The 57,000-nt window shown below is 67.3% G+C and carries 52 protein-coding genes and 2 tRNA genes (2 of these 54 only partly in view); 22 read left to right on the top strand and 32 right to left on the bottom strand.

The window, feature by feature from the left end; genetic code table 11:
- Nucleotides 1-1,279, bottom strand: partial view of an alpha/beta fold hydrolase gene (locus ABGB19_RS18830; protein WP_347687483.1) — the 5' portion only. Its footprint begins 563 nt before the window's first position; the window shows 1,279 of its 1,842 coding nt (coding positions 1-1,279); its start codon is at nt 1,277-1,279; its stop codon lies beyond the left edge, outside the window.
- Between the two features lie 180 nt (nt 1,280-1,459).
- Here ABGB19_RS18830 and ABGB19_RS18825 point away from each other — a divergent pair, with 180 nt between their 5' ends.
- A complete protein-coding gene (locus ABGB19_RS18825; protein ID WP_347687482.1) occupies nt 1,460-2,227 on the top strand; it encodes an MmpS family transport accessory protein in 768 nt (255 codons plus the stop codon).
- Here the strand turns inward: ABGB19_RS18825 and ABGB19_RS18820 are convergent.
- Nucleotides 2,224-3,540 carry an MFS transporter gene (locus ABGB19_RS18820; protein ID WP_347687481.1) on the bottom strand — a complete coding sequence of 439 codons (1,317 nt, stop codon included), beginning with the start codon at nt 3,538-3,540 and terminating at the stop codon, nt 2,224-2,226. The genes ABGB19_RS18825 and ABGB19_RS18820 overlap by 4 nt on opposite strands.
- A gap of 24 nt (nt 3,541-3,564) precedes the next feature.
- Between ABGB19_RS18820 and cmrA the strand changes: the two genes are divergently transcribed.
- Entirely contained in the window at nt 3,565-4,371 is an 807-nt protein-coding gene (gene cmrA / locus ABGB19_RS18815; RefSeq protein ID WP_347687480.1) for a mycolate reductase, read from the top strand.
- An 80-nt stretch (nt 4,372-4,451) separates the two neighbouring features.
- Here the strand turns inward: cmrA and ABGB19_RS18810 are convergent, their stop codons facing one another.
- A complete protein-coding gene (locus ABGB19_RS18810; RefSeq protein ID WP_347687479.1) occupies nt 4,452-6,047 on the bottom strand; it encodes a helicase HerA-like domain-containing protein in 1,596 nt (531 codons plus the stop codon).
- Nucleotides 6,048-6,129: 82 nt separating this feature from the next.
- Here ABGB19_RS18810 and orn point away from each other — a divergent pair, with 82 nt between their 5' ends.
- The 3 genes from orn (at nt 6,130) to ABGB19_RS18795 (ending at nt 7,483) form a co-directional block, all read left to right on the top strand.
- Nucleotides 6,130-6,777: an oligoribonuclease gene (gene orn, locus ABGB19_RS18805; protein ID WP_347687478.1), complete on the top strand. Its 648-nt coding sequence runs from the start codon at nt 6,130-6,132 to the stop codon at nt 6,775-6,777.
- A 28-nt stretch (nt 6,778-6,805) separates the two neighbouring features.
- A tRNA-His gene (locus ABGB19_RS18800) sits at nt 6,806-6,878 on the top strand.
- A 113-nt stretch (nt 6,879-6,991) separates the two neighbouring features.
- Nucleotides 6,992-7,483 (top strand): hypothetical protein, encoded by a 492-nt coding sequence (locus ABGB19_RS18795; RefSeq protein WP_347687477.1) that lies wholly within the window; start codon nt 6,992-6,994, stop codon nt 7,481-7,483.
- Between the two features lie 24 nt (nt 7,484-7,507).
- On the opposite strand, the gene ABGB19_RS18790 is transcribed toward ABGB19_RS18795, so the two are convergent.
- Nucleotides 7,508-8,725 (bottom strand): Ig-like domain-containing protein, encoded by a 1,218-nt coding sequence (locus tag ABGB19_RS18790; RefSeq protein ID WP_347687476.1) that lies wholly within the window; start codon nt 8,723-8,725, stop codon nt 7,508-7,510.
- 153 nt (nt 8,726-8,878) lie between these two features.
- On the opposite strand from ABGB19_RS18790, the gene ABGB19_RS18785 reads away from it, so the two are divergent.
- A tRNA-Lys gene (locus ABGB19_RS18785) sits at nt 8,879-8,954 on the top strand.
- A 31-nt stretch (nt 8,955-8,985) separates the two neighbouring features.
- On the opposite strand, the gene ABGB19_RS18780 is transcribed toward ABGB19_RS18785, so the two are convergent.
- Nucleotides 8,986-9,246: an SHOCT domain-containing protein gene (locus ABGB19_RS18780; RefSeq protein WP_347687475.1), complete on the bottom strand. Its 261-nt coding sequence runs from the start codon at nt 9,244-9,246 to the stop codon at nt 8,986-8,988.
- 400 nt (nt 9,247-9,646) lie between these two features.
- Here ABGB19_RS18780 and ABGB19_RS18775 point away from each other — a divergent pair, with 400 nt between their 5' ends.
- A complete protein-coding gene (locus tag ABGB19_RS18775) occupies nt 9,647-9,841 on the top strand; it encodes a hypothetical protein (protein ID WP_347687474.1) in 195 nt (64 codons plus the stop codon).
- On the opposite strand, the gene ABGB19_RS18770 is transcribed toward ABGB19_RS18775, so the two are convergent.
- Nucleotides 9,828-10,055, bottom strand: a complete 228-nt coding sequence (locus ABGB19_RS18770; protein ID WP_347687473.1) for a DUF3618 domain-containing protein — start codon at nt 10,053-10,055, stop codon at nt 9,828-9,830. The genes ABGB19_RS18775 and ABGB19_RS18770 overlap by 14 nt on opposite strands.
- A 112-nt stretch (nt 10,056-10,167) precedes the next feature.
- Between ABGB19_RS18770 and bcp the strand changes: the two genes are divergently transcribed.
- Nucleotides 10,168-10,641, top strand: a complete 474-nt coding sequence (gene bcp, locus ABGB19_RS18765; RefSeq protein WP_347687472.1) for a thioredoxin-dependent thiol peroxidase — start codon at nt 10,168-10,170, stop codon at nt 10,639-10,641.
- A gap of 64 nt (nt 10,642-10,705) precedes the next feature.
- On the opposite strand, the gene ABGB19_RS18760 is transcribed toward bcp, so the two are convergent.
- The 5 genes from ABGB19_RS18760 to ABGB19_RS18740 all read right to left on the bottom strand — a co-directional run bounded on the left by ABGB19_RS18760 (nt 10,706) and on the right by ABGB19_RS18740 (nt 24,419).
- Complete coding sequence (locus ABGB19_RS18760; RefSeq protein WP_347687471.1) at nt 10,706-12,100, bottom strand: MBL fold metallo-hydrolase; 1,395 nt, start codon at nt 12,098-12,100, stop codon at nt 10,706-10,708.
- The gene (locus tag ABGB19_RS18755) at nt 12,101-13,456 is read right to left on the bottom strand and encodes a dipeptidase (protein ID WP_347687470.1); all 1,356 of its coding nucleotides are present in this window, start codon (nt 13,454-13,456) and stop codon (nt 12,101-12,103) included.
- An 81-nt stretch (nt 13,457-13,537) separates the two neighbouring features.
- Nucleotides 13,538-13,930, bottom strand: a complete 393-nt coding sequence (locus ABGB19_RS18750; RefSeq protein ID WP_067083573.1) for a holo-ACP synthase — start codon at nt 13,928-13,930, stop codon at nt 13,538-13,540.
- Between the two features lie 15 nt (nt 13,931-13,945).
- Nucleotides 13,946-23,167, bottom strand: a complete 9,222-nt coding sequence (locus tag ABGB19_RS18745; RefSeq protein WP_347687469.1) for a fatty acid synthase subunit beta domain-containing protein — start codon at nt 23,165-23,167, stop codon at nt 13,946-13,948.
- Between the two features lie 526 nt (nt 23,168-23,693).
- The gene (locus ABGB19_RS18740) at nt 23,694-24,419 is read right to left on the bottom strand and encodes a DUF1906 domain-containing protein (protein ID WP_347687468.1); all 726 of its coding nucleotides are present in this window, start codon (nt 24,417-24,419) and stop codon (nt 23,694-23,696) included.
- Nucleotides 24,420-24,607: 188 nt separating this feature from the next.
- On the opposite strand from ABGB19_RS18740, the gene ABGB19_RS18735 reads away from it, so the two are divergent.
- The 4 genes from ABGB19_RS18735 (at nt 24,608) to ABGB19_RS18720 (ending at nt 28,555) form a co-directional block, all read left to right on the top strand.
- Nucleotides 24,608-25,690, top strand: a complete 1,083-nt coding sequence (locus ABGB19_RS18735; RefSeq protein WP_347687467.1) for an ABC transporter ATP-binding protein — start codon at nt 24,608-24,610, stop codon at nt 25,688-25,690.
- 68 nt (nt 25,691-25,758) lie between these two features.
- On the top strand, nt 25,759-26,904 hold the full coding sequence (locus ABGB19_RS18730; protein ID WP_347687550.1) for an ABC transporter substrate-binding protein: 1,146 nt from the start codon (nt 25,759-25,761) through the stop codon (nt 26,902-26,904).
- A gap of 71 nt (nt 26,905-26,975) precedes the next feature.
- Nucleotides 26,976-27,755, top strand: coding sequence for an ABC transporter permease (locus ABGB19_RS18725; RefSeq protein WP_347687549.1), 780 nt, complete (start codon nt 26,976-26,978; stop codon nt 27,753-27,755).
- A complete protein-coding gene (locus ABGB19_RS18720) occupies nt 27,755-28,555 on the top strand; it encodes an ABC transporter permease (protein WP_347687466.1) in 801 nt (266 codons plus the stop codon). Before ABGB19_RS18725 ends, ABGB19_RS18720 begins: the two co-directional genes overlap by 1 nt.
- A gap of 3 nt (nt 28,556-28,558) precedes the next feature.
- Here the strand turns inward: ABGB19_RS18720 and ABGB19_RS18715 are convergent, their stop codons facing one another.
- A complete protein-coding gene (locus ABGB19_RS18715) occupies nt 28,559-29,314 on the bottom strand; it encodes a MerR family transcriptional regulator (protein ID WP_347687465.1) in 756 nt (251 codons plus the stop codon).
- Nucleotides 29,315-29,643: 329 nt separating this feature from the next.
- Between ABGB19_RS18715 and ABGB19_RS18710 the strand changes: the two genes are divergently transcribed.
- Nucleotides 29,644-30,921, top strand: coding sequence for an MFS transporter (locus ABGB19_RS18710; RefSeq protein ID WP_347687464.1), 1,278 nt, complete (start codon nt 29,644-29,646; stop codon nt 30,919-30,921).
- Here ABGB19_RS18710 and ABGB19_RS18705 read toward each other — a convergent pair whose 3' ends face one another.
- Both ABGB19_RS18705 and ABGB19_RS18700 read right to left on the bottom strand, forming a co-directional pair.
- Nucleotides 30,922-31,341 (bottom strand): ChaB family protein, encoded by a 420-nt coding sequence (locus tag ABGB19_RS18705; protein WP_347687463.1) that lies wholly within the window; start codon nt 31,339-31,341, stop codon nt 30,922-30,924. It lies immediately after the preceding gene.
- A gap of 221 nt (nt 31,342-31,562) precedes the next feature.
- Complete coding sequence (locus tag ABGB19_RS18700) at nt 31,563-32,837, bottom strand: low temperature requirement protein A (protein ID WP_347687462.1); 1,275 nt, start codon at nt 32,835-32,837, stop codon at nt 31,563-31,565.
- 147 nt (nt 32,838-32,984) lie between these two features.
- On the opposite strand from ABGB19_RS18700, the gene ABGB19_RS18695 reads away from it, so the two are divergent.
- Together ABGB19_RS18695 and ABGB19_RS18690 are read left to right on the top strand one after the other, a co-directional pair.
- Nucleotides 32,985-33,563, top strand: a complete 579-nt coding sequence (locus ABGB19_RS18695; protein ID WP_347687461.1) for a transcriptional regulator — start codon at nt 32,985-32,987, stop codon at nt 33,561-33,563.
- 143 nt (nt 33,564-33,706) lie between these two features.
- Nucleotides 33,707-34,420, top strand: coding sequence for an IspD/TarI family cytidylyltransferase (locus tag ABGB19_RS18690; RefSeq protein ID WP_347687460.1), 714 nt, complete (start codon nt 33,707-33,709; stop codon nt 34,418-34,420).
- Here ABGB19_RS18690 and ABGB19_RS18685 read toward each other — a convergent pair.
- From ABGB19_RS18685 to ABGB19_RS18660, 6 genes are all read right to left on the bottom strand, one after another.
- Complete coding sequence (locus ABGB19_RS18685) at nt 34,398-35,093, bottom strand: 2-C-methyl-D-erythritol 4-phosphate cytidylyltransferase (RefSeq protein WP_347687459.1); 696 nt, start codon at nt 35,091-35,093, stop codon at nt 34,398-34,400. The genes ABGB19_RS18690 and ABGB19_RS18685 overlap by 23 nt on opposite strands.
- Before the next feature lie 10 nt (nt 35,094-35,103).
- Nucleotides 35,104-35,730 (bottom strand): hypothetical protein, encoded by a 627-nt coding sequence (locus tag ABGB19_RS18680; RefSeq protein ID WP_347687458.1) that lies wholly within the window; start codon nt 35,728-35,730, stop codon nt 35,104-35,106.
- Entirely contained in the window at nt 35,727-36,602 is an 876-nt protein-coding gene (locus ABGB19_RS18675) for a hypothetical protein (RefSeq protein ID WP_347687457.1), read from the bottom strand. The genes ABGB19_RS18680 and ABGB19_RS18675 overlap by 4 nt, the downstream gene beginning before the upstream one ends.
- A 144-nt stretch (nt 36,603-36,746) precedes the next feature.
- Nucleotides 36,747-38,186, bottom strand: a complete 1,440-nt coding sequence (locus ABGB19_RS18670) for a FadD3 family acyl-CoA ligase (RefSeq protein WP_347687548.1) — start codon at nt 38,184-38,186, stop codon at nt 36,747-36,749.
- A gap of 32 nt (nt 38,187-38,218) precedes the next feature.
- The gene (locus ABGB19_RS18665; RefSeq protein WP_347687456.1) at nt 38,219-39,409 is read right to left on the bottom strand and encodes an amidohydrolase family protein; all 1,191 of its coding nucleotides are present in this window, start codon (nt 39,407-39,409) and stop codon (nt 38,219-38,221) included.
- Between the two features lie 67 nt (nt 39,410-39,476).
- Nucleotides 39,477-41,021 (bottom strand): AMP-binding protein, encoded by a 1,545-nt coding sequence (locus ABGB19_RS18660; RefSeq protein WP_347687455.1) that lies wholly within the window; start codon nt 41,019-41,021, stop codon nt 39,477-39,479.
- A gap of 92 nt (nt 41,022-41,113) precedes the next feature.
- Between ABGB19_RS18660 and ABGB19_RS18655 the strand changes: the two genes are divergently transcribed.
- Nucleotides 41,114-41,830 (top strand): enoyl-CoA hydratase/isomerase family protein, encoded by a 717-nt coding sequence (locus ABGB19_RS18655; RefSeq protein WP_347687454.1) that lies wholly within the window; start codon nt 41,114-41,116, stop codon nt 41,828-41,830.
- 72 nt (nt 41,831-41,902) lie between these two features.
- Here the strand turns inward: ABGB19_RS18655 and ABGB19_RS18650 are convergent, their stop codons facing one another.
- The 4 genes from ABGB19_RS18650 to ABGB19_RS18635 are packed head-to-tail and all read right to left on the bottom strand — an operon-like array spanning nt 41,903 to nt 43,811.
- Nucleotides 41,903-42,436, bottom strand: a complete 534-nt coding sequence (locus tag ABGB19_RS18650; RefSeq protein ID WP_347687547.1) for a VOC family protein — start codon at nt 42,434-42,436, stop codon at nt 41,903-41,905.
- Nucleotides 42,420-42,587 carry a hypothetical protein gene (locus tag ABGB19_RS18645; RefSeq protein ID WP_347687453.1) on the bottom strand — a complete coding sequence of 56 codons (168 nt, stop codon included), beginning with the start codon at nt 42,585-42,587 and terminating at the stop codon, nt 42,420-42,422. Before ABGB19_RS18645 ends, ABGB19_RS18650 begins: the two co-directional genes overlap by 17 nt.
- A 1-nt stretch (nt 42,588) precedes the next feature.
- The gene (locus ABGB19_RS18640; RefSeq protein WP_347687452.1) at nt 42,589-43,395 is read right to left on the bottom strand and encodes an SDR family NAD(P)-dependent oxidoreductase; all 807 of its coding nucleotides are present in this window, start codon (nt 43,393-43,395) and stop codon (nt 42,589-42,591) included.
- On the bottom strand, nt 43,392-43,811 hold the full coding sequence (locus tag ABGB19_RS18635) for a nuclear transport factor 2 family protein (RefSeq protein WP_347687451.1): 420 nt from the start codon (nt 43,809-43,811) through the stop codon (nt 43,392-43,394). The genes ABGB19_RS18640 and ABGB19_RS18635 overlap by 4 nt, the downstream gene beginning before the upstream one ends.
- A gap of 64 nt (nt 43,812-43,875) precedes the next feature.
- On the opposite strand from ABGB19_RS18635, the gene ABGB19_RS18630 reads away from it, so the two are divergent.
- Genes ABGB19_RS18630 through ABGB19_RS18615 form a run of 4 tightly spaced genes read left to right on the top strand, consistent with a single transcriptional unit; the run spans nt 43,876 to nt 46,670 of the window.
- Nucleotides 43,876-44,517 carry a TetR/AcrR family transcriptional regulator gene (locus tag ABGB19_RS18630; RefSeq protein ID WP_347687450.1) on the top strand — a complete coding sequence of 214 codons (642 nt, stop codon included), beginning with the start codon at nt 43,876-43,878 and terminating at the stop codon, nt 44,515-44,517.
- 39 nt (nt 44,518-44,556) lie between these two features.
- Nucleotides 44,557-44,991, top strand: coding sequence for an OB-fold domain-containing protein (locus ABGB19_RS18625; RefSeq protein ID WP_347687546.1), 435 nt, complete (start codon nt 44,557-44,559; stop codon nt 44,989-44,991).
- Nucleotides 44,992-45,005: 14 nt separating this feature from the next.
- Entirely contained in the window at nt 45,006-46,160 is a 1,155-nt protein-coding gene (locus ABGB19_RS18620) for a thiolase family protein (RefSeq protein WP_347687449.1), read from the top strand.
- 45 nt (nt 46,161-46,205) lie between these two features.
- Entirely contained in the window at nt 46,206-46,670 is a 465-nt protein-coding gene (locus ABGB19_RS18615; RefSeq protein WP_347687448.1) for a hypothetical protein, read from the top strand.
- On the opposite strand, the gene ABGB19_RS18610 is transcribed toward ABGB19_RS18615, so the two are convergent.
- Nucleotides 46,664-47,284, bottom strand: a complete 621-nt coding sequence (locus ABGB19_RS18610) for a TetR/AcrR family transcriptional regulator (RefSeq protein ID WP_347687447.1) — start codon at nt 47,282-47,284, stop codon at nt 46,664-46,666. The genes ABGB19_RS18615 and ABGB19_RS18610 overlap by 7 nt on opposite strands.
- A 196-nt stretch (nt 47,285-47,480) precedes the next feature.
- On the opposite strand from ABGB19_RS18610, the gene ABGB19_RS18605 reads away from it, so the two are divergent.
- Complete coding sequence (locus ABGB19_RS18605; protein ID WP_347687446.1) at nt 47,481-48,761, top strand: cytochrome P450; 1,281 nt, start codon at nt 47,481-47,483, stop codon at nt 48,759-48,761.
- Between the two features lie 84 nt (nt 48,762-48,845).
- On the opposite strand, the gene ABGB19_RS18600 is transcribed toward ABGB19_RS18605, so the two are convergent.
- A complete protein-coding gene (locus ABGB19_RS18600) occupies nt 48,846-49,253 on the bottom strand; it encodes a hypothetical protein (protein ID WP_347687445.1) in 408 nt (135 codons plus the stop codon).
- A 78-nt stretch (nt 49,254-49,331) separates the two neighbouring features.
- Here ABGB19_RS18600 and ABGB19_RS18595 point away from each other — a divergent pair, with 78 nt between their 5' ends.
- The gene (locus tag ABGB19_RS18595; RefSeq protein WP_347687444.1) at nt 49,332-49,868 is read left to right on the top strand and encodes a hypothetical protein; all 537 of its coding nucleotides are present in this window, start codon (nt 49,332-49,334) and stop codon (nt 49,866-49,868) included.
- A gap of 24 nt (nt 49,869-49,892) precedes the next feature.
- On the opposite strand, the gene ABGB19_RS18590 is transcribed toward ABGB19_RS18595, so the two are convergent.
- The 6 genes in view from ABGB19_RS18590 to ABGB19_RS18565 are tightly spaced (at most 14 nt apart) and all read right to left on the bottom strand, a layout consistent with a single transcriptional unit that may run on beyond the window.
- Nucleotides 49,893-51,554: an MlaD family protein gene (locus ABGB19_RS18590; RefSeq protein ID WP_347687443.1), complete on the bottom strand. Its 1,662-nt coding sequence runs from the start codon at nt 51,552-51,554 to the stop codon at nt 49,893-49,895.
- On the bottom strand, nt 51,554-52,906 hold the full coding sequence (locus ABGB19_RS18585; RefSeq protein WP_347687442.1) for an MCE family protein: 1,353 nt from the start codon (nt 52,904-52,906) through the stop codon (nt 51,554-51,556). The genes ABGB19_RS18590 and ABGB19_RS18585 overlap by 1 nt, the downstream gene beginning before the upstream one ends.
- Before the next feature lie 14 nt (nt 52,907-52,920).
- On the bottom strand, nt 52,921-54,408 hold the full coding sequence (locus ABGB19_RS18580) for an MCE family protein (RefSeq protein ID WP_347687441.1): 1,488 nt from the start codon (nt 54,406-54,408) through the stop codon (nt 52,921-52,923).
- Complete coding sequence (locus ABGB19_RS18575; protein WP_347687440.1) at nt 54,392-55,495, bottom strand: MCE family protein; 1,104 nt, start codon at nt 55,493-55,495, stop codon at nt 54,392-54,394. Before ABGB19_RS18575 ends, ABGB19_RS18580 begins: the two co-directional genes overlap by 17 nt.
- A complete protein-coding gene (locus tag ABGB19_RS18570) occupies nt 55,496-56,521 on the bottom strand; it encodes an MCE family protein (RefSeq protein WP_347687439.1) in 1,026 nt (341 codons plus the stop codon).
- Nucleotides 56,518-57,000: the 3' end of an MCE family protein gene (locus ABGB19_RS18565; RefSeq protein WP_347687438.1), read on the bottom strand. It continues 714 nt past the right edge of the window; 483 of the gene's 1,197 nt are visible here — the last part of the coding sequence; its start codon lies off the right edge, out of view — the gene reads right to left on this strand; its stop codon occupies nt 56,518-56,520. Before ABGB19_RS18565 ends, ABGB19_RS18570 begins: the two co-directional genes overlap by 4 nt.

The raw sequence follows: 57,000 nt of genomic DNA, 5'->3' as shown, positions 1-57,000 counted from the left end.
CGAATCCCCCCGACCCCCGAACGTTCGGCAGGAATACCGCGATGCCCTCCTCGAGCAGGCGCGGGAAGAACTCGTTGTAGCCGGGCCTGCCCTGACCCTCCGGGCCGCCGTGCAGGAACAGCATCGCGCCGATCGTGGGCACGCCGTCGTGCGGGCGGAACAGCCAACCGGTGAACCGCATGCCGTCCCGCGCGGTGACCGTCTCCAGGGTGGGATCAGTGGTGACGGGGCCCGAGCTCGGTTCGCGGCCGACCGGTTCCCACTCGCGCGTGCGGGGATCGACCAGTTCGACCGTCGGCGGGGTGGACGGCCCCTCCACGGTCATCGCCAACATGTTTCCGCCGGCGCTGATGCTGAGCTGGCTGGCGACCATGCCCGGCAGCAGAATCGGTTCGTGCAGGAAGTTGTCGGTAAGCTCGAGTATCTGTAACTGGCTGGCGCCGTTCATATTCCACAACATCGCCACGGTGGAACCGTCGTCACTGACGGTGAACTCGTCGAGTTCGTGGCCGGGCCGCTCGGCAAGGACCTGGTAGGCCACCCCATCGGGCGTGGTGGTGACCTCGAGCAGCCGGGCGTGCTCGGCACCGTTCTCGCTGCGGATCAGCGCGCGCACATAGCCTTCGGTGCTGTTCGGCCCGTAAGTCTTCGCCGGCTGGTACAGCTGGAAGACGTCGCCCTCGAGGCCGGCCCGCAGTCGACGCGGGCTGTGGTCGTCGAGGATTATGCCGGTGTCGGTGGTTGACCCCGGATCGTACGGCAGCAGCGCGATTTCGGTGAGCCCGCGCAGCATGATCAGGTCCCGGTAGCCGCGCGGACCGACGCGCACCAGCGCGGCGCCGGCCCACGCGTCGACCAGCCGGCCGCCCGAGCGGCGGTCCAGCACGACGGTGTCGCCGGTGGCCGGGTCGATCAGGCACGAACTGCCGACCCCGTCCTCGCCGGTCAGGATCGCGGCGACCTGCGTGCCGTCCCAATTGATCAGCTCGGCCGTGCCTTCTGGCATCTCGGCCGGCCAGGAGTCGATGCGGCGGGCGTCGCGGTCGTCGGGATCGGTTGTGACAACCCAGATCTGGGTGCGGCTGCTGCCCTCGGGCGCGACTTCGCAAGCCAGCCAGTGCCCGTCGGCGGAGTGCAGCACCCGGGTGACGGGACCCTCGACGGGCAGTTCGACGTCCCGCGACGAGCTCGCACGCCAGCCGCGCAGGAACCGCTGCACCGCGCGCGGGTAACCGCCGTCGTCGACGAGATGGGCGAACGCGGTGGCGTCCGGCGACATGGAGGCGCCATAGACCCGACGTATCTGCTCTCCCACCGGACCAATTCTCCATAGGCGGCAACCCGGCCGCCGACCGGTGCGCCCGTCGGAAGAGCCGAGCGCAGCGGCGGGCGCAGGCGCCGGGCGATGTCACAGCCGGTTGAGCGGTTGCACAGGTACCCTCGCAGCCATGAGGTGGGTATGACCGATCCGAACCGCGGACGCGGGGAACCCGACCCGGGCCAGTCGCAGGGCTACGAGTATCCGGGCTACAGCGATCCCGCCTACGCCAGCCAGACCCCGTACGGTCCCACCTACCAGGCCCCCGCCCCGACGCAGCGCCTGCCGTCGTACTCCCCCTACGGCTACGACGCCTACGCGACCGGCCAGTACGGCCCCGGCCAATACGGCCCCGGCTACCCGTCCGAGCCGCCGCCACCGGAGGAGCCGAAGTCGCCGCGTTGGCTCTGGGTGGTCGCCGGTATCGCTGTGGTGACCGTGATCGGCCTGGTCATCGCGCTGGTCATCGTCAACAGCTCGCGACAGCAGACGGTCGTCGCGCCGGTGCCCCCGATGCAGGAACCCGACTTCACCACGTCCACCCCGACGACGACGCGGGTGCCGACCGTCCCGCGGGTACCGGCCCCGACGGTGCCCTCGGTCCCGACCGTTCCGCGGACGCCGCCGACCACCACGGCGGGCGTCACCGAGACCGTCGTCTACCAGGTCTCCGGCAACGGACGGGCCATCAACATCACCTACGTCGACACCGGCGGTCTGTTGCAGACCGAGTTCAACGTGTTGCTGCCGTGGAGCAAGCAGGTGGAACTGAGCGCGCCCGCGTCGTCGTCGGCCAGCGTCAGCATCATCAACGTCGGCCGTGAGGTGAACTGCTCGATCACCGTCGACGGCGCCGTCGTCGAACAGCGCACCGGAGCCGGGCTGACCATCTGCACCGGCAGCGGCTAAACCCTCGGCCGTCGGGGCACCCGCACGAATGCCATCGCCAGCAGGCCCGCGGCGAGCACCACGACCAGCCCGCCCATGCCCGCGCGGTCGGTGCCGAAGACAGCGATGAACACCGAGAACAGCATTGGTGCGAGGTACGACACGGCGCGGCCGGTGGTCGTGTAGAGGCCGAACGCGACGCCTTCCTTGCCGTCGGCGGACATCCGCAGCATCAAGGTGCGCGCGGCTGAGAGCGTCGGCCCGATGAACAGGCACAGCAGCAGGCCGCAGATCCAGAACGCCAGGGCTCCATCGAGGGCCATCAGGGTGAGCGCGACGAGGATCATCGCACTAAGCGAGGCGATGATGACAGGCTTGGCGCCGAACCTGTCGTCGAGCAGCCCGCCGACGACGGCGCCGATCGCCGCGATGACGCTGGCGCTGACCCCGAACAGCAACACGTCGGCGTTGGAGATGCCGTAGACGTTGACCCCGAGCACCGCGCCGAACGCGAAGATGCCGGCCAGGCCGTCGCGGAACACCGCGCTGGCGATCAGGTAGTAGACGACGTGGTGGTCGCGCCGCCATTCGCTGACGATCTCGGTCCACAGCACGCGGTAGCCGCCGAAGAATCCGACCGCGCCGCGCTGCGCGTCCGCCCCTCGCGGCGGGCTGGGAACCGAGATGAGCAGGGGGACCGCGAACAGGCCGAACCAGATCGCGGTCAGCAACATGGCCGCGCGCACGTTCTGTCCGTCGTCGGCCGCGATGCCCAGCAAGCCGCGGGTGTCGCCGGCGCCGGCGATGAACCCGAAATAGGCCACCAACAGCAGCACGACGCTGCCGAAATAGCCGAGTCCCAAACCCATTCCGGAGATCTGCCCGGACGTCTGCGGGGTCGACAACTGCCGCAGCATCGCGTTGTACGGCACGGTGGCGAGTTCGTTGCACGCCGACGCGCACGCCAGCAGCACCAGACCGGGCACGAGGTAGTGCCAGTCGTCGCGGATGAGGCTCATGGCCGCGGTCACCACGACCGCCAACGCGGTGAGCACCGCCAGCACGCGGCGGCGGCGCCACGGGGCGTCGACCCACACCCCGGTCACCGGGGCCAACAACGCCACCACCAGACCCGCGAGGCCGAGCGCCCAGCCCAGCAAGCCGGCCGGGCTGCTGGTGCCGGGCAGGTCGTCGCCGACGGTACTGGTGAGGTAGACCGAGAACACGAACGTCACGACCATCGCGTTCAGGCCCGTCGCGCCGAAGTCCCACAGCGCCCAGGAGAGGATCTCCCGCCGACCCGCGGTCCGCGCGGACGGCGGCGCTTCGCTCATGATGGCCCACGATATAGTCCGCGCATGCCAGTTCCCGCTCCCAGTGCCGACGCCCGCGCCGTCGTCACCGGCGCGTCGCAGAACATCGGCGAGGCGCTGGCCGTCGAGCTCGCCGCCCGCGGGCACCATCTGATCGTCACCGCGCGCCGCGAGGACGTGTTGCGCACGTTGGCGGACCGGCTCACGGCGCAGTACGGCGTGACCGTCGAGGTGCGGCCCGTCGACCTGGCCGACCCGGCCGAACGCACCAAGCTCTGCGACGAGTTGGCCACCCGCGACGTCTCGATCCTGTGCGCGAACGCGGGCACCGCGACCTTCGGCCCGGTGTCGTCGCTGGACCCGGCCGACGAGAAGGCGCAGGTCCAGCTCAACGTGCTCGGTGTGCACGACCTGGTCCTGGCAGTGCTGCCCGGCATGGTCGAACGCAAGGCCGGCGGCATCCTGATTTCCGGTTCGGCAGCGGGCAATTCGCCCATCCCGAACAACGCGACCTACGCCGCGACGAAGGCGTTCGTCAACACGTTCAGCGAATCGCTGCGCGGTGAGCTGAAGAAGGCCGGCGTGCACGTGACGCTGCTCGCGCCGGGCCCGGTGCGCGAGACGCTGCCCGACGTCCACGAGCAGTCGCTGGTGGAGAAGCTGATCCCCAATTTCCTGTGGATCTCCACCGAGTACACCGCCAAGCAGTCACTGGATGCGCTGGAGCGCAACAAGATGCGCGTGGTGCCCGGCGCGACGTCGAAGGCGATGTCGGTGGCGGCTGGCTACGCCCCGCGCGCGATCGTCACGCCCATCGTCGGCGCGGTGTACAAGAAACTCGGCGGCGGCTAGGCCCTATTCGCTCGCGAAATAAGGTTCCGGTACGGAAGTGCGCCGTTTCGCGTGCCGCAAGTCGGATCTCGCGCGAAACGCTAGCGGCGGCGCCGACGGCGGCGGCCGGTGCCGAATATGCTGCGGGTGATCTCGCGGCCGATGACGGTACCCGCCGAGCGCATCGCGCTCTTGAACGCCGGGCTGTCCATCATCTTATCCAGCATGCCCGACTCGGCGGCGTCGCGGCTCCGCACCTCGCCGGTGGCGGTCGCCCCGTCGGTGTCGGCGGGCAGCGGTGGCGGCAGGGCGTCCGGCGGCGCGGGTTCGGCAGGCAGGGCGAGCCGCGCGTTCAGCCGCTCGTAGGCGGACTCGCGGTCGATGCTCTGCCCGTACTCCGCCTGCAGCGGACTGGCTTTCGCCGCCGCGGCCATCGCGTCGGGCCCGATGGTGTCCATCAACGACCGTGGTGCACGCATTCTCGTCCACGCCACGGGCGTCGGCGCACCCTTCTCCGAGAGCACCGTGATCACCGCTTCGCCGATGCCCAGCGACGTCAGTGCCGACTTCAGTTCGTAGACATCGGTTTTCGGATAGGTTCGGACGGTCTTCGTCAGCGCCTTCTCGTCGTCGGGGGTGAACGCCCGCAGGGCATGCTGGATGCGCGCGCCGAGCTGCGACAGCACATCGTTGGGCACGTCCGTCGGCAGGTGCGTGCAGAAGAACACGCCGACGCCCTTCGACCGGATCAGCTTCACGGTCTGCTCGACCTGCTCGAGGAAGGCCTTGGATGCGTCGCCGAACAGCAGGTGCGCCTCGTCGAAGAAGAACACCAGCTTCGGCTTGTCGACGTCGCCGACCTCGGGCAGCGTCGTGAAGAGGTCGGCGAGCACCCACATCAGGAAGGTGGAGAACATCACCGGCCGGGCCGCCTGGTCACCGAGTTCGAGCAGCGAGATGACGCCGCGGCCCTGCTCGTCGACCCGCAACAGGTCCTGCGGCTCGAGTTCGGGCTCACCGAAGAAGGTGTCACCGCCGTCGGCTTCGAGGTTGACCAGCGCCCGCAGGATGACGCCCGCGGTCGTCGTCGACACCGCGCCGAGCGCCTTGAGTTCGGGCTTGCCCTCGTCACTGGTGAGGTACTGGATCACCGCCCGCAGATCTTTCGTGTCGAGCAGGGAGAGCCCCTTCTGGTCGGCCCAGTGGAAGATCAGCCCCAGCGTGGACTCCTGGGTGGCGTTCAGCCCGAGCACCTTTGACAGCAGGATCGGCCCGAAGCTGGAGATGGTCGCGCGTACCGGCACGCCCGTGCCCGTGGCGCCCAGCGACAGGAACTCGACCGGATAGGCCGTCGGCGTCCAGGTGTCCCCCGTGTCGGCGGCCCGCTGGGTGATTTTGTCGTCGGCCGCGCCGGGGCGCGACAAGCCGGACAGGTCGCCCTTCACGTCGGCCATCAGACACGGCACACCGGCGGCCGAGAGCTGTTCGGCGAGCACCTGCAGCGACTTCGTCTTACCCGTGCCCGTGGCGCCGGCGACCAACCCGTGCCGGTTGACCATCGACAGCGGGATCCGCACATGTGCCGACGGGTCGCATACCCCGTCGACGACCACCGCGCCCAGTTCCAGAGCCGCCCCCTCAACGGCGTAACCTGCGGCGATCTGCTGTGCGGGCGTGGCGGTCGACTCGGTGGTCATGGCTGGCACCCTACTGGTGCGGCACGCTGACCGGGCGCGTGCAAGCGGCCGGTTGTCGCCGCAAGGGCTTACTGTGAGCGTCGTGCGTGACGAACTGGTATGGATCGACTGTGAGATGACGGGGCTGGATCTCAAGACCGACCGGCTCATCGAGATTGCGGTGCTGGTGACCGACGCCGACCTCAACATCCTCGGTGAGGGCATCGACGTCGTCATCCACGCCGACGACGCGGCCTTGTCCGCGATGATCCCGGTGGTCACCGACATGCACACCAAGTCGGGCCTCATCGACGAGGTACGCGCCTCCACGGTCGACGTCGCCGAGGCCGAAGGCATGGTGCTCGACTACATCCGCACCCACGTCAAACAGGCCAAGACCGCTCCGCTGGCCGGCAACTCGATCGCCACCGACCGCGGTTTCATCGCCCGCGACATGCCCAAGCTCGACGATTTCCTGCACTACCGGATGATCGACGTGAGCTCCATCAAGGAGCTGTGCAGGCGCTGGTATCCCCGCATCTACTTCGGCCAGCCCGAAAAGGGGCTCGCCCATCGGGCGCTCGCCGATATCCACGAGTCGATCCGCGAGCTGCAGTATTACCGGCAGACCGCGTTCGTGCCCGCTCCGGGGCCGTCGACCAGCGATATCGCGGCCATCGCCGAGCAACTGGCCACCCCGAACGGCGGCTCGGGGGACATCGATTCGGCTGCCGAGCGTCCGAGCGGCTAATATCGACGACGCCGCTGATGCGGCGATGGTGGCTGTAGTTCAGTTGGTAGAGCACCAGGTTGTGATCCTGGATGTCGCGGGTTCGAGTCCCGTCAGCCACCCCGTAGGTCAGGGAGGGTTTCCGACTCCCTGACCTTTTCTTTGCCGCTCTCCTGGCGACAGGCCGTGCCGGGCAGCCGATGTGATCTCGTTTACGCTCAGGTCGGGACGGCCCTTGCAGGTCCGTCACCAACCGTTCCGTCCTCGCTGCAGAAAGCGTCGATACCAGATGGCAGCAAGCAACAGGACACGTGCGCTGCTTCTTGCCGGCGCGGCGATTTGCGGTGCGATCCTGGCCGCCATCGCCATCACCACGCGCGGATTCGGCTTCATCGATCCGACGACGGTGGACGCGAGCGACCGGGCGGCACGGGAACGATGTGAACGGGATGTCGTCGCGCGCCTGATGTCACCGTCGACGGCGAAACTGCTCGACGTCACGGTGACGAGCGCGCAACTGGACCCCGAAGTGATGGACTTGTTCTCGTTGCTCGACGGGCCCCTTGAGGGCGTCGACCACTCTCGCATCACCGTGCGGAGCGTAACGGGCGTTGTCGAGGCGCCGAGCGAGGTCGGCGGCATGCTGCGCGACCCCTTCGAATGCCGGGCGTATTTTGTCGACGACGATCTCACCGACACGCTTGTCGTGTTCGACCACGACCACTGATGCGGGCCGTTCCTCGCATGCGCGTCAGATGTTGGCGTTACCGGTTTTCCACTGATCCCAGGGGATGTTCCAGTCACCGAGGCCATCGGTGCCCGGCAGCGTCGAACCGACCGTATTGACGATCTCCACGACGTCGCCGCGTTTGGAGTTGTTGTGGAACCATTGCCCGTTGCTGGTGCTGACGTTGATACAGCCGTGGCTGACATTGCTGTAGCCCTGGCTGCCCACCGACCACGGCGCGGCGTGCACGTAAATGCCGCTGTAGGAGATCTGCGTGGCCCAATCCACTTCGGTGCGATACCCGTTCGGTGAGTTCGTCGGCACACCGTAGGTGGAGGAATCCATCACCATGTGCGACCGCCGGTCACCGACGAGATAGACGCCGTTGTTGGTCGGCGTGCTGTTCTTGCCCATCGACACCGGCATGGTCTTGATCACCTCACCGTTGCGGGTCACTGTCAACGTCTTGGTGCTGTCGTCGACCGTGGTGATCACCTCGTCGCCGATGGTGAAACTCGTCGTGACGTTCTCCTGGCCGAACAGGCCGTCGCCCAGGTCGACGCCGTAGGTGTCGACCGCGACGTCGACCTTCGTGCCCGGCTTCCAGTACGCCGCCGGGCGCCAACGCACTTCCTGGTTGTTCAGCCAGTAGAAGGCCCCCTCGACCGGCGGATCGGTCTTGATCTTGATCGCCTTCTGGGCGGCGAGCCGGTTCGGGATGTTCTCGTCGAAGCGGACGGCGACCGGCTGCCCGACACCGACGACCTCGCCGTCGTTGGGCAGCACGTACGGCATCGTCAGGTTCTCCGGCGAATGCGTCTCGAAGGTCATCTCCCTGCTGGTGGCGCCGCCGAGGCCCCGCGACTCCGCGGTCAGCGTGTAACTCTCGTTGTAGTCGAGCGGGTCGGTCGTCGACCAGGTCAGGCCGTCACGGCTCAGCTGACCGGCCACCGGGGTGCCGTCCTCGTCGACCATGGTGACGGCGCCCAGAACGCCGTCCTCCGCGCTCACCGTCACCGGGGAGTCCACGCTCACACCGACGGCGTCGTCGGTCACCGACGCGGTCAGCTTGGGGACGAGCAGATCGCCGAACGGCGTGCCCTTGTCGGCGATCACCTGGGGCTGAGGCGGCGCGCTGTTGCCGCCGCATGCCGACAGACCCAACACCACGGCGGGGATGAGCGCCACGGCCACCAACCGTGCGCGTCGACGCGGACGGGCCACTGAACGGACTCGCCACATAGCTAACTCCACCTCGCAAACAGGGACGACGACGATTTCTGGCAACAGTCTAAGGGCAATTTCGACTGCGGGAGCGACAGCGGCGTCGCTGCCGGCACTTCGTTGGGCTCGGATTTCACCCTGCGCCAACGGGCCTGTTATTGTCTCACACGCGCGCCGTTAGCTCAGTTGGTAGAGCAGCTGACTCTTAATCAGCGGGTCCGGGGTTCGAAACCCTGACGGCGCACCACAAAGCCGGTTTTCCGACTCAGCACATATGGTCAGTGCCGAGCGTGGTCTCGCAGCACGGTCAGTCGTTCGTGATACTCCGTTTCGCTGATCTCGCCCCGTGCGAACCGGCTGGCGAGGACGTCCTCCGGCGTCATCGGCGGCGCCGGAAACTGGGCACCCTGTCGGTCATTGGCCGTGAAGCGGATCAAGGCGATGATCCCGACGATCAGCACCGCCCAGAACAACACCATCCCGATGCCCATGCCGGCATAACCCCACCAACCCATGTCGTGGTCGTACCAAAACATCATGACGATCGTCCTCCTGTCCCGTCGCCGCCGACCTCAGCCTGGCAGGCCGAAGACACCGGTCACAGGGTCTCTTGAACCTCGTCAGCGGTACTTTCGGCCCCACCTGGCGACGACTCTCCCGCCGCACCGTCAGACGAAACCTCTTCGTTGCGGCTTACAGTGGCGTAAATTTTTGCGGGCGACCTCGCTCGCAGTCGCCAGAAGTGTGCTGGAATCGACACAACGGAGCCGATGTACTACACCACCAGCGCGAAGAGGCCGTTGCGGAGGGAACCGAATCGATGACATCTCCCGTTTCGAGCTGCTGGAAAGCGGGAACCTCTGCTAGAGTCGGGTTAGCTGAATCACGGGCTGTCGGGTCGAGGACAGCGGGGCAACAAGGAAAACGGGGACTTAGCTGATGTCGCAGAGTTGCGAGCCGTTTGCGACTGACGCACTCGAAGAAGTCGCGTACGACGAGGTAACTACGCACAACCTGGTCGCGGTGTACTCGTGCGGCCGGATCGGCCGCGTCGCCAACCCGCCCACCTTCTCCTTGGCCGACTGGTTCCGCACCGCCCGGCGCCGCCGGACGGACCGCGTCAACGCCGCCTGATCCGGCGGACGATCACCACCAACACGACCGCGCCCACGCCGGCCAGCGACACCGCGACCACCGGCTTCTTGACGAACCTCACCGCCGCCGCCTTGGCGTCGTCGGCCAACCGGCTGGGATTGGCACGCTCGGCAAGGGTGTCCACCGTCGATGCCAGCTGCTCCCGAGCCTGATCGATCTCCCGCTTGATGTCGTCGGGATCGCGGTCCGCCACGTGCGCCTCCAAGCCGCTTCCAGTCACTGCTCCCCCAGGGAGCCTGCCGATCTACCCTAGAGCAGCCCGCGCTCGCAGCAGCGCACCGGTCGACAAGAAGGGATGGCCACGCGTGCCACAGACTCCGCGACTCGAGATCGGCGACAAAGCTCCGGCGTTCAGCCTGCCCGACGCCGACGGCAACACCGTGAAGCTCTCCGATTACAGGGGCCGCAAGGTCATCGTGTACTTCTACCCCGCCGCGTCGACTCCCGGCTGCACCAAGCAGGCCTGCGACTTCCGGGACAGCTTGAGTCAGCTCAACGACGCCGGGCTCGAGGTCATTGGCATCTCCCCCGACAAGCCGGAGAAGCTGGCCAAATTCCGCGACAAGGAGAAGCTGACGTTCCCGCTCCTGTCGGACCCCGACCGCGACGTGCTCGCCGCGTGGGGCGCGTTCGGCGACAAGACGATGTACGGCAAGACCGTTCAGGGTGTGATCCGGTCGACGTTCGTCGTCGACGAGAAGGGCAAGATCGCTGAGGCGCAGTACAACGTCCGGGCCACCGGACACGTCGCCAAGCTTCGGCGCGACCTGTCCGTCTGAGCAGCGAGATCAGAAAGTCACGCAGTGATTGCCGACGGTTGCCCCGCGGGGGCCGAGTCCCGAGTCACAGGCTGAACAGCTGATTCGGCCTTGGGACCGTTGCCTGCCAACCGAACTCGCGGTCCAGGCGCCTGCGCAGGGTGTCTGCCGCCTGCGGTTCACCGTGGACGACGAACACCCGCCGCGGTGGAGTGGTGATCCCGGAGGCCCATCGGACGAGCTCGTCGGCATCGGCATGCGCAGACAGCATCTGCAGGTTCGCAACCTGCGCCTTGATCGGGATCCACTCGCCGTGGATCTTGACGTACCGTTCGCCGGCGGCGATGGATCGGCCGCGGGTACCCGGCACCTGATAACCGGTCACCATGATCGTGTTGCGCGGATCCGGGGCGAACGCCTTGAGGTGGTACAGGATCCGACCACCGGTGGCCATGCCGCTGGCTGAGATCACGACCTTCGGCTCCCGGCTGGCCGAGATCTTCATGGACTGCTCGGCCTCGCGCGTGTACGTCGCCATGGCGCACATGCCCTCGTAGACCTCCGGCGACAAGCGGTGGTCACCCTGATAGGTGCGCAGCAGTTCGCTGGCGTTGATCGCCATCGGACTGTCCAGGTAGACAGGGACATCCGGCAGCCTCCCCTCGGAGCGCAACTGCCACAGGTAATAGAGCAGTGTTTGAGCCCGGCCCACCGCGAACGCCGGTATCACCACGGTCCCGCCGCGATCCACCGTCGCGTCGATGACCTCGGCGAGAGCATCCGCGGGATCGGCGCGCTCGTGCAGACGATCGCCGTAGGTCGACTCCATAAGCAGGTAGTCCGCGGTCGGCACCGGGTCGGGCTCAAGCATCACCGGGTCGTCGTAGCGACCCAGATCGCCGGTGACGACGACGCGGCGGCCATGCCACATCAGGTCGACGGTCGCCGCCCCGAGAATGTGCCCGGCGCGGCGGAAGATCACGACCGGCCCTGCCCCCGGTAGGTCGAACTCCGTCCCGAACGGACGTGTGGTGAACAAATCGAGGGCTCGGCGGGCGTCCTCGCGGTCATACAGCGGCAGGGCGGGGTGGTGCTTGGTGACGTGGTGCTTGTTGAGGAATTCCGCGTCGCGCTCCTGCAGAAGGGCGCTGTCACGCAGGATGATGTCGGCGACGGCGGCGGTCGCTTCGGTGGACACGATCGGTCCGCGGAATCCGTCGCGCACCAACCGGGGCAGGTAGCCGGTGTGGTCGAGGTGGGCGTGGGTCACGATGACTGCGTCGATACTCGAGGGGTCGACCTGGAGTCGGGCCCAGTTGAGCTCACGGAGGTTCTTAACGCCCTGGAACAGGCCGCAGTCCAACAGGATTCGCTTGCCGTCGCTTTCCAGGAGGTGTTTGGAGCCCGTTACCGTGCCGGCAGCGCCCAGGCTGCGCAAAGTCAGTTCAGTTTCCTGCGCTCGACTGTCCCCGGAGGCCATCTACGACGAGACCTGTCCGTTTGAGCTGTCCCGTCCCAGTCCGGCCAGCAACAGGGCCTCGGAGATCGCCGCGCGCTCCAACACGCCCAGGTGCAGGCTCTCGTTGACGCTGTGCGCCTGTGTCGCAGGGTCTTCGACGCCGGTGACCAGGATCTTGGCCGACGGGAACGCCGCGGCGAACTCGGCGATGAACGGAATCGAGCCGCCGACCCCGGTGTCGACGGGATCGGCACCCCACCCCTGGCGGAAGGCGGACCGCGCCGCGTCGTACACCGGCCCGCTGGCGTCGATGGCGTACGGCTGCCCCATGTCGCCGGGTGTGACGGTCACCCGCGCCCCCCACGGCGCATGGGTTTCGAGGTGACGGGTCAGCGCCTTCATGTGCGCGGCCGCGTCGCCGCCGGGCGCGACGCGCATGCTGACCTTGGCGCGCGCACGAGGAATCAGGGTGTTCGACGACTTGTCGATCGACGTGGTGTCGATGCCGATGACGGTGATTGCGGGCTTTGCCCAAAGTCGTTGCGGGACAGTACCAGAACCGATCTCAGATACCCCATCGAGCAGCCCGGCCTCCTCGCGCACCCGCTCCGGCGGGTAGTCGATGTCGGCCGCGGCGGCTTCATGCACACCCGCAACCGCGACGTTGCCGTCGTCGTCGTGCAGGCTGGCCAGGAGTCGCACCAGCACACTCAGCGCATCCGGCACGACGCCGCCCCACAGTCCCGAGTGCAGTCCGTGATCGAGCGTCGCGACCTCGACGATGCAGTCGGCCAGTCCGCGCAGTGAGACCGTCAGCGAGGGCACTTCGGTGCTCCAGTTGTCGGAGTCGGCGATGACGATCACGTCGGAGGCCAGCGTGTCGTGGTGGGCGGCCAGCAGTCGCGACAGCGACGGTGAGCCCGACTCCTCCTCGCCCTCGACGAACACCGTCACACCGACCGGCGGGTTGCCCCCGTGCGCCCGGAAAGCCGCCAAATGCGTTGCGATTCCAGCCTTGTCGTCGGCGGTGCCGCGACCGTAGAGACGGCCGTCCCGCTCGGTGGGTTCGAACGGCGGAGTGCGCCACTGCGTCGGATCGCCTTCGGGTTGCACATCGTGGTGTGCGTAGAGCAGCACCGTGGGCGCGCCGGGCGGCGCGGGATGGCGCGCGATGACGGCGGGTGCTCCGCCCTCGCTGACGATCTGCACCTCACCGAAGCCGGCGTCGGTCAACAACTTGGCCGTCGCGTCGGCGCTGCGCTGCACCTCGCCGCGGCGGGCAGGATCGGCCCACACCGATTCGATGCGCACCAGATCCTCGAGATCGCGCCGCACCGACGGCAGCACCTCACGCACCCGCCCCACTAGATCGCTCATAGGCACCGACGCTAGCCGCGAAATGGCATTCCAGCAGGCCTCTACTCGCACTTGCGCTGCTGGAATGCCATTTCGCGAAGGTCAGCGCTCTTCGAGGATGGCGACCGCGGCCGCGGTGTCGGCCTCGTGCGTCAGCGACAGGTGAATGGTCACGTTCTTCAGATGCTCGGCGATCGCCCCGGACAGGCGCACCTTGGGCCTGCCCCACATGTCGGTGATGACCTCGATGTCGCGGTGAATGCCCTCGGGCAGCACCGGACGCCTGGCGAAGCGGGACCCCGACCACGCCTTGATCACGGCCTCCTTCGCCGCCCAGCGGGCGGCGAGATGCCGCGCCGCCGACGAACTCTTGTCGGCGGCGTCGCGCCGCTCACCGGGCGTGAACGTCTCGGCGAACACCGTCCCCGGCTGGTCCACCTGCTCGGCGAACTCGGGTATGGAGACCAGGTCGATCCCCACCCCGACTATCGCCATGGGCGAAACGCTATCTCACGCCTGCGCGGGCACATACACGTCGTCGTCGCCGAGCCGCGATGCCGGATCGAGAAGCATGTCGGCTTCTTGTCGCTTCTCGGGGGCGTCGGGGCCGAACCGGCGGTCCGCCGGTTTCTCGTACAACGGCTTGCCACCGGCGATCGCCGATGCGAGCCGATGCTGGCCTGCCAGCACCCGGGCATCCGCGCGCTGTTGGTACTCGGCCCGTTCCTCCGGGCTGAGCGCGGCAAGGAACGCCTGTGGATGCACCAGCGCGATCAGACCGGACACGTGACCGAAGCCGAGGCTGGTGATCAACCCCGCCTTCAACGGGAACTTCTCCCCGAAGTGCAGCGTGTCGCGCAGCCAGACCATGTGCGCGGCGCCGGCGAGCTCGTCGTCGACACAGTCCAGGCTGCGGTTCGGCGGAATCACGCCGTCGCGCAGGATCTGGCACAGCCCCATCATCTGGAACGCCGCCGCGCCGCCCTTGGAGTGGCCGGTCAGGCTCTTCTGCGACACCACGAACAACGGTGCGCCGTCCGAACGACCCAGCGAGTCGGCGAGCCGCTCGTGCAGTTCGGTCTCGTTGGGGTCGTTGGCCAGCGTCGACGTGTCGTGCTTGGACACCACCGCGATGTCGTCGGCTCCGACGCCGAGCGCGGCCAGCGAACGCGCCAGCTGCGACTCGCGACCGCCGCGGCCGGCGGCCAGGGCGCCGAGGCCGGGAGCCGGGATCGAGGTGTGCATGCCGTCGCCGAACGACGACACGTACCCGACCACCGCGAGCACGGGAAGCCCCATCTTGAGCGCGAGGTCGCCGCGGGCTAGCAGGATGGTCCCGCCGCCCTGGCCTTCGACGAACCCGAGCCGACGACGGTCGTTGGCGCGGGAGAACTTCGAGTCGCTGATGCCCTTGGCCCGCATCATCTCGGTGTCCGCGGTCGCGGCCATGTCACCGAACCCGATGATGGCTTCGAGCGTCAGGTCGTCGTATCCGCCCGCGACGACGAAGTCCGCCTTGCCCAACTTGATCTTGTCGACGCCCTCCTCGACCGAGACCGCCGCGGTGGCACAGGCCCCGACCGGATGGATCATCGCGCCGTAGCTGCCCACGTAGGACTGCACGACGTGGCCTGCGTACACGTTCGGCAGGACTTCCTGCAGGATGTCGTTCGGCTTGTTCCTGCCGAGCAGGTTGCCGTGATACATGGTCTGCATCGACGTCATGCCACCCATACCGGTGCCCTGCGTGTTGGCCACCAGGCTGGGGTGCACCCAGCGCATCAGTTCCGCCGGTGTGAAGCCGGCCGACAGGAAAGCGTCGACGGTCGTCACGAGGTTCCAGATCGCCAGCCGGTCAATGGAGTTCATCATCTCCTGGCTGACGCCGTACACCATCGGGTCGAACCCGGTGGGGATCTGCGCGCCGACCGTGCGGGACAGCTTCGTCTTGCGCGGCACGCGGATCTCGGTGCCCGCCTTGCGGGTGACCTGCCAGTCACCGCTGTCCGGAACGGGTGCGATGACGGTGTGCTCCGGGTCGGCCCGGACGAACGCCCTGGCCTCCTCTTCGTTGGACACCACGAACGTGAAGTCCTTGTCGAGGAAAACCGAAACCAGCAGCGGCGCGGTGTGATCGGCATCGATCGCGCCGTCGCCGACGAACTCGCGGATACCGACCCGCTCGATCACGGCGTCGTGGTAGCGCTCGACCAGCTCGCCCTCGTCGACTAGCTCACCGGTCTCCGTGTCGTACCAGCCCGGCGTGGGGTCGTCCTCCCACTTGACCAGTCCGGTCGTCCACGCCAGCTCGAGCACACCGGCCGCCGACAGCTCGTTCTCGACCTCCATCTCGAAACGGGTGCGCGACGAGCCGTACGGTCCGATCTCGGCGCCGCCGACGATCACGACAAGGTCGGCCGGGTCGACGTCGAGGTCGTCCCACGCCGGCGGCGGTGCGGCCTGATAGCCGCGCGGCGGCGACGGCAGCGCCCGGATGGCGCCCTCGTCGTCGGACTCGTCACCGGCGGTCTCGGCGACCATCTCCTCGCGGGCCTTGGCGGCCAGCTCGCCCAGGTCGAGGTCCACCTCGGCCAGGCCGCCGGTGAAGTCCGCCTGCAGCGGCTCGTGTGCCCCGGCCACCTTGGCCTCGATGTCACACAGCCCGAGCAGCATGCTCGCCATCTCGTCGGTCGTGAACGTGCGGACACCGGCCTCTTCGACCGCGCCGACGATTGCGTCGTTGTGCCCCATCAGGCCCGTGCCCTTGGTCCAACCGATCAGCGCGTGCGCCAACGAAACTCGCTGCGCCCATGACGACTCGGCCTTCCACCGGGACACCAGCGCGTCGAGCGCTGACTTGGCCTCGCCGTAGGCGCCGTCGCCGCCGAACATGCCACGGTTCGGCGAGCCGGGCAGGACGACGTGCAGGCGCGCGGCGATGTCGCGTTCGGCGCCGATGTGAGACAGCCCGCCGATCAGCCGTTGCACGGCCCACAGCAGCACTTTCATCTCCATCTCGGCACGCGACCCGGCATCGGACAGGTCGCCGGTCACCCGCGGCGCCGCGAACGGGAACAGCAGCGTCGGAGTCTGCGCGTCCTTCAGATGAATCGACTGCGGCCCGAGGCTTTCGGTCTGCTCGTTGCCGACCCACTGGACCAGCGCGTCGATATCGGAGTAGGAGGCCATGTTGGCGGGCACCACCCACAGCTTCGCGCCCCAACGGGCGTTGTCGCGGTAGAGAGTGCGGTAGAACGCCAACCGGTCGTCGTCGAGCTTCGACGTCGTTGCGATGACCGTCGCACCGCCGTCGAGCAACTGCGCCACCACGGACGCGGCGATCGAACCCTTCGAGGCACCGGTGACGACGGCGACCTCGTCGCTGTAGCGGCCGGTGCCCGGGTTCTCCGCGCCGGCGGCAGCGCGGCCGTAGAGCGAGGCGTGGATGTTGCGGCCCGCCGCCAACGCCTTGCCCTGCCACCAGGTGACCTGCGTGCCCACCACGTGCCCGGCGCCCTCGAAGCGCTCCGAGAGCCGCTGCCAGTCCCGGTCGATCTCGTCCTCGTCGCACAGCCACAGCCGGGCCAGATCCTCGCGCGCGCTGGCCCAGCGGTCGTCGAAGAGCACCGCCTTGCGGCCGTCGAACACGGGCGCCACCAACCGCGGCCAGTCCGAACCCAATTCGGCGGTGACCAGGTCGATGAGCTCGGCGTCGGTCGCCTCCGGCACCGGTACGGGCGTGTCGAGCCCGAGCTGGCCGAGGATCAAGCGCGCCGTCGAGGCCAGCACACCGTTGGGGCCGGTGACCTGTTCGGCGAACTCGGTCAGCGCGGCCGAATCCACAACGCCGCCAGCACCGCCCGCCGCCGACGGCAGCGACACCGAGATGCCCTTGCGCCCTGCGACTATGGTGACCGCGGCGTCGATGACCTTGTCGACGGTCGCCGCGTCGGCCAGTGCGCCGTCGTGCAGCCCGCCCAACTCGCCGCCGCGCACGCTGGCGCCCTCGCGGGTGCCCAACGCCACCTCGACGGTGACGTGCTTGACCCAGCCGTCGCCGAGTTCCCATGTCTTCTTGACCCGCTCGGCGATGTAGGCCGGGCGCTTGCCGGACGGCCCGAGCACGGTGCGCAACTGGTCGTTGACCGCGTCGGACAGCACCGGGCCGAACGGCTTGTAGGTCCGGGCCAGCTTGGTGACCTGACCCTTCAGCCCAGCCAGATCGGCTTCGGCCGCACCGTCGATCGCGCCCAGGTTGAGCTCCGAGCCGAGGTCGACCAGCAGCTGGTTGCGTCGCGACGACGCACCGTCGGTGATCGACTCGATCGAGTCCAGCGGCTCGATCTGGTCGATGCGCATCTTGGCCGACAGCGCGATCAGAGCCGTCGTGGCATCGGCGGCGTCGTAACCGATGTCATCGGGGCGCGGACCGCCAGCGGGTGCGGCGGGCGCGGGCGTCGGCGCTGCGGGTGCGGCCTCAACCGGGGCGGCTTCGGCTGCGGGCGCGGGCGCCACATCCTCGTCGGCCTCCGGCTCGGGATCCGTGTCGGTCGCGAACAGCACGGCCGCATCCCGCTCGGAGTTCAGCACTTCGGTTGTGCTGTGGGAGTATTCGGGCAGCTTGAGGGTATTGGTCGCCAGCCCCGCGACCGTCGGCGCCGACTTGACACCGATTTCGACGAAGCGCTCGATGCCCAGACCGCCCGCGGCCTCCTCGATGAACAGCAGGTCCTGGGTCTCGATCCAGCGCACCGGGCTGGCGAACTGCCAAGCCAGCAGCTCGATCACGATCTTGCGGCACAGCTCGGCCGGCTTCTCGTGCCGCCACGTGTCGTAGTCGGCGAGGATCTCGTCGAGCGGCTCGGCCGGCACCAGATCGCGGATCTCCTCGATGAAGTCGCGGTCGAGGGTGAACGGCCGCGGCACCAGGTTGGGGATGTACTTGCCGACGATCAACGCCGGGTCCTGGTCGCGCGGCATGACCCGCTCCAGCGACCGCCGGAAGTCGGCGACGCCGACCCGCAGCACCGACGAGTGGAACGGCACGTCGATACCGGGCACCAGAATGAACGAGCGCTTGCCGCCGGTGATCTCGCGGCGCCGCTCGACCTCTTCCTCCAGCGCCTCCAACCCGCGCACGGTGCCCGCGATCGCGTACTGCGAGCCGCGCAGGTTGAAGTTCACGATCTCGAGGAATTCACCGGTATTCCGGGAGACGTCAGCAACAAACTGTTTGACGTCGGCATCGTCTAGGTCGATCTGCGACGGCCGGATCGCGGCCAGCCGGTAGTTCGACCGGCCAAGGTGGTCGCGCGGCACGATGTCGTGCATCTTGCTGCCGCGGTGGAACACCACCTCCAGCAGCGCTTCGAGCTCGTAGACCCCGCTGACACAGGCCAGCGCGGTGTATTCGCCGACGGAGTGACCACAGGCGATCGCGCCCTCGACGAACGCGCCCTGCTCGCGCATCTCGGCGACCTGCGCGGCGGCCACCGTCGCCATGGCGACCTGGGTGAACTGCGTCAGGAACAGCACGCCGTCGGGGTGGTGGTAGTGCACACCGCTGGCGATCAGGCTGGTCGGGTTGTCGCGCACCACGTGCAGCACGGAGAAGCCCAGTGTGTCGCGGGTGAACTTGTCGGCGGTGTCCCACACCTTGCGGGCCGCCTTCGAGCGAGCCCGCACCTCCATGCCCATGCCCTTGTGCTGGATGCCCTGGCCCGGGAAGGCGTAGACCGTCTTGGGCGCGGCCAGCTGCGCGGTCGCCGACATCACGAGGTCGCCCGCGACCTTGGCGGTGACCTCCACGATCTCTGCGCCACGGTCGATCCCGACGCGATCGACCCGGAAGTCGACCTCGTCACCGGGCAGCACCATGCCCAGGAACCGCGACGTCCAGCCGACGACCCGCGCCGGCGGTGCCGGCTTGCCGTCGGTGGCGGTGACCACGTGCTGCGCGGCGGCCGACAGCCACATGCCGTGCACGATGGGCGATTTCAGCCCGGCCAGCAGGGCGGCGGCGCGGTCGGTGTGGATCGGGTTGTGGTCCCCGGACACCACCGCGAACGCGCTCATGTCCGTTGGCGCGGCCACGGTCACGTCGCGGCGACGGCGCCGCGGGGTGTCGGTCGCGTTGTCGGTGATCGCACCACCGGCCCGCGGCGGGTCGGCGAGTTCGGCCGCACCCGTGCGGCCCCGGATTGCGAACCGCTCCTCGAGGGTCGCCAGCACGGTCCCCTCGCCGTCGCGGATTTCCACCGAGACCGGCACGACGCGCCCGTACTCGGTGTCGGTTGCCGCGGAACCCGTTGCGGTGACGGTCAATTCGGTCGGCGTCTTCGGCATCTGCGTCAGCAGGCGTGCGGCGTGGTCGAGGTGAACCAGGCTCAGCAGGCCCTCGACGGCGGGGAAGCCGTCCTCGGTGACGGCAGCGCCGATCGCCGCGAACACCGCGGGCCAGCAGTGGCCGACGAGCGCATCGGGCACGAGCGTGAGGCCAGGCGCCAGCGGGGCGCCGAAGGTCGCGGTGACCCCGGTGTGGTCGGCGACGCGTTCGGGATCCCAGTCGACGGTCACCGTGGCGACGCCGTCGTGCACCTTCGGAAGCGCTTCCGGATCGTCGACGCCCGCCGCGATCGCCAGCACGGAACGCATTGCGGCCGAGGCGTCCTCGACCGTCACGATCGGCATTCCGCCGTCGACCGTGCACGAGGGCAACGTGAACGGGATCTTGATCCAGATGTCGGAAAGGGGAACGCTCAGGGTCACCCGGTCACCGCTGAGCTCCAAGCGAGCACCGGTGGAAGGGTGTGTCGCAGTGCGATTTTCGTTGGCCTGCCATTCATCGGGAGCGCCGATGCGGTGCACCGGATTGATCGCGACGCGGCCGGCCCACAACACGTCGGGCGAGTCGAGCACCACCGCCAGCGGACCGGTGACGTCGGCGCGGGCCTGACGGCGCGACACCACCGGCACGGGGCTGCCGTCGGCGGCCAGCGTCTGGTCGATCGCGGCCTGCTCGAAGCGGTCGAGCAGCTCACCGACCGGCTCGTCGACGCGGGTGATGCCCGCGACCGCCTGCGTACCCGGGATGATGCAGACCTGATCGGCGGTGTAGCGGGCGTCGTGGGCCTGCCACAGCGAGTCGCTGCGCCACCAGCGCCGCACGTCCTTATCGATGACGGGCACGAAGTTGACCGGCTTGCCGGGGGTCTTGCACAGCGTCACGAACCACGGGACGTCGGCCGGGTGCAGCCGCAGCGTCTCCGACTCCGGGTAGCGCGCCGCCAGCGTGGCGATCGCCCGCTCGGGGTCGTTGAACAGCGCGGGGTCGTCGAACAGCGTGGCGATCGGGCCGGAGTCCTGCGGGTGCAGCCGCGCCTCGGCGCGGTGCAGCATCTCGGCGAACCGGTCGCGCCACGTCTCGGCCAGCCACGGGGTGCCGGGCACCTTGGTGTCGGCGGTGCTGTCGTCCTCGCCGATCGCGAGCTCGACGTAGCGCTGCAGCCACTGGCGGTACGTCATGTCGCCGATGTGGCCGAAGTACGGCTTGCAGGTGGTGGCCATCGCGGCGATGATCTCGTCGCGCCGCTCGGCCACGGCGTCGGCGTCACCGGCGACCTCGTCGAGCAGCCGGCCGCAGCGCGACGCGGCGTTGTCGATCTCGTGGATGTCGGCGCCCAGCTGGCTGCGGCTGGAAGCCATGCCGCCCTGGGCTTTTCCGGCGCTGATCCAGTGCTCGGTTCCGGTGGTCTCGACCAGCATCTGCTTGACGGCCGGGGACGTGGTGGCCTCCAGCGTCGCCATCGCCGCGGTGCCGACCAGGATGCCGTCGACCGGCATCGCCGGGAACCCGTACTCGGTGGCCCAGCGCCCGGACAGGTATTCGGCCGCCCGCTCGGGGGTGCCGATCCCGCCGCCGACGCAGACGGTGATGTTGGGCAGCTTGCGCAGCTCGCCGTAGGTGCTCAACAGCAGGTCGTCGAGGTCCTCCCACGAGTGGTGCCCGCCGGCGCGACCACCCTCGATGTGCACGATGACGTCCTTGCCGGGCACCTCGGCGGCGATCTTGATGACGGACTTGATCTGGTCGACGGTGCCGGGCTTGAACACGACGTGCTTGATGCCGACGGTGTTGAGCTCGTCGATCAGCTCGACGGCCTCTTCGAGCTCGGGGATGCCTGCGGACACCACGACGCCGTCGATCGGCGCACCCGACTGACGGGCCCGCTGCACCAAACGCTTGCCGCCCACCTGCAGCTTCCACAGATACGGGTCGAGGAACAGCGAGTTGAACTGCACGGCGCGGCCCGGCTCGAGCAGCGTGGTCAGCTCGGCGATGCGGTCCTCAAAGATCTCCTCGGTGACCTGCCCGCCGCCGGCCAGCTCGGCCCAGTGCCCGGCGTTCGCGGCCGCCGCGACGATCTTGGCGTCGACCGTCGTCGGGGTCATGCCCGCGAGCAGGATCGGCGAGCGCCCGGTGAGCCGGGTGAACTTGGTCGACAGCCTCACCGAACCGTCGGGCAACCGCACCGTCGTCGGCGCGTAGCTGGACCACGCGGGCGGCACCTCGGGTTCGGCGCCGACGGTGAACAGGTTGCGCTGGCCGACCCGGGTGGCGGCGGGCACGATGCCCACGTCCAGCCCGCGGATCACCGGGGCGGTCAGACGGGTGACGGTGTCGCTCGGGCCCAGGTCGACGATCCACTTCGCCCCGGCCTCGTTCAAGCGCTCGACCTCGGCGACCCAGTCGATCGGGCGCACGAAAATGGACTCGGTCATCTCGTGGGCCATGACCGGGTCGATGCCGCACTTGGCGGCCCAGCGGTCGACGACCTCGACGCCGTCGGCAAGCCGTGGCGTGTGGAAGCCGACCTCGACCTGCACGCCGTGGAAGACAGGGCTGAACACCGCGCCGCCGCGAAGCTTGTTCTTGCGCTCGGCCTCTTCCTTCTCGGTGATCTTCGCGCAGTACAGCTCGAAGCGGCCCAGCTGCTCGGGCGTGCCGGTGATGACGACCGAGCGCCTGCCGTTGCGGATGGACAGCACCGGCGGCAGCACCGTGCGCACGTCCTGGGAGAACTCGTCGAGCAGTTCGGCGATGCGGTCGGGGTCGACGTTGGTCACCGAGACCATCGGCGCCTTGTCGCCGCGGCCGACCATGCCACGGCGCCGCGAGACCAGCGAGCCGGCCGCGCCGATCAACTGCAGCAGCGCAAGCAGTTCGGCGTCCATGGTGCCCCGCGCGCGCAGCGACTCGCAGGCCATGACGCCCTGCGAGTGCCCGGCCATGGCGACCGGCGGGGTGTCGTAGAGGTCCAGACCCTGGCGCACGACGGCGCGGATCGCGGCCATCTGCGCCAGCAGGATGCCCGGGCCGGAGATCGCGGCGGTGATGAGTTGCTTGGTCGGCGGCAGGGGCTCGTCGGCGGCCAGCGCCCGCACCCACTGCAGAGGTTCGAAGCCGATCGGCCGGACCACGACGAGCTCGCGCGCGACCGGCTCGAGGAGCAGCGCGGCCTCCCCGACCACTTCGCTGAGCTCGGACTCGATGCCGGCCGAGCTCACGAGCTCCTCGAGGTTCTCCAGCCAGTTCCCGCCCTGGCCGCCGAACGCCACGGCATAGGGCTCTCCGGCATTCAACCGATCGACGAGGGCGTGGGTGCCGGCCAGGGACTCCGTGGGCTCCGTCGTGCGGTCGGTGGACACCCGGTGCTGCTCGTTGATCGTCACGTCTCGTTTTCTCCCTCGTCCCGCGTCATGCTCGTCGTCTGTCGGCTGTCGTCTCGGAATCTCCGATGGCCTGCGCTGCCCTGCGCCCGGCCATGCGATTCGGCGTCGAATCCGGCTGGTTCTGCTGCGTCCTGTCGGATCGGACGGTTTGTCGCGTCAGCTCTCGCGATCCTCGTTCCGCGCACGCCAGCCGTACTAAGAGTGTCATAAGAGGAGACCTCGAATCGGCACCCGAAATGGTTACTGATGAGTTCTACGCTCGGGTAACCCGGTATTGCGTAACGCCCCGCTCAGAACGCGTCGAAGGCTACTGGGACAAACGTCCTGCATGCAGGTGGTTACGGTCGAGTAAGCAGAAGAGCGCAGATCAGAGTGGGATTGTTATGTAATCGTTATGTAAATATTCCTGCCCCGTCTCACCTGCTGGATCGAGCGTCTCCGACAAGACACGTCGGCGAGATTTGTCTTCCCGACCCCATCAGCGACCGGGCCGAGTTTGCTGAGCGTACTTACTGATCGGTAAGGTTTAGTCCCACTGTCCGTAGCTCGGCTTGAGAATGTGGTTGATGTCCACGCCCACACCGCCGACGGACCGCTTGTCGATCTCGACCTGATGCAGATGTGCGGCCGGGTGGGCGACTTTCCCGGGCGATCCCCAGTTGTGCTGCCAGTAGTACGCCCCGATGCCGTCCTGCAGGGCCCATTCGATGGTCTTGGAGTTCGCGTAGACGCCGACCCGCTGCCGGCCCAGCACGGCCTCCCAGCCCCGCAGAAACGGCGCCACCTGCTGTTTGTACTGCTCGAACGACGGGTCGTCGTCGATGGAGGCGTAGATCGGCGCCCCGTAGGAACCGCCCGCGGCGACGTGCAGTTCCCAGCCCCGTTTGGCGTGCGCGACACCCGCACGCTGCCCGCCCAGCCAGTCGGCGGTGTCCTGCTTGCCGTACTGATAGCACGACACGATCTTGAGGCCGTTCTGGTAGAGGTCGCGCGCCTCGGCGAGCACGATCGGCTTGCCCAGCATCCAGACCCCGCCGGGGCGCCGGTCGGAGACGTAGCGGATCGCACCGAGGGCACCCGAGGCGCGGATGTCGCTGGCCTTTATCACCCCGGCGGCATAGTCGAGCAGGATGCCCATCTGCGCCGCCGTGGCGGGCGCTGCGGACGCGAGCGCGTGCAGGCCGGTGCCGACGGCCAACGCGGCGGGCGCGGCGACGGCGCCTTTGAGCACGGCGCGCCGAGAAATTGACACGAGCCACAGATTACGACAGACGTATCACTTTTCACGTCAACGCCACTGGTCACAGGCATCAAGATTTGCGGGTGGACATTGCCGCGAGCAGACCCGGACTCGCGCGGAAACCGCCGCGGTCGTCGCGATTCTCTGTCCGCTCGCGGAAAGGGTCACCGCTGTCGCCGGTCTCGTTCCTACGATTGGCCATGCCTTCCGACGCGGTCCGCACTTCCGCGGCTGTCGACGACGCGGCCGTTGACGGCCCGCGGGTCGAGCTGATCGGCGTCCGGAAGGTGTTCGGCAACGGCGTCGTCGCCGTGGAGGGGGCCCACCTCACCGTCGGCGATGGTGAGCTCTTCGCGCTGCTGGGCCCATCGGGTTCGGGGAAGACCACACTGCTGCGGGTGATCGCCGGGTTCGAACAGCCCACGGCAGGGGTCGTCAGGCTCGGCGGTGTCGACGTCACCGGTCTGCCTGCCCGCCATCGCGACGTCAACACGGTGTTCCAGGAGTACGCCCTGTTCCCCCACATGACCGTCGGGCAGAACGTGGAGTACGGGCTGAAGGTGCGCGGCGTCGCAAAGGCCGAGCGGCGGCGCCGCACCGCCGACGCGCTCGACATGGTCCGGTTGGCCGGGCAAGGGGCGCGGCGCCCCGCCGAGTTGTCGGGCGGCCAGCGCCAACGGGTGGCGTTGGCGCGTGCCCTGGTCGGACGGCCACGTGTGCTGCTGCTCGACGAACCGCTCGGCGCCCTTGACCTCAAGCTGCGCGAGCAGATGCAGCTCGAGCTCAAGGCGATTCAGCGCGAGGTCGGCATCACGTTCCTCATCGTGACCCACGACCAGGACGAGGCGCTGACGCTGTGCGATCGAGTGGCGGTGCTCGACGAGGGCCGCATCGAGCAGGTGGGCACCGCCCGCGAGGTCTACGAGAACCCGGCCAACCGCTTCGTCGCCGACTTCGTCGGCACCTCGAACGTGCTCGAGGGTCTCGACGCACACGAAATCCTGGGCAGGACAGGGACGTTCGTGGTCAGGCCGGAGCGTATCGGGGTGTTCGCGCCGGGTACCGACTCGGTGTCGGGCGTGCGCACCGTCGAGGCGACGGTCTCGGAGATCATCTATGCCGGACCCACCACCCGCATCACCGCGGACACCCGCCGCGGCGTCACGCTGATCGCGACCGTGCTCACCGCCAGCACGTGGCTGCCGCCCGGCCTGACCCACGGCAGCCCGGTCACGCTGGCGTGGCCCGACAAAGCCGTCCACGCCCTATCGATCGAGGAGTAGCCATGCACCCCAGGCCGTCGACCGCCGAGCGGGCCCGCCTCGCCGTCCTCACCTGTGCCGCGGTCGTGATGTGGCTCGCGACGGCTTGCTCGGGCGGACAGGATCCCGGTGGAGCCGGCCAGGAACCACCGAAGCTCGAGCCGCTCAGCGCCGTCGGCGAAGGGGAGGGCGAACTCAATCTGATCGCCTGGGCGGGCTACGCGGAGAACGGGTCCAACGACCCCGACGCCGACTGGGTGACCCCCTTCGAGCAGCAGACCGGTTGCCGGACCAACGTCACGATCGGCAACACCTCCGACGAGATGGTCCAGTTGATGCGCAGCGGTCAGTACGACGGCGTGTCGGCATCCGGGGACGCGACGTTGCGCCTGATCTACGCCGGCGACGTCGCGCCCGTCAACACCTCGCTGGTGCCCAACTACGAGTCGATTTCGGCATTCCTCAAAGACAAGCCGTGGAACTCGGTGGATGGCCAGATGTACGGCATTCCGCACGGGTGGGGTGCCAATCTGCTGATGTACAACATCGAAGTCGTGCGCGACGCCCCGAACTCGTGGGCGGCGGTGTTCGACGATGCGGGCAAATACAAGGGCAAGGTCACCGCCTACGACTCCCCCATCTACATCGCCGACGCCGCGCTGTACCTGTCCAAGACGAAGCCCGAACTCGGCATCGAGGACCCCTATTCGCTGACGCACGAACAACTTGACGCCGCAGTCGAACTGCTCTCCAGGCAACGGGAGAACATCGGCGAGTACTGGTCGGACTACACCAAGGAGGTGCAGGCGTTCGAGTCCGGGACCTCGGTGATCGGCACCACCTGGCAGGTGATCGCCAACACCATCGGCGCGGGCAACAAGGTCCAGGTGAACACCGTGCTGCCGAAGGAGGGCTCGACCGGCTGGTCGGACACCTGGATGGTCTCGGCGAAAGCCGCGCATCCGAATTGCATGTACAAGTGGATGGACTGGATCTCCTCCCCGGAGATCAATGCGCAGGTGGCCGAGTTCTTCGGCGAGGCGCCGGCGAACACCAAGGCGTGCGAGTACACCACCGAGATGGACTTCTGCGACATCTACCACGCCACCGACGAAGGTTTCGCGTCCCAGATCCACTACTGGATCACACCGCAGAAGGAGTGCGTCGACGGCAGCGGTGATGACTGCACGGCCTACGCCGAGTGGGTCGACAAGTGGCAACAGATCAAGGGGTGACCAGGCGCCGCGGCGTCGCGTCCGTGGCGGTCGCCCGGCGCCTGAGCCTCGCCTTCCTGCTCATCCCGCCCATGGCGTGGCTTGGCCTGGCCTACCTGGGTTCGCTTGCCGTCCTGCTGCTTTCAGCGTTCTGGATGACCGATGCGTTCACCGGTGCAGTGATCCACAACTTCACGCTCGACAACATGGCGCGCGTCGCAACCGATCCGGTGTTCCGCGCGGCGACGCTGCGGACCGTGGCCGTCGCGACCACGGTGACCGTCGTCTGTGCGGTGCTCGCGGTACCGCTGGGGTTCTACATGGCCAAGGTGGCGTCGAGCCGGGTCCGGCTCGCGCTGGTGGTGGCGGTGACGACGCCGCTGTGGGCCAGCTATCTGGTCAAGGCGTACGCGTGGCGCATGCTGCTCTCACCGGAGGGGCCGGTGGCGTCGGTGACGGGCTACCGCCCCGGCTACGGACTGATCGCCACGACCGTGACGCTGACCTATCTGTGGTTGCCCTACATGGTGATCCCGGTGTTCGCCGCGTTCCACCGGGTGCCGGACCCGCTGCTCGACGCCAGCGCCGACCTGGGCGCATCGGAGCTGTCGACACTGCGAATGGTGGTGTGGCCGTTGATTTTCCCGGGTATCGCGGCAGGTTCGATCTTCACCTTCTCGCTGTCGCTCGGCGACTACATCGCCGTCACCATCGTCGGTGGCAAGACACAGCTGCTCGGCAACATCATCTACGGCCAGCTCGTGACCGCCAACAACCAACCGCTGGCCGCCGCCCTGTCGACCATTCCGCTGGCTGCCATCGTGCTGTATCTGCTGGCTGTGCGCCGCACCGGCGCGCTGGAGAACGTCTGATGACGTCACCGGCGGTGCGCCGCGCGGCGGGCGGGTGGACGGCGATGGTGTTGATCTTCCTCTACGCGCCACTGCTTCTGGTCGTGGTGAACGCCTTCAACGAATCGCGTACCTTCGCGTTCCCGCCCACCGGGTTCACCCTGCAGTGGTGGGCGGACGCGTGGCGGAGCAGGGGGCTCTGGCAGTCCCTCGCCAACTCGGTGGTCGTCGGGCTCGGCGCGACGGCGATCGCGTTGGTGCTCGGCACCATGGCCGCGATCGCGGTACAGCGCTACGAGTTCTTCGGCAGGCGCGCGATCAGCCTGCTGGTGGTGTTGCCGATCACGCTGCCCGGCATCGTCACCGGTATCGCGTTGAATGCGACGTTCACCTCCGCGCTGGGCGTGACGCTCGGCCTCGCGACGGTGATCGTCGGCCATGCCACGTTCTGCATCGTCGTCGTCTACAACAACACGCAGGCTCGGCTGCGCCGGATGGGCGAGCATCTCGAGGACGTCTCCGCCGACCTCGGCGCCTCACCCTGGCAGACGTTCCGGTACGTCACCTTCCCGATGATGCGCGGGTCGCTGGTCGCGGGCGCGGTCCTGGCGTTCGCGCTCTCCTTCGACGAGATCGTGGTCACCACGTTCACCGCCGGTCCGACGGTGCAGACGCTTCCGATCTGGATCTTCGGCAACCTGTTCCGGCCCAATCACGCCCCGGTCATCAACGTGGTGGCCGCCGCGCTCACCGTCGTCGCGATCATCCCCGTGTGGCTGGCCCAGCGCTTCGGAGGCGACCCGGCCGGCGCCCGGGTGTGAGGGCTACGTCGCCTCGCTCTCCCGCCGGCCGCTGAGCAATGCGCCCGCGGCGTACTCGGAGTCGGCGGCCGCGACCTGCTGCTGCAGCGCCGTGTCCAACCGACCCGACACCACGCTGTTCCACAGCTCGCGGTAGTCCCGCACCACCTCGCTCAGCTCCTCCACCTGATCGGGTCCGGGCGCGTGGTCGACGCCGAACCGGGCGGCCACGCACTCGTCGAGCCCGTGCACGAAGCCACCCGCCAGCACGTCGACGGCATCGCGCGTCGACTCGACGATGTGCAGGAGGACACGCACATAGGCCATGGGGTCGGCCGCTCGCGCGATGACGTTGCGCACCGCGAGGTCGGTCAACGTCACCGAGCCGTCGGCGACCTCGGCCATGCCGTAGGCGACCAGCCGGCGCCCCTCGTTGCTGTCGGCATCGATTGCGGGGTTGCCCACCGTCGAATCCACTTCGGCGCTCTCGTCGGCCGACTCGGTCCTGGGCCCGAGCACCGCGCGCTGGATGCCCAGGATGTCGGCGAGGTCGGCGCCTTGGCGCAGGCTGGTGAAGAACTCGGCGATGTGGGCGGAGTTGAAGCCGCGCCGGTGCAGCTGGTTGATCGTCCGCAGTTGGGACAGGTGGTAGTCGTCGTAGAACGCCGAGCGCCCGACCCGCCGGGGTGGGTCGAGCAGGCCGCGCTCCCGATACGCCCGGATGTTGCGGGCGCTGACACCCGAGATCCGGGCGAGCTCGTCGAGACGGTACTCAGTCAACCCGCCCCGCCCCGCTCGGTCGCGGTATGCGGGCCGGCATGGCACCGCCCCTGGTCATGTGACCACTCTAGCCGCGCAATGGTGGTGAGCGAAGGAAAAGCCCAGTACACAGCGGTTTGCTAGCTATTCGCCTCACACCAATCGGCCTGCGGATATGACGGCGATCGCTAGGCGGTGCGCGCAAGGCCGTGCGGTTTCAGCCAACACTCCCGCCCAGAGCATCTGCTCCGGTGAGCGAGTTCACGCTGCGCGCATTGGCGTCGGCGGGCAGGCGTCGGCGACGATGGTCACCGAAGGCTTAGGCAACGTGAGCGCGGGAAAGGTTCGGTGTGCGTCCCTGGATCGTTTGGGCCACCGGACTGTTCGCCTACATCGTCGCGGTTCTCGATCGCACCACGCTCGGTGTCTCCGGCCTCGATGCGGCCGACCGGTTCCAGGCCAGTCCCAGTGTGCTCTCGACGTTCGTCGTCCTGCAGGTCATCGTCTACGCCGGCGCGCAGGTGCCGGCGGGGCTGCTGCTCGACCGGTTCGGCTCCAAGACACTGATCCTCTCGGGCGCCGCGCTGATGGCATCCGGGCAACTCGCGCTGGCCTTCACCGAGTCGCTACCGACGGCCATCGCCGCCCGCGCGGTGCTCGGCCTCGGCGACGCGTTCACGTTCATCTCCGTGCTGCGACTCGTCTCGCACTGGTTCCCGGCCCGCCAGGTGCCGCTGGTGACGCAGTTGACCGGGATCTGCGGCCAACTCGGTCAGGTGCTCTCCGCGGTTCCGTTCTTCGCGGTGCTCAGCGCGTGGGGCTGGACCACCGCGTACGCGTCGGTGGCGGCGGTCGGCGTGCTGTCGATGGTGCTGACCCTCGCGCTGGTGAGGAACACCCCCAACGGCAACGTGGTCGAGGCGGAGACGATGTCCGTGCGGGAGACGCTGGCCAGCGTGAAGACCGTGTGGCTGCGCCCCGGTACGCGGTTGGGCTTCTTCACCCACATGGGCACCCAGTTCTCGGTCACGGCGTTCGCGCTGATGTGGGGTGTCCCGTACCTGACCAAGGCGCAGGGGTTGTCGGCGAGTATCGCCGGCTCGCTGCTGACGGTGTCGGTGGTGGCCGCCATCTCGGCGGGCATCCTCGTCGGAATCTTCACCGGACGCCGACCGCACCGGCGCTCGCGCCTGGTGCTGGCGATCATCGCCAGCAACGCCGCGGTGTGGACGGTGGTGCTCGCGCTGCCCGGGCGGGCGCCGCTGTGGTTGCTGGTCGTGTTGATCGTGGTGATCTCGGTCGGTGGTCCCGGCTCGATGGTCGGCTTCGACTTCGCGCGCACCTTCAACCCGAGCGCCACGCTGGGGACCGCGTCGGGATTGGTCAACATGGGCGGCTTCATCGCCTCGCTGCTGGTGATGCAGGCGATGGGCGTCATCCTCGACGCGGCGGGCGAGATCTCGTTGGACTCGTTCCGGTGGGCATGGACGGTGCAGTACACGATCTGGGCGCTGGCCGTCGTCGGGATTCTGATCACCCGCCGCAAGGCACGCAGGCTGATGCTGAGCGATCTAAGCGAGCAGATGCTGTTGGAAGGGCCGCAGACCCAGCCCGCCGGGAGTCGTTGATCAGCGGTTGCGCGCCGAGGCGCGGCGGTTGGCCTTCTTGATCGCCGAGACCAGTTCGTCCTTGCTCATCGTCGACCGACCGGAGATGTCCAGCCGACGGGCGATCTCGACGAGATGTTTCTTCGAGGCGTTGGCGTCGACGCCCTCGGCGGTCTCACCCTTGGCGTTCGGGCCGCCGCTGCGCGCCCGCTGGTCGGACGGACCCTTCTCAGCCTTCGGCTCCCAGTGGTCGCCGACCTTCTCGTAGCTGTGCTTGAGGGCGCTGTAGGCGACGCGGTGAGCGCGCTCGCCCTCGCCGTACTCCTTGGCCGCCGCGTCGTGGGCCTTCGCAAACGTGCGCTGGGCCTTGGCGTCGGACTTCTGCAGTGTGCTCGGCAGTTCGCTCTTGCGTGCGCCGCCGCTCTTGGTCGTCTTCGGCATCGTCGACCTCCTCGTTTGCGCCGCTGAGACGTGGACAGCCGCCGAGGCGACATCGCCAGGTTCGCCGGCGGGTAACGGGCGAACCGGGGGCCGCTTCTTGACCGCGGCGGTTCGGGTCTGCTCGCGGCTACGCAAGCGATGGCGCGGTGAATTCTCCGCTGCCACCTCGAACGGCTGCCAGTCAGATACCCGGAGGGCGATCGGCTAAACGGCTCAGCGACTCATTCCGGGGTGCGATCGGGTCGAACGGTCGTGGCCAGAGCATGCTCGGTGAGCCGGTGTCCGACCCATTCGTAGCCGACCACCGACACCATCGGCGCCAGCGTCACGACCAACAGGCAGTTGGCCATCGAGACGCCGGAGGCGGCGAGCCACACCGCCGCGGCCAGCACCCCGACCGTCGCCGCGATGACCACCACGTGGAACGCCTCGACGGCCCGCACCATCAGCATGTAGAGCACGTAGATCGACACGATGTAGATCCCGACGGGCACCGCGACGGTCAGCACCGTCTCCACGGAGCTCAGCTTGGAATGGCGCTCGAGGTAGTAGGCGGCTGCATGCAGCCCGGCACCGGTCGCGACGATCGCGCCCAGCGTGATGATCGGGAAGTACCCGAACAAGAACGAGCGCTCGCGCCGGGCGTGCAACAGGTCGGCCTGCGGCAGGACGAAGTACGTCCACCACATCCCGAACGTCAGGCCGATGCCGGCCACGACCACGAACGCGGCGTCGAACGACCATCCCTGCGCGTTGACGACGGCGGTCAACGACGCCACCGTGCCGACCACCCCTTCGCCGAGCGCGATGATCGTCAGCAGTCCGTAGCGCTCGGTGATGTGGTGGGCGTGCCACGGTGTTCCGCCCCTGCGCCGCTCCGCCAGCACCGGACCCAGCGTCTCCACGCCGATCAGCACGACGACCACCAGAAAGGTCACCGGCACCGACGTGTCGAGGAAGATGCTGGCGACCCAGCCGGCCTGCGCGACGGTGACGGCGGCGACATAGGTCAGGCATGCCGAGCGATGCTTCGGATCCTGCTTGGCGGCCCGCAACCACTGCCCTACCAAGGCGATTCGCATCACGACATAGCCGGCGACCATGACCCGGTTGTCGACGTGGTGACCGTGCTCGATGGAGGCGAACATCGGCGGGAAGCCCAGCGCCATGACGACGACACCGACCATCTGCAGCATGGTCATCAGCCGGTAGATCCAGTCGTCGGTGTCGTAGGCGGAGGCGAACCAGCTGAAGTTGATCCACGCCCAGCACACCGCGAAGGTCGCCAGGCTGAACCCGAGCAGGCCGGCGCCGACTTTATTTTCGGCGAGCATGTGCGCGAACTCGTTGGCGGCGATACCGAACGCGATCACGAAGGTCAGGTCGAAGAGCAGTTCCAACGGCGTTGCCGCCCGGTGCTCTTCGCCGGGATCCCGACCGGACATGGGGCGCACCCGGTGCCGGGTCGCCGTCGGCTCGTGTTGCGTCTCGCTCATCGTTTGCGTCCTTTCCCGCTACATTCCACCGCAGCCGGTCCCACTGCGCCCCACCGGTCACGATTCGCGTCGCCGCACGCGGGGGCGGGACGAAACGAGTAGTGCACTACGCATGCCACCGCGCGCCGCCGGGCCGACGATCGACGCGTGGACCAGTTGTCGTTGCACCTTCTCGGCGGATTCGCCGTTGACCACGGTGGGCAGCGCGTCGACCTGCCGCCGGCATGCCAGCGGGTGATCGCACTCGTCGCGTTGAAGCGCAAGCCCGTCCACCGGTTGTGGGTGTGCGCCACGTTGTGGCCCCATGCGCAGACGCGCAGGGCGGTCGCCAGCCTGCGCTCGGCGATGTGGCGCTTGCGCCCGCTCGGCGTCGATGGGCTGCTGACCGTCGATCCGCAGTATCTGCAACTGGGCGACGACGTCTCGGTCGACTGGCATGACGCCGTCGACCTGATCGAGCAGTTGCTGGGGGGCGGTATCGATCCGCAGCTGGTGGCCCACCTGCTGCCGCTGCTGCGCGCCGGGGAACTGCTCGACAAGTGGACCGAACCGTGGGTGAACGGACATCGCGACCTCTACCACGCGATGCGCATGTCCGCCTTCGACGTGCTCGGCCACGGCGCCGACGGCCAGGCACCGCACGGTTCCCGCAAGGTGATGCGTTCGGCGCACTCGCGCGCGCGGCCGTCCCCGCGATGGGACCAGAGTCGCCACGCCGAGGACTGACGGTCGGCGCGCAGTACCCGTCATTCGCCGAATGTGAAGCTACTGCGAAATCTTCGCCGAATCTTCGCAGTACGTTCACACTCGCGAGGACGGGGCACGACCTGGCGAACTGGTCGCACACTGGGCGGTGCCAAGATACGAGGGTGACCGTGACCCCGGATGCCGTGGCGGTTGTGCTCGCCGCGGGGATGGGCACCCGCGTCGGCGCCAACAGCAACAAGGCCTACCTGCCGCTGGCCGGTCGGCCGATGGCGGCCTGGTCGCTGGACACCCTGGCACACGTGAGCGGGATCGCGCGCATCGTGCTGGTGTTCCGGCGCGGTGAACACGAACTCGCTCACGACATGGTGCGGCGCGAACTGCCCGGGGCCGATGTCGAACTGGTCGAGGGCGGCGACAGCCGGCACGGATCGGAACGCAACGTGCTGCGTCATCTGTCCGCCGACATCGAGTCGGGCGAGATCGACGTCGTGCTCATCCACGACGCGGCGCGGCCGCTGGCGGGCCCCGAGCTGTTCGCATCCGCGCTGACGGTGGCCCGCGAGTCCGGCGGTGCCATTCCGGCGCTTCCCTTGTTCCATGTGCTGACCGCCGGCGCGGAACCGTTGACGGACAAGCTTGTTCGTGTTCAGACGCCTCAGGCGTTCCGGGCCCGGCCACTGCTGGATGCGTACCGCGCCGCTGACCGGGAGGGGTTCGAGGGCACCGACACCTCCTCGTGCGTGGAGAGGTTCGGCGACGTCGCGGTCCGCACGGTCCCCGGCGAGCCGGACAACATCAAGGTGACCTATGCCCGCGACATCGCGATCGCCGAACACCTTCTGCGGCACCGGATCAGCGCACGCGACTCCCGATGACCGCCTCGACGAACATCGCGTCGCGGGGCAGGTCGGCGAGGAACGCCTCGGCGTCGCCGTCCGTGGTCGTGACCGGCATCCGGGCGCGGACGGCGGCGTCGGCTTCGTCGAAATCCGCATCGGCGGCCTCGGCGAGCAACGAGGCGAGGCGCTCGACGGCGAAGCCGCGCGGATACTGCACCACCTGCAGGGTGGAGCGATCGAGTGTTGCTGTCACCGTGCCATGTTCGTCCACGGCCTTCACGCTGTCGGTCACGGGCACGGTGGGCAGCACTACCGGGTCCCCGCCCGTCAGGCGGGCGACCACCCGGTTCAGCAGATCGGTCGGGATGAGCGGCTGCCGGATGTCGTGCACGAGGACCTGCCGGACCGCCTCTGCGGACAATCGGTCGAGGCCGGCGCCCAGACACCTGGCCCTGCTCGCCGAACCCTCGACCGTCACGACGCCCACCGCGCGAAGGCCGGCACCGGTGAGAATTCCGCGGACGTCGCCGACGAGCCGTTCGGTGGCCGCCACCAGGACATCCGACTGACCGGGTAGCACGCCGAGCAGGCTGCGCACGATACGCACCAGCGGCGGCTCGCCCGCCAGCGGCTCGAACGCGGCGTCGGGTGTCACCGAAACGGGCAGCGGCACAATCGCCGAGAGCCCGGATTGCGACGACGCCCTCACGGCGGCGACGCTACACGGGGTCGAACGCGTTGATCAGCCAGCGTCCGTCGCTGTTTGTCATCGCCACCTTGACAGCGCTCGCGGCGAACGCGCCGTCCGGATTCTCCTTGCTGACGGTGTTCTGGTTGACGAACACCAGCACCACCGCCGACGTCGGCTGCATCTCCGCGACCGCGGCCTGCACGACGGCCGCACTGGTCTTCACCTGCTTCTGCTTGGCCGCCGGGGTGACGATCTGCTCGGTGAACTGCGTGTAGTAGTCCAGGAAGTCGCCCGTCAGATGCGACTTCGCGTTCGTGAAGTCCGCGTCGAGCGTCTCGGGCGAGTAGGACAGCAGCGCGACGGTTCCCGTCTTCGCCGCCTCCAGCACGACCTCGCGGGCGCCGGCGTCGGTCTGCTGGTCCGGCCGGAACTGGAAGAAGTAGAGCCACGCCGCGACCCCCGCCGAGGCCACCAGCAGCAGCGTCAGCACCAGCGCACCGATCCGCCTGCGCAGGCCGGGCAGCACCGCGCGCCTGCCCGCGGCGGGCGATTCGGACGCCGGTTCCTGCTCGGCCGTCGACTCGACCTCGGCGGCGGTGGAATCCGGTTCTTCGGCCGCGATGATGTCTGCCTCGTCGGTGTTCTCAGTGGTCACGGCACGAACTCGACTTTCGCCATCTTGATCTGGTCGCCCTCGCGGACCAGGTCCACCAGCAGCCGCCACGAGCGGGGCTCCTGGTTGGCGCCCGCGCTGTTGGTGACCCGGGAGGTGGCCGACACCAGCACACTGGCGTTCGTGTCGGTCATCGACTTGACGGCCGCCACGTTGACGGTGACCTCCGTGACCACCTTCGAGTCCCTGGCCACCTGGGCGAAGGCCTCGGCCTGCGCCTCGAAGTCCTCTTTGAACTGACCCGTCGAGTTGTCGATGATGCGCTGCACGTCCTCCTGGGCCTTGTTGAAGTCCAGCGACATCAGCGTCACCACGCTCTGCCGCGCGGCCGCTTGGTACTCGGCGGTGCGCTGCTGCTCCTGCGCCTGCTGGCGACCGTCGAGCACCATGAGCACACTCAGCGTGATCAGTGCGGAGATGCACAGGATCGCCACCACGGCCGCGACGATCCCCCAGCGGATCCGCGGCATGCGCAGTCGGCGCGACTTCTTGGCCGCCGGTTCGCCGTCGGTCGCCGCGTCGTCGGCTTCGGTGTCGACGACCTCGGCGTCGGCCTCACCGCCCTCGTCGGCGGCGGCCTCACCGCCCTCGTCGGCGACGGCCTCATCGGGCGCCGCTTCGGCAGCGTCGGCCGTCGCCGTCTCCTCGGCCTGCGCTTGCTTGCGCAACCGGATCGCGCGGGCCCTGGCCCGTGCGGCGGCCGCGATCGCTTCTGCTTCGGCGGCTTCGGCTTCCGCTTCCTCGGCGAGCACCAGCGCGTCCGCTGCATCCGCCGACCGCTCAGCGTCCCGCTGCGTCGGTTGCGCGACGCTGTCCGCGTCCATCACCGACGCGCGGCGTCTGAAAGACGGCACGGCGACCTCCTTGTCTGCTACGCCCATTACCTGATGAGAATGCCATTATCCATTTTTGAGTATCGCCGCGACGATACCCGCGTCCAGACCGCCCGGCAAACGCCTATTGCCTGCGGAAACGCTATTTACACGCTGTGCATGCGCTCAGCGGTGATTGTCATGAAGGCGGTCCTTCATCACCTTGCCGGTGGCGTTCAACGGCAACTCGTCGAGGAACTCTACAGAGCGGGGCACCTTGAATCCCGCCATTCGCTCCCGACTCCATGAAATGAGGTCCTCACCCGAGACATCGTCGTGACCAGTATTGCGGACGACGAACGCCTTACCGACCTGCCCCATCCGCTCATCGGGGACCCCGATCACCGCCGCCTGCGCGACGGCGGGGTGCTCGAGCAGAAAACCCTCGATCTCGGCGGGATAGGCGTTGAACCCGCCGACGATGAACATGTCCTTCTTGCGGCCGACGATTCGCAATCGGCCCGTGTCGGTGAACTCGCCGAGATCGCCGGTGTGCAGCCACCCGTCGGCGTCGATCGCCCTGGCCGTCGCGTCGGGGTCGTCGAGGTAACCCTGCATGACGTTGTAACCGCGGACCAGCACCTCGCCGTCGTCGGCGATGCGGACCTCGACGTCCTGACACGGCAGCCCGGCCGTGGTCGCGACGTCGGCGAACGAATCGCCGGGCCGCGACAGCGTGACGTTTCCCGCCTCGGTGAGCCCGTATCCGGTCATCAGCGTCTGGAACGGCAGTTCGTCGTGGATGCGCCGGATCAGCTCGACCGGAATGTCGGCCGCTCCGGTCACCCCCGCCCGCAGGCTTGCGAGCCTGCCCTTGTCGGCGACCGTGAGCAATGAGTGATACAGCGTGGGCGGGCCGGGCAGCATCGTGATGCGTTCGCGCTCAACCAGATCGACGACGCGCTCGACGTCGAAGGCGGCCACCGGCACCATGGTCGCGCCACGCAGGAACGACGCGATGAGCCCGGCCTTGAGCCCGAACGTGTGGAAGTACGGGTTGATCATCAGATAGCGGTCGCCCTCGCGCAGGTCGGCGAGTGTCGCCCACTCCTCGTAGGCTCGCAGGGTCTGGCGGTGGTTCATCATCGCGCCCTTGGGCTTCCCCGTGGTCCCCGAGGTGAAGATGACGTCGGCGACGTCGGCGCCGTCGACCTCACGCTCGAACGGTGAACCGCTGGAGAGGAAGTCGGAGTTGATGTCGATGACGGGCAGACGTCGGGCCGGTTCCGAAGAGGGCAGCGTGTAGTCCAGGCCGAGGAAGTCCTTCTGCACCAGCACGGCCCTTGCCCCGCTGCGGCCGATGATGTCGGCCGCCTCCTCGGACTTGAACCGGGTGTTGACCGGGACCAGCACGCCGCCGGCTGTCAGCAGGCCGAACGCGGCGATGATCCACTCCGCGGAGTTCGGCGCCCAGACCGCGACACGGTCCCCCCTGGCGATGCCGAAGTCCTTGAAAGCACCTGCGGCACAACGGATCCGATGCACCAACTCGGTGAAGGACAAGCGCAGCGGACCGTCGACGACCGCTTCCGCATCGCCGAAACGGTCCGCCGCGCTCAACGCCATCTCGGGGATGGTGTCCCAGTGGGGAAGGTAGGTCACACCGTGACGAGGCGACTCAGGTTGCCGCCCATGATCTTCGCCTGATCCTCGACCGAAAGGTGCTCGAGCGCGGTCACGTAGTGAGTCGGCTCAGCGAGGCCTTCGGGGTGCGGCCAGTCCGAACCGTAAAGCACCTGGTCGACGCCGATCAGGTTGATCAGATCGTCGATACCTTCCTCGTAGAAGGGGCTGACGAAGATGCGGTTCTTGATCTCCTCGATCGGGTTGCTCGGGAAGGCCTCGGGCGCCTTCTTGTACACCTCGGCCATCGAATCCAGCAGCGGGAACATCCACTTCGAGCCCGCCTCGACGATGCCGACCTTGAGCTTCGGATGCCGGAACAGCGCACCGTGGATCACCCAGGAGGCCACCGCATCCTGGATCGGCCGCCACTCGTTGAGGATCGACATCGCGTTGGTCTGGAACGGCAGCATCTCCTGCGCGGCGCCGTCCCACTCCGAGGTGTAGCGGGAGTAGCCGCTGTCGGAGGAGTGCATGCCGATGAACACGTCGTACTCGACGCACTTCTCCCAGAACGGGTCGAACTCGGGCAGCGCGAACGAGCGCGGACCGCGGAAGCCAGGCACCGGCGCCGGGCGGATCAGGATCGCCCGGGCGCCGCGCTTGACCGCCCAGTCGAGCTCCTCGATCGCCTTCTCGACGATCGGCAGCGTGATCACCGGAGTGGTGAAGATGCGGTTCTGGTAGTTGAAGCCCCACACCTCGTCGAGCCACTGGTTCAGCGAGTGGATGATGACGTGGATGGCGACCGGATCGTCGCGCAACCGCTCCTCGATCAGGCTGGCCAGCGTCGGGAACATCAGCGAGCGGTCGACGCCGAGCTGGTCCATCAGCTCCAGGCGCGGCGCGGGCTCGAAGAACGCCGGGATGGACCGCATGGGCTCACCGAAGAGTTCGCGCTTGCTCTTGCCGTCGGGGTTGCCGAACTTGAAGTACTCCTCCCAGGCACCCGGCTTGGCAACGTGCGAGAACGTGGGGTTCGGAATGTAGTTGCTGATCTGCCCCTTGATCGCGATCTTGGTGCGACCGTTGACCTCGACGTACTGGACGACGTCCTTGTACTCCTTCGGGAGGTACTTGGTCATCGCCTCCGGCGGCTCATAGAGATGGTTGTCCGCATCGAACAGCGGAAACGGGATGTCGACCCGGTGTGAAAGTTGCCCCATGGAACACTCCTTATCCTCTCCGGAGAATCCTATTCTCACAGGTGCCGGGTTGGCAACGTGGGGTTCCCTACGTGGCGGTGTTCTCCCGCACGTATTCGCGGACCCGGAACTTCTGCACCTTGCCGCTCGCCGTGCGGGGATAGTCGTCGACGCGGTGCAGTTCCTCGGGACATTTCTGGACGGCCGCGCCGGCCTGCGTGAAATGCGCCCGTACATCCTCGAGCGTCGGCATCTCGTGGCCGTCTCGGACGCGCAACACCGCGGCCGCGTGCTCTCCCAGTCGCGCGTCGGGCGCGGCCACGACGACGGCCTCGGCGACGCTCGGCATGCTCAGCAGGACCTCTTCGACCTCGAGCGCGGAAATGTTCTCGCCGCCACGGATGATCACGTCGGCCTTGCGGTCGGTGATGGTCAGGTAGCCGTCGTCGTCGATGACGCCGATGTCGCCGGTGTGGTACCAGCCGTCGTCGTCGAATGCCCGCCTGGTCAACTCGTCGTCGGTGTAGCCGAGACACAGATCCGGTCCGCGCGAGAGGATTTCACCGTCCTCGGTCAGCTTGATCTCCACGCCGGGCCGCGGATCGCCGTCGGTGTAGAGTCGCTTGTCCTCCGGCGCCGTTGGCCGCGATCCGGTGATCGACGGATGCTCGGTGCTGCCGTAGGAGCGGAACACGAACATGCCCAGGTCGGCCAGCCTGCGGGTGACCGCCGCTGGGACGGTGGAGCCGCCGAGACCGACGGTGGTGAACCGGGCTCGATGGGCATCGGTGCAGTCCGGGTGGTCGAGCAGGCTGGTCACGAAGTAGGGCGGCCCGCCACCGATCGACATCCCTTCGGAATCCATGAGTTTGAGCACCTTGCCGGGATCCCATACGTCGCACAGGTCGATCGGCGCGCCCTCGAGCACCGGGATGAGGAACGCGCCGAGCATGCCGATGAAATGCCCGACGGGCGTCGCGGTCAGCTGTCGGCCGCGGTTCTTCGGGTAGTTCTCCAGCAGCTGGCGCGTCTCGAAGCCCAGCGTCTGGTGGCTGTGCACAACGCCTTTCGGATTGCTCGTCGTGCCGGAGGTGAACGCGATCAGTGCGGGGCTGGCCGGGTCGGCGGGCAGCGTCCCCCGCATGGGTTCGTCGTCGAACAGCTCGTCGAAGCCCTCCGTTCCGACCAGGCCCACGATCGGAACATTCGCGGCCAGGTCGGGCTCAAACCGCATGCGGCCGAACTCTTCTGCGGTGATGAACGCCTTCGGCCGCGACGTCGACAGGATGTGGTTGAGTTCCTTGCGTCCGTAGAAGTGCACGATCGGCACGACGACCGCGCCGAGGAACGCCGACGCCCAGAACGCGACCGCGGCTTCCATCCAGTTCGGCAGTTGCAGCGCAACCACATCGCCGGGCCCCACACCGCGCCGGTGCAGGCCCGCCGCGAGCCGGCGCGCACGCAGCTCGACGTCGGCGAAGGTGCCTGTGTACGGCCGTACCTCCGAGTGCACCCAGAAGCCACTGTCGGGGTTCGCCTTCAGGTGGCGCGCGAGCAACTCACCGAGGGTGTCGGATGTCCACCACCCCTCCTGCTCGTAGCGTTTGGTCAGCTCGACAGGGATGTTGCGCATCGACTCCCCAATGATCAGCCCGCTCCTCCGACTCGGACGCGATGCTATTCTCTGTTTTTGAGAATGCCAATATCGCATATGGAGAATGTCTGATGGTCGACCTCGAGTTCGACGACGGCTTGGCGGTCATCACCATCGACCGTCCGCAGGCGCGCAACGCCATCGCGCCGGAGACCATGGAGCAACTGCACGAGGCTCTCGACAAGGCCGAGGGCGCCACGGCGCTGGTGGTCAAGGGCGCCGGCGACCGCGCGTTCGTGTCCGGCGGTGACCTCAAGCAGCTCGCCGCGCTGAGGACCGAGGAGGACGCCGCCGCCATGGCGCGCACGATGCGCGGGGTGTGCGATCGCATCGCCGGCTTTCCCGGCGTCACCGTCGCGGTGCTCAACGGGCATGCGCTCGGCGGCGGGGCCGAGTTCGCGGTGGCCGCCGACATCCGGCTCGCCGCCGCCGACATCAGGATCGGCTTCAACCAGGTGGCGCTGGAGATCATGCCGGCCTGGGGCGGCGCCGAGCGGCTGGTCGAGCTCGTCGGGTACAGCAGGGCGTTGCTGCTGGCCGGCACCGGCACAATCCTCGAGGCTGCCGACGCCGAACGGATCGGCCTGATCGACCGCGTGCTGCCGCGCGAGTCCTTCGACGGCGACTGGCGCGCCGTCGCGCGCAAGTTAGCCCATCGTCCGGCCGGCGAGATCAAGCGCGTCATGAAGGGCGCGTCCACCGACGAGGCCGTCGCCGCCTTCGCGCGGCTGTGGGTGTCCGACGAGCACTGGGCCGCCGCCGACAAGGCGATGAACCGCGCCAAGTAGGAGCCAAGTAGGAATCGTTGACTCCGCGTCCAGGGCGTCAATGTGCGAGTGCACCGCGCCCTCAGCGCGGAGTCAACCGCCGAGCTCGCGGATCGGATCCGTGCCGTCCCAGTTCGCGGCCGCGTCGCGGACGAACGTCGCCATGCCTGCAGTCATGTCGTTGAGCTCCATGATCTCGATGACGGCGGCTGGACTCCCCGGCGGTTCGACGTAGGCGAAGCGGGTCCCGACGTCCTCGCCGCCCGACCACACCACCGGCCAGCCTGCGGTCTCGACGGCGGCCATCGTCGCCGCGAAATCCTCGGCCCAGTAGGCCAACTGATGAAAACCCTCGCCGCGAGCCTCGAGAAACTCGGTGAAGATGCTCGGCGTGCCGTCCTGCTGCTGGATCAACTCCACCTGCATCTCGCCGCTGTTGGCCAGCCCGAGCGACAGCGTGATCTCGCACGGCTCGCCGCGGTAGGTGACGCGCTGCGGCAGCCCCCGCATGACGAACCACGGACCGACGCCCAACTGCAGCCAACCCGCGATCGCACGGTCGAGATCGGTGGTGACGTAGCCGATCTGGGGACTGCGCCCGGCAGGTCCGTCATGACGCGCTCGGATGGACCACGACGCGCGGCGGCCCCTGACCCTTGCGCACCTGATCGATGGCTTCGGGATCCTCGTCGAGGCCGATTAACCGTCCGATGCTCGGCGACGGATCGGCGGTTTCCCGCACCTCGAGCTCACCGCCGCGGAGCACCACAGCGCGCATGTCACCGTCCCCTCTTCGCCGCGAAATCGGCGGACGCCGCGCTGATCATCTCGACCAACGTGCGCCGGTCGACCGTCCAGATCTGCTCTGCCATCGCGCGGTTGTTCTCTCCGACAACGAAAGTCGGCCCGTTGCCGATGTTCTCGATGATCTCGGCGGCCACATCCTCCGAACGCATCTGAGTCTGCGGGTCGTAGTCCACGCCCATCCGCTGCAGCGCCGGCGTGTAGGTCATGCCCAGCGGGGTGCAGCACACGTCGACGCCGTGAGGGCGCAACTCCGCCCACAGCCCTTCGGCGAAGGTGTGCTGGAACGCCTTGACCGCCGAGTAGACGGCGAGCGTCGCCGACCCGGCGAGGCAGGCCAGCGATGCGACGATCACGATTCCGCCCCGGCCGCGCCCGCACATGGCGGGACCGAAGTGACGCGTCAACGCCATCGGCCCGATGCAGTCCAGAGCCACCTGCTTCACCGAGTAGTCGAGCTCGTTGTCCAGGAATTCCGCCGTGCGGTCGGAGGCGCCCGCGTTGTAGACGAGCAGCCCCACGTCGAGATCGTCGGTGGCCGTGGCGATCTTGGCGACGGCGTCGTCCGCGGTGAGGTCCTGCACGACGGCACGCGCTTGCGCCCCGTGCCGGTCGCGCGCCTTTTCGGCAACCTGCTCGAGCAGCGGACCATTGCGCGCGATCAACACCAGATCGAGTCCCCGCGCGGCCAACTGGTCGGCAAGCGCCGCACCGATGCCCTCCGATGCACCGGCGATCACGGCCCACGGGCCGTATCTGGCGACGAAGTCCGGATCCGTCACGGCGCCACACCGGCGGCGCTCATCACCCGCGCGATATGGGTGGTGCGCTTGACGATTCGCCATCCGTCGGCCGTCCGGGCGAGCTCGTCGTCGTAGTGGCCGAGCGCGTCGATCCAGCTGTTCGAGTCGCCGGGCACCGCCTGCAGCACCGCGTGTACGTAGGAGCGAGCCGTCGCCCGGTCCCCGTCGACTTCGATGGCCGGATTGGAGATCCGGTGGTACGTCTGCCCCATGCCACCGTGGATCTGTTCCATCAAGGCGGTGAACTGGTCGGCGTCCGAGTGCCGCCCGAGGTCGCCGTAGTCGATGTCGACCTCGTCGGCCCAGCACGTGCGGAACAGCGCCCAGTCCTTGAAATCGATCCCGGTCGCGTAGCGGATCAGAACGTCGGTGATCTGCGCGTTGTCAGCATCCACAGCGGAAGGCTATCGGCGAAGTTAGACTCGGGTCAACTACTGATCTGCCCTAGAAAGCCTGTGCATGACGCGAACACCGAGGGCCTCCGTTGCTGACCGAGGTCAGCGCAGGGCGTCGTTTCAGCAGGCGCGCTCGCACGCCACGAAGCAGGCACTGGTGCAGTCCGCGTTGGCGCTATGGCGCGCGAACGGCTATGCGGCCACGACGGTGGCCGATATCTGCCGCGCGGCCGGGGTCTCGAAAGCGTTGTTCTACTTCTACTTTCCGCGCAAGGAGGATGTGCTGTTCGAGGTGGGCGTGTTGTCGACCGACGCCGCACGCCAACGCGCGACCGACATGCTGCGCCAGCCCTACGACCTCAATGCGGTGATCACCGCGGTGCTGGCCAGCCTCGAGGGGACCATGCGCACCAGCCCCGGGGAACTCATCGTCGAGGCGATCATCGAGGGCTACCGCCAGGCGCTCGCCGGCCACGACCATCTCGAGCGGACGTCGGTGATCTTCGCCGAGGTCTTCGAGTGCGCCCGACGCGACGACAAGCTGCCCGCCCACTTCGACGTCACGCACGTCGCGAGGGTCGCACAGTCGCTGGTGAGCGAGGGCGCGCGGCACTGGGCGGCGGGCGAATACGGCGACGGTTCATTCGCCGAGGTCGTCGGGCGCGACATCGCGGCGCTGGTTGAGGGCTACAAACGTCTCTGTTGACGACCCGGTTCTCTCTAGACGAGAACGTCATTTCCGGTTATCGTCAGCGACGTGTCGACACAGCAGATTGCCTTGGCGCCCGAAATCTCCACGTGGCCCGACGAGAACCCTCAGCTGATCGGGAGCCGGTGCGGCGCCTGCGGCGCCACCGCCTTTCCCGTCCAGCAGCGCTGTCCCCGGTGCAGCGCCGCCGAGATGTCGGACGTCACGTTGCCGCGCCGCGGCACGCTGGTCGCCTGGACGACGCAGGGCTTTCCGCCCGGGGCGCCGTACAAGGGTCCGACCGGCAAGGACTTCGTGCCCTTCGGGGTGGGTCTCGTTCAGCTCGAGGATGTGATCCGCGTCGAGGGCCGGCTCACCGAGAACGACCCCGCGAAGCTGCAGTTCGGTCAGGAGGTCGAGCTGACCATGATCCCGTTGACCACCGACGACGAGGGCAACGAGGTCGTCACCTTCGCGTTCAAGCCGGTTTAGAGGAGACAACGAGCATGAGCACCGCGGAAAACTCAGTCGCGATCATCGGTGTCGGACTGCATCCGTTCGGCCGGTTCGACAAGACCGCCATGGAGATGGGCGCCGAGGCCATCCAGTTCGCGCTCGCCGACGCCGGCGTGCAGTGGAAGGACATTCAGTTCGGGTTCGGGGGCAGCTATGAGGTCTCCAATCCCGATGCGGTCACCCGCCTCGTCGGCCTGACGGGCATCACGTTCACCAACGTCTTCAACGCGTGCGCCACCGCGGCGAGCGCCATCCAGCAGACCGCCGACACCATCCGGCTGGGCAAGTACGACATCGGCATCGCGATCGGGCTGGACAAGCACCCGCGCGGTGCGTTCACCGACGACCCGGCCAAGCTGGCACTCCCCCAGTGGTACGCCGAGAACGGTCAGTTCGTCACCACCAAGTTCTTCGGGATGAAGGCCAACCACTACATCCACAAGCACGGTATCTCGCAGGAGACGCTGGCGCGGGTCGCCAACAAGAACTTCCGCAATGGCGCGCTCAACCCGAACGCGTTCCGGCGCAAGGAGATCTCGGTCGACGAGATCCTCAACTCGACCGTGCTGAATTACCCGCTGACGCAGTACATGTTCTGCGCGCCCGACGAGGGCGCCGCCGCGGTGATCATGTGCCGGGGCGACATCGCCCACCGCTTCACCGACAAGCCGGTGTATGTCAAGGCCACCGAGATCCGCACCCGGACCTTCGGCGCCTACGAGGTGCACGCGACGTCCGCGCCGCTCGACGAGGACGCCTCGCCGACCGTGTACGCGGCGAAGGCGGCCTACGAGGCGGCCGGCATCGGGCCCGAGGACGTCGACGTCGCCCAGCTGCAGGACACCGACGCCGGGGCGGAGGTCATTCACATGGCCGAGACCGGCCTGTGCGCCGACGGTGAGCAGGAGAAGCTGCTCGCCGACGGGGCCACCGAGATCCACGGATCCATGCCGATCAACACCGACGGCGGGCTGATCGCCAACGGTGAGCCCATCGGGGCGTCCGGACTGCGCCAGGTTCACGAACTCGTGCGCCAGCTGCGCGGCGAGGCCGGTGACCGCCAGGTACCCGGTGAGCCCAAGGTGGGACTGGCTCAGGTCTACGGTGCTCCGGGGACCGCGTCGGCGACGATCCTGACGGTCTGAGGCGAATCGGATCCTGGCCAGGAAACATCGTTCTAAGATTCGGAAATGAAGTTATCGCGGGCATGCGGGCGGGCAGGGCGATCGGCTTTGCTGACACTCGTATCGGCAATGGCGATCACGGCCGGCGGCGTGCTGGTCACGGCGGCGCCGGTGGCGGCCCAGCCGCCACCACCCCCGCCCGCGCCTCTGCACGACGTCAAGTACACGGTGTGGGCCGAACAACCGTTCTTCGTTGACATCTATTACCGAGACGTCGATCCGCCGAACTGGGCCGCCTACAGCCATAACACATACCAGTTCACTCCGAAGGTCGAGGCACAGGTCGGTCCGGATCAGCAGTGGAACCTCGACGTGCAGCTGGCCAACCCGAACAGCTGGGCGCTGGTCACGGCGACCAGCGGGCCGGGCGAACAGAAACCCAACATCCACTGCGTGCTCGCGGTCGATGGAGTGGTCGTGAAAACCCACCAGGGTCCGAAGGGTGCGCTCTGCTCGATCCGGAGCTACTGACCGACAAACGATGTCGCCTCGCCGGCCGGAAGCGGTTCACCTTCCAGTCGGCGGATCCAGTTCTCGCAGAAGGCGAATGTCTCTGCGTGGCCGGTCGTCATACCCAATGCACGCTCGACAACCAAGGCCTGCGACACGCTGGTCGCGAACACCGTCCACACCACTGGCGGCACGTCTGCGGCGTCGACGCCGTAGCGCTTGAGCGCGTCGGCGATCGCCTTGTTCTGCTCGGCCCTGAAGCGCTCGGCGAAGTGGACGATTTCGGCCCGCAGCGCCTTACGGTGGTTGGCGAGACCCATGAACTCCATCGTCAGCCGGGTGGCCTCGGGTTGCGTGCTGAACTGCCACAGCGCCCACAGCGGCTGGGGCGATGCCAGCGCCTTGGCGAGCACCTCGAAGCCCGTCTCGGCCATGCGGCGGAAGACCGCCAGATACAGGTCCTCCATGGTGCGGAAGTAGTAGTGCACCAGTTGCGGCTTGAGACCGGCCACGTCGGCGACCCGCCGCGACGTCACCGCGGCATAGCCCTCCTCCAGAAGGAGTTTCTCGGCGGCGTCGAGCAGCAGGCCGCGGTTCTTCGAGTCCGGTGCCCCGATTCTTCGCGCCGATGCCATGCGATCACTTCACTTTCCGGACATGAGGCGTTCCGACACGCCGATCGTAGTGGCGGCTCGTCTCGCGATCTTGACCCTGACCTTACCGCCATGCTAAGCAGGTGCTCAGCGTATTGACAACGATTCCGCGAGCGGCACGGTCCGCTCACCACCATCACCAGCACGCGTCAGCGTCGAACTCGGAGGGTTTCCGCAGATGACCACAGATTTCGATTCGGTCGACTACTTCAGCGATCCCTCGCTCGTCCCCGATCCGCACCCGTACTACGACCACATCCGCGGCAAGGACCCCGTGTGCTGTCCGATCAACAACGGCGTGCTGGCCGTGACGGGCTGGGAGGCGGCCAACACCGTCTATAAGGACTCGGAGAACTTCTCCTCGTGCGTGGCGGTGATGGGTCCCTTCACGCCGATGCCGTTCGTCCCCGAGGGTGACGACATCTGCGCGGAGCTCGAGGCCCACCGCACCGAGATCCCGATGTACGAGCACATGGTCACCATGGATCCGCCCCAGCACACCGACGCCCGCTCAATCCTGTCCAGGCTGCTGACGCCCAAGCGGCTCAAGGAGAACGAAGACTTCATGTGGCGGCTGGCCGACCGCCACATTGACGAGTTCATCGCCGACGGCAAATGCGAGTTCCTCGCCGCGTACGCGAAACCCTTCTCGCTGTTGGTCGTCGCCGACCTGCTCGGCGTCCCCGAAGAGGATCACGAGGACTTCCGCGAGGCCTTCGGCGCCGAGCGGCCCGGATCGAACATCGGCGGCCTCGATCACGAGGTGATAGCCGCCAATCCGCTGGCCTGGGCGGACGAGAAGTTCGCCCGCTACATCGAGGAGCGCCGAGAGTCGCCGCGTGACGACGTGCTGACCTCGATCGCGACCGCGAAGTATCCGGACGGGTCGACGCCGGAGGTGGTCGACGTGGTGCGGACGGCGACGTTCCTGTTCGCCGCCGGTCAGGAGACGACTGCCAAATTGCTCGGCGCGGCGATGCGGGTGCTGTCCGATCGGCCCGACATCCAGCAGAAGTTGCGCGACGACCGCAGCCTCATCCCGGTCTTCATCGAAGAGTGTCTGCGGATGGACAGCCCGGTGAAGAGTGTGTTCCGGATGGCCCGCAAGTCAACCACTTTGGGCGACACCCCGGTGCCGGCCGGTACGACGGTGATGGTGAGTCCCGGTGCCGCCAACCGCGATCCCAAGCGGTTCGACAATCCTCACGAGTTCTCGCTCGACCGCAAGAACGTCCGCGAGCACATCGCGTTCAGCCGAGGCATCCACTCGTGCCCCGGCGCCCCGCTGGCGCGTGTGGAGGGTCGCGTCTCGATCGAACGCATCCTCGACCGGATGGCTGACATCAGGGTCAGCGAGGAGAAGCACGGTCCGATCGATGCCCGTCAGTACGTCTACGAGCCGACGTTCATCCTGCGCGGACTCACCGAGATCAACATCGAGTTCACGCCGATCAGCTGAGCCTCGACCGCCGAAACTGCGGGCAGCTCGCCCCTTTCGCCATATCGACGATCTCCGCGCAGTTTCGGCGGAACCACCGGCCCCTCAGAGGTCGCCGCGCTCCCAGTAGGTCCTGCCGTCCTTGGACACGCAGGTGAGGAAGAGCCCGTCCGGTGCCTGGGCAACCTCGCCGTCGAGAGCGGGACACAGGTCGCCCTCCAGCTTGATGCCGTGCATCTCGGGTGACCGGAACCAGCGCGGTTCATATCGGCGCGGCGACCCGCAGAACACCAACCGGCCCCACGAGGTCACGCCGAATGCGTAGTACGTCGTGGTGTTGCAGTAGGACCCGAGCACGACCCCCGGCCTGATCCCCGGCGTGCAGTTGGGATGGTTGCACTCGGCGCCCGGCGGCGGCAGCGGCGGTAGCGTCGGCTGCGCGGCTGCCGACGGTGCAGGGATCAGTGAAGCGGAGGTCATCAATGCAGCGAGCACTGCGACGGTGGATCGCATTACGTCATTCTCACACAGCGACGGAACCAAATTCTCGTTTCAGAGAGGATAGTTACCAGGCGCGATAAGCTTTGCGGTATGCGAGGAGTCGACATAGCCGCAGGGGCCGCCGCAATCGCGCTTGTGGCAAGTGTATGCAGCGCGACACCGGCGTACGCCTCGAATTTCGGTGTCGAACTCAACGGCACCTACCGAGTGATGTCCGACGGTGAGTGGGCCAAGAGAAACGCGGGTCCGTTCGGCGTCGGTGGCGCCGAGAGTTTCTACGACCAGCAGACCGTCATCGAAACCTGGACTGTGACAACAGAGTGCATCAGCCCCATCGAATGCTACGGCGAGGTGAGAAGCGACCGCGGCTACACCGCCACCATTCGGCTCGACGACTACTGGCTGGTCGACCACGATGTCCCGAACTGGTTGCCGTGTCCCAACGGCACCTTCGCGCCCGGCCACCAGAAGTTCATGCTCTGGGGCTTCAACCCCGCGAGGAACGAACGCAGGCCCACAATCACCGACTTCTTGGTCGGCCGCAACATCACGAAGGGCGCAAGCGGCGCTTGCGGCAGGAACCAACCCGTTGTCGTTGAGATGCCCGTGAAGATGCAGAAGATCTGACGCCCCCGATCCCGATCGACGGGATCAGGTCGGCATCAGGTCTTGCCACGACTTCGGGGCCGCCCCAGCATCAATCTTCTGCAACATACCGTCGGGCGTCATGTATTCGCCCGTCTGCGGGTCATAGGTCGTGACGGCCACCGACGGGCCGTCAGAACCGTTGCCGCCGAAGGCAGATGGGGCCGCGGGCACGGCGCCGGAAGCCGGCGGCACCGGCGGGATCGGTGTCCCGTTCAGCGAGTTGCCCGGCGGCGGCGGCGGAATCGGGGCCTGCACGGGCGCCGGCGGCGGCACTTCTCCCGGCGCGGGTGGCGGCGGACCCGGCACAACCGGCGGGAGCATCTCCGGTGGCCGTCCTCCAGGAACGGCGCCCGGTGGCAACGGAGTGCCTTCTACCGGCGCGTAGATCCGGTCCTCGAAGTCGACTCGATCGTCGGGCGGAAGACCCTGCGAAATCAGATTCGGGTCGAGAGGACTCGGACCCAGCGTGTGCTCCCGCATGGCCAGCGGCACGAAACCCCGTGGGTCGTTGCACAATTCGACGGTCGGCGCGCGCTTGCCGGGGTGCTCGATGCAAGGGTTGTTACGGGCTCCACGAACACTGATCGGGGAATCCTGCGGCAGCTTGCAGTACAGATCGTCGGGTGTGTCGACCGTCGTCTGGTCCTCCGGGTTCCGCCATTGTGTCGGCGGCAGGAATCCGACGGTGCACGGTATCGGATCACTGATGGTGAGTGCGAAATCACCCGTAGGAAGGCCGGTGGGATTGTTTCCAGGAAGCCCGAACGCCTGCTGGGCGGCAATGATTCCCGGGAAGATCACCAAGAGTTGCTCGATCGCCGGGTTGTAGGTCATGAGGACCTGAGTCACGGTGGTCAGATTCGCCAGCAATATCGGCAGAGTCGGCCTGATTTGCGTGAGGAGCGACGAAACCTCCTGCGCAAAGCCAGGTCCCCGTTGCAGGATCGCGCGCAGTTCCGGGTCATTCTGCTCGATCTGTTCTGTGACTCCCGCCAGGCTGCGCGACCACGTCCGAATCGCGTCGGCGCTCTCGGCCTGTGATTCCAACAGGGGTCCGACGTCATCGATCAGCGTTCGGGACTCATCGGAGACGCCGCTGAGGTCAGTCGTAATCCGGGACGCCGAGTCCAGCAGTGACTGGAAATCGGGTCCGGCGCCGTTGAACGCCTCGAACGATTCGTCGAGCAGATCATCGATCCTGTCGCCCGGGATACTGTCCACGAGCGCACTCAGCTGATCCAGCATGGGCCCCACCGCTTGCGGAATGGTGGCGTCCGCTCTGGAGATTCGCGACCCGTCCTGCAGGTATGGTCCCGAGTCGGTGCGCGGCCGCAGATCCACATACTGCTCTCCGACGGCGGATACGCTGCGCACCTCGGCTTGCAGATCCGCGGGGACCTTCGGCGAGGTGGCGAGCGACAAGGTGGCCTCCGCGCCGTCTTCAGTCAGCGTCACGCCCATGACCTTGCCGATCTGGACACCTCGGTAGGTCACGTTGCTGAAGCGGTAGAGACCACCGGCCGCAGGCAACTCAAGCGTCACCTTCAGGCGACCGAGACCAAGCAGGGTGGGTACCTGCATGTAGGTGAAGATCATCACCGTCACACCAATGATCGAAGCAATGGTGAAGATGATCAGCTGGTTTCGTACAAAGCGGGTCAGCATCAGCCACCGCCTCCCGGTGTCGGTTGAGCTTCTGCCGGCGGGGCGGGTGATCCCGCTCCATCGGGTGGCGCCGCAGGAGGCGGCGGCACCGCTTCGGCTCCAAATGGCCCCGCGAAGATCTGCGACGACGTGATCGCCTGGTTCTGAGGTAGCCACGGCGCGGCCGGCGGGGGTGGGGACACCGGCAGAATCGGTCCGGACACCGGCGGCATAGGTGAGGCCGGCGGTGTCCCCGGTGCCGGCGTCAGGCCCTCCGGCGGCGGGGCGACGCCCAGCGTCATCGGACTGTAGGAGTAGTTCATGTAGTAGGGATCACCGGGCGCCGGGATCAGTTTGGCCTCCTCCTGGCCCCATCGCGTGCCCAGTAACAATGTCCTCTTCAGGCGCGGATAGGTGAGGTCGAACGTAGCGAACAGGTTGATGTAATCACCACGAGTGATGCGGTCGGCGAACGTGGGGCCGTACGGGAACGCGGTCGCCCAGAGCAGCGCAAGGTTGAGGTCCGGACCGATGTCGGCGAGGGCCCCGAGAGCCGGCCCCAGATTCTCCAGATCCTTCACCAGGTCGTCACCGGCGTCGTCGACCAGAGCGGCTGCGGTGTCGCCGAGTTGGCCGAGCTTTGTCAGCGCGGTCGTCAGCCGGGGCCGCTCCTGGACCAGCACGTCCAACGCCGGCGGAATCTCCTTGAGCGCCCGGTCGATCACATCGCGCTGGCTGGCAAACGTGCCGGCGACCCGATTCAACTGCTGAATCGACGCGATGATGTTGTCGCGTTGCGCGTCCAGCACTCCGATGAAATTGTCGAGCCGGGTGAGCAGTTGGCGGATCTCGGGTTCGCGTCCGGACAACGCACGGTTGAAGTTGTGGATGATGTCGCCGATCTGCCCGAGCCCGCCGCCGTTGGCGACGATCGACAAAGACGACAGCGTCCGTTCGGTCGTCGGGTATGTCGACGATTCACTCAACGGAATGGTCGCACCGGGCTGCAGTCGGCCGCTGGGCTGTTCGCCGAGCGGCGGGTTGAGCGCCAAATGCATCGACCCCAGCAGGCTGGTCTGGCCCACCGTCGCCACCGCGTTGGCAGGCACCACAACGTCGGGCTTGACCGAGATCTCGACATCGGCATGCCAGTTGTCGACCGTCATCTTTCGGATGCTGCCGACGACGACGTCGTCGATCAGCACCGGCGCGTTCTGCTCCAGCGTCGCGACGTTGGCGACTTCAACGGTATACGTCGCGGCGTCCGGTCCACGCCCCTCGGCTCCGGGCAGAGGCAGCGAGTTCACTCCCTGAAAAGCGCACCCGCTGAGCGTCAGCGCAAGACATGACCCAGCGACCGTCAATCGCTTCATATGGCTCCTGCGGATCATTGCGGCGCCTCCGCAGGCAGCGGGGGACCACTGGGCGGCGGCGGTCCGGCTGGCGCCGGGGTCGGCGGCAGCAGCATTCCCTCGACCGTCGGTGGCCCCGGCGGGATATTGCTCAACACGTTGGGCGGTCCAGGGATGGGTGCGCCAGGGAACAGCGCCGGGTGTGGGATGGCCGGTGCGTCGTCGTCCGGCGTGTACAGCCCGCGCGGGCCCGGCGGCTGATTCCAGCCGGGCGGCGGCGGCACATCTCCCTCCCCGAGATAGGCCGAGACGGAGGGGAACGGCTCGGGCGGATCACCCGGTCCCGCCCCTCCGGGGGCGAGCTTGGGATCGGTGTAGATGAGCCGATTAGGACTGGGCGCGGGCCGCAAGTAGGCGTTGATCGGCAACGGGATGTTGTTGACGTTGAGCAGGCGCAACGCGGGACCGAGGTAATTCGCGCAGAGCTTCGCCGTCTCGGGCGCGGTGGTGTTGGCGATGCCGCCGATGAGGCCGCAGACGAAGTACACCGGATTCGCGAAGTTGTTCAACACGAACGCGCCCGTCACCGCGCCGCCGTTGGGGTAGTAGATGTTGTTGTAGTTGGCGATCGCATGCGGGGTGATGTGCAGAACATTTTCCAGTGCAAGGCGGTTGTCGGCCAGGGTCTGGGTGACGTTGGCCAGCCGCTGAATCTGTTCGGCGGTCTGATCACGGGTGCCCGCGACGAAGCGCTGCACCTCACCCAGTGCCACCGACAGTTCGGACAGCGCCGCGTCCAGATCGGATCTGCTGTCGTCGATCACGCTACTCAGGGTGGCCAGCCGGTTCTCGAACAGGACGATCTCCTGCTTGCTGTCGCGAAGGGCGGTGACGAAGATCTGCAGGTTCTTGATGATGTCGACGATGTTGCCGCTGCCCTCTGCGAAAATCCGGGCCACTCCCGACAATTGCGCGAGCGTCTGTCGCAGTTTTTCGCCGTTACCGTCCAACGCATCGGCCGCGCTGTCGATGAACCGCGAGACGGAGGTGTCTGACACCCCGGCCTTTGGCCCCAGTTCCGTTGCCAGACGCATCAACTGGTCCTTGACCTCGTCCCACTCGACGGGTACAGCGGTTCGGTCGCTGGGAATCACCGCACCGTCCGCCATCTTCGGTCCGTCTCCGGTGCGGTAGGCGGGGGTGAGTTGGACATAGCGTTCCGCCACCAGATTCTGAGCGACGATCACCGCCTTGGCATCGGCGGGTACGGGCACCCCGCGGTCGACCGTTAGGGTCATCTTGGTCTGGTCGCCCTCGGGGCTGATGGCCTCGATCTTGCCGACCGCGACGCCCGACACCTGCACCTCGTCGCCGGGATAGATTGCGGTCGCAGTAGGGAAATACGCCGTGATGGTCTTCGGTGCAAAGAACACCTGGCGCACCAGGAACACCGCGCCGGCGACCAAGACGATGGCCAACAGGACCGCCGCCACGGCCACCAGGGTCCTACGGGGTGCCGTCATCGGGAAGGTCTCCTGGCTGTGGGATGGCGTTGATCGGGAAGGGCAGCTCTGCGCGCGGCCCCGCGGTGTCCGGCGGCTGGCCGGCATCCATGCCGCGGCGGAAGCCGAAGATGTAGTCGAGGAACGGCTGCAGAAGCTGCGCCGGTTGAACGTTCGGGATGAACGCGTTGTAGTAGAAGCCGCTCGAGATGATCTCGCCCTGCGTCAGATAGTATTTCTTGGCCCCGACCAGGATCTTGGCGAGGTTGTCGCGGTTGCGCTCCAGCATCGCCATCACCTCGTTGAGGTGTTGCAGTGTGGGGGCCAACTCTTGCTCGTTGTCGGCAACCACGCCGGTCAGTTCGCGTGACACGGCTGCCGTGGATCTGAGCAGGCTGGTGATCGCGTACCTGCGGTCGTTCAGCACGGCCAGCAGATCGTTGGCGTTGAGGATCAGCGCGTTGACCTGACGGCTGCGTTCGCTGAAGATCTCGGTGACGTCGCCGGCAGTCTTGAGCAACTCGGCGAGGCTTTCGTTGCGGTTGTTGAGCGACCGCGACAATCGGGACACTCCGTCGAATGTCGGACCCAGCTGTGGAGCGATCTCATCGAGCGTCGCCGCGAGGGTGTCCAACGACTGGTTGAGCGAATCGGTGTCCGTGGCGGCGGTGTTCGCTGTCAGCTCACTGACCGCGTCGGTCAGCGAGTACGGCGACGACGTACGCGTAGTCGGGATCGGCTGGTCACGGTCCAGGGTGCCGCTGCCTTCGGACTCCAGCGCCAGCACTCGTTCACCGAGCAGCGTTCCGGTGCGGATGTGTGCGGTTGATTCGGAGCCGAGCGCGTACTTACTGTCGATCGTGAAGCCGACCAGCGCATCGCCGTTGACGAGTTCGACGGACGACACCTGGCCGACCTTGATTCCGGACACCGTCACGTCATTGCCGCTTTGTATGCCACCGGCTTCGGTGAACAGCGCTTGATAACGCAGAGCGGTGGCCCAGGACAGCAGCCGTATCGGCTGCAGCCCTATCATGATGACCAGGATCATCAGGACGACGCCGATGATGCCTGCCTTGATGAGCTTGGATCCGCGGTACTTGTCCATCTACCGGTCCACGCACCTTCCGGTCTCTTGTTTGATCCACGGAAATACGACGGTTTCTCCCTCGAGCGAGCTCGCACGGAAGGTGATTCCGCAGATGTAGTAGGGGAAGAAGGAGCCGTAGGATCCCACCCTCGCGAGTTTGCGGTAGATCTCGGGCAGCCGCTGGATGGTGGCGTCCAGCCGCGGTAGATCGGTGTTCAACAGCGGCGCGAGCCGGTTCAGCTGGTCGATCGTGTTGTTCAATGGCGGCCTGGCCCGGCCGAGAAGATCTGCCAGCGACGAGGTTCCGTTGTCCAACGACTCGATGGCCGTGCCGATCGGATCGCGGTCCGCGGACAGTCCTGCGATCAGTTGATCCAACCGGTCGATCGCGCCGGAGAACTCGTCACCGTCTTTGGAGAGCGTGTCCAGCACCGTTCGCAGTTCGTCGATCAACTGCTCGATCACCTGGTTGTTGTCGGCGAGCGAGTTGGTGAACGATGACGTCTTCGAGAACAGCGATTCCAGGGTCCCACCCTGACCCTGGAGGATCTGGACGAGGGATGTGGTGAGACCGTTGACGTCTTCCGGATTGAGGCCTTGGATAACCGGTTTGAGGCCGCCGAGCAGCAGATCGAGGTCGAGTGCCGGCGCGGTGCGATCAACCGGGATCTGGGCGCCGGCCGGCAGAATCCTCGCTGAATCCGGAGTGTCGATCAGTTCCAGATACCGGTCTCCGACCAGATTGAGGTAGCGGATCGCGGCCTTGGTGCCGGTGGTCAGCTTCGTGTTCTCATCGGCGTCGAACTTGATGAGGACCGTTCTGTCGGCCTGCAGCGACACGCTCTTGACCGTGCCCACTCGAATACCGGCGATGCGCACGCTTTCGCCGGCTTTCAGCCGCGACGCGTCTTCGAAGACGGCCGAATATTCTTCTGCCGACCCGGTCCTCGAGTCACTGAAGACCAGGAACAGGAATCCGGTCAGAATCGCCATGATCAGCGCGAAGATCCCGAGCTTGATAAGCGTGCCCGTTGATCGCGTCATCCCGGCATTCCGATCTGTGCGGTATTGCGTGGGGGCCCGTCGAGTGGACCGAACAACCAGTTCTTGAGCCCTTCAGAGTTCAGCAGGATGCCCGCATTGCCGTATTGCGCCGGATTGGTGCCGACATCCCCGATGATCTGCGGCGGCGTGAATTCCGGTGGCAATTCAGGCAGACCGAGTTCCTTGCAGTAGTCACGACCACCGCTCTTCGCGCCGACCTTCGGTAGGTCGCCGGGATATCGGTAACGCTCCGTTCCCAGCGTCAGGCCGGACGAGACGAAGATGCCCGAGAACTGTGGTGGCGACTTCGCGAAGGGGATCAGGCCGCCGATGCCACACCACAGCGACTTCTTGTAGAGGTTCAGCAATTCGGCGGTCGGCACCAGATTCTCCAGCACATTACCGAGCGCCTCGCGGTTACCGCCGATCACCTCGTTGCCGATGTCGGCCAGACCGATTGCGCTGATCAGGAACTCGTC

The organism is Mycobacterium sp. B14F4 (assembly GCF_039871645.1).
In the GTDB taxonomy this organism is placed as follows: domain Bacteria; phylum Actinomycetota; class Actinomycetes; order Mycobacteriales; family Mycobacteriaceae; genus Mycobacterium.
Note: the sequence above shows the minus strand (reverse complement) of the source record. Positions and strands in the feature narration are given on the sequence as shown.

Coding starts and splice junctions, on each gene's coding strand:
- ABGB19_RS18665 (WP_347687456.1), bottom strand. CDS start 39,409: ATGGGGCAACTTTCACACCGGGTCGACATCCCGTTTCCGCTGTTCGAT.
- ABGB19_RS18780 (WP_347687475.1), bottom strand. CDS start 9,246: ATGATGTTTTGGTACGACCACGACATGGGTTGGTGGGGTTATGCCGGC.
- ABGB19_RS18750 (WP_067083573.1), bottom strand. CDS start 13,930: ATGGCGATAGTCGGGGTGGGGATCGACCTGGTCTCCATACCCGAGTTC.
- ABGB19_RS18700 (WP_347687462.1), bottom strand. CDS start 32,837: ATGAGCGAGACGCAACACGAGCCGACGGCGACCCGGCACCGGGTGCGC.
- ABGB19_RS18585 (WP_347687442.1), bottom strand. CDS start 52,906: ATGAAGCGATTGACGGTCGCTGGGTCATGTCTTGCGCTGACGCTCAGC.
- ABGB19_RS18655 (WP_347687454.1), top strand. CDS start 41,114: ATGGTCGACCTCGAGTTCGACGACGGCTTGGCGGTCATCACCATCGAC.
- ABGB19_RS18720 (WP_347687466.1), top strand. CDS start 27,755: ATGACGTCACCGGCGGTGCGCCGCGCGGCGGGCGGGTGGACGGCGATG.
- ABGB19_RS18670 (WP_347687548.1), bottom strand. CDS start 38,186: ATGGCGTTGAGCGCGGCGGACCGTTTCGGCGATGCGGAAGCGGTCGTC.
- ABGB19_RS18730 (WP_347687550.1), top strand. CDS start 25,759: ATGTGGCTCGCGACGGCTTGCTCGGGCGGACAGGATCCCGGTGGAGCC.
- ABGB19_RS18820 (WP_347687481.1), bottom strand. CDS start 3,540: ATGAGCGAAGCGCCGCCGTCCGCGCGGACCGCGGGTCGGCGGGAGATC.
- ABGB19_RS18825 (WP_347687482.1), top strand. CDS start 1,460: ATGACCGATCCGAACCGCGGACGCGGGGAACCCGACCCGGGCCAGTCG.
- ABGB19_RS18570 (WP_347687439.1), bottom strand. CDS start 56,521: ATGACGCGATCAACGGGCACGCTTATCAAGCTCGGGATCTTCGCGCTG.
- ABGB19_RS18810 (WP_347687479.1), bottom strand. CDS start 6,047: ATGACCACCGAGTCGACCGCCACGCCCGCACAGCAGATCGCCGCAGGT.
- ABGB19_RS18755 (WP_347687470.1), bottom strand. CDS start 13,456: ATGAGCGATCTAGTGGGGCGGGTGCGTGAGGTGCTGCCGTCGGTGCGG.
- ABGB19_RS18760 (WP_347687471.1), bottom strand. CDS start 12,100: ATGGCCTCCGGGGACAGTCGAGCGCAGGAAACTGAACTGACTTTGCGC.
- ABGB19_RS18620 (WP_347687449.1), top strand. CDS start 45,006: ATGAGCACCGCGGAAAACTCAGTCGCGATCATCGGTGTCGGACTGCAT.
- ABGB19_RS18725 (WP_347687549.1), top strand. CDS start 26,976: ATGGCGTGGCTTGGCCTGGCCTACCTGGGTTCGCTTGCCGTCCTGCTG.
- ABGB19_RS18645 (WP_347687453.1), bottom strand. CDS start 42,587: ATGCGCGCTGTGGTGCTCCGCGGCGGTGAGCTCGAGGTGCGGGAAACC.
- ABGB19_RS18615 (WP_347687448.1), top strand. CDS start 46,206: ATGAAGTTATCGCGGGCATGCGGGCGGGCAGGGCGATCGGCTTTGCTG.
- ABGB19_RS18630 (WP_347687450.1), top strand. CDS start 43,876: ATGACGCGAACACCGAGGGCCTCCGTTGCTGACCGAGGTCAGCGCAGG.
- ABGB19_RS18660 (WP_347687455.1), bottom strand. CDS start 41,021: ATGCGCAACATCCCTGTCGAGCTGACCAAACGCTACGAGCAGGAGGGG.
- ABGB19_RS18705 (WP_347687463.1), bottom strand. CDS start 31,341: ATGCCGAAGACGACCAAGAGCGGCGGCGCACGCAAGAGCGAACTGCCG.
- ABGB19_RS18590 (WP_347687443.1), bottom strand. CDS start 51,554: ATGCTGACCCGCTTTGTACGAAACCAGCTGATCATCTTCACCATTGCT.
- ABGB19_RS18595 (WP_347687444.1), top strand. CDS start 49,332: ATGCGAGGAGTCGACATAGCCGCAGGGGCCGCCGCAATCGCGCTTGTG.
- ABGB19_RS18605 (WP_347687446.1), top strand. CDS start 47,481: ATGACCACAGATTTCGATTCGGTCGACTACTTCAGCGATCCCTCGCTC.
- ABGB19_RS18790 (WP_347687476.1), bottom strand. CDS start 8,725: ATGTGGCGAGTCCGTTCAGTGGCCCGTCCGCGTCGACGCGCACGGTTG.
- ABGB19_RS18580 (WP_347687441.1), bottom strand. CDS start 54,408: ATGACGGCACCCCGTAGGACCCTGGTGGCCGTGGCGGCGGTCCTGTTG.
- ABGB19_RS18735 (WP_347687467.1), top strand. CDS start 24,608: ATGCCTTCCGACGCGGTCCGCACTTCCGCGGCTGTCGACGACGCGGCC.
- cmrA (WP_347687480.1), top strand. CDS start 3,565: ATGCCAGTTCCCGCTCCCAGTGCCGACGCCCGCGCCGTCGTCACCGGC.
- ABGB19_RS18600 (WP_347687445.1), bottom strand. CDS start 49,253: ATGCGATCCACCGTCGCAGTGCTCGCTGCATTGATGACCTCCGCTTCA.
- ABGB19_RS18575 (WP_347687440.1), bottom strand. CDS start 55,495: ATGGACAAGTACCGCGGATCCAAGCTCATCAAGGCAGGCATCATCGGC.
- ABGB19_RS18775 (WP_347687474.1), top strand. CDS start 9,647: ATGTCGCAGAGTTGCGAGCCGTTTGCGACTGACGCACTCGAAGAAGTC.
- ABGB19_RS18610 (WP_347687447.1), bottom strand. CDS start 47,284: ATGGCATCGGCGCGAAGAATCGGGGCACCGGACTCGAAGAACCGCGGC.